Origin of the sequence: Mesorhizobium loti R88b, assembly GCF_013170845.1 — a bacterium.
GTDB lineage: Bacteria > Pseudomonadota > Alphaproteobacteria > Rhizobiales > Rhizobiaceae > Mesorhizobium > Mesorhizobium loti_B.
Window position 1 is genome coordinate 6215354 of sequence record NZ_CP033367.1, and the last position, 56284, is coordinate 6271637.

At 61.2% G+C, this 56284-nt stretch carries 55 protein-coding genes and 1 pseudogene (2 of these 56 cut by a window edge); 32 read left to right on the top strand and 24 right to left on the bottom strand.

Going from position 1 to position 56284, the window contains the following annotated elements:
- The 5 genes from bchY to EB235_RS30295 all read right to left on the bottom strand — a co-directional run.
- Window positions 1-871, bottom strand: partial view of a chlorophyllide a reductase subunit Y gene (gene bchY / locus EB235_RS30275; RefSeq protein ID WP_051429889.1) — the 5' portion only. 638 nt of this gene lie to the left of the window's left edge; the window shows 871 of its 1509 coding nt (coding positions 1-871); it begins with the start codon at window positions 869-871; its stop codon lies off the left edge, out of view.
- 124 nt (window positions 872-995) lie between these two features.
- Window positions 996-2009, bottom strand: coding sequence for a chlorophyllide a reductase iron protein subunit X (locus EB235_RS30280; RefSeq protein ID WP_027033737.1), 1014 nt, complete (start codon window positions 2007-2009; stop codon window positions 996-998).
- On the bottom strand, window positions 2006-2944 hold the full coding sequence (gene bchC / locus EB235_RS30285; protein WP_027033736.1) for a chlorophyll synthesis pathway protein BchC: 939 nt from the start codon (window positions 2942-2944) through the stop codon (window positions 2006-2008). The genes EB235_RS30280 and bchC overlap by 4 nt, the downstream gene beginning before the upstream one ends.
- 127 nt (window positions 2945-3071) lie before the next feature.
- Entirely contained in the window at window positions 3072-4193 is a 1122-nt protein-coding gene (locus tag EB235_RS30290) for a methyltransferase (RefSeq protein WP_032926002.1), read from the bottom strand.
- A gap of 36 nt (window positions 4194-4229) precedes the next feature.
- Window positions 4230-5108 (bottom strand): polyprenyl synthetase family protein, encoded by an 879-nt coding sequence (locus tag EB235_RS30295; RefSeq protein ID WP_027033734.1) that lies wholly within the window; start codon window positions 5106-5108, stop codon window positions 4230-4232.
- A 128-nt stretch (window positions 5109-5236) separates the two neighbouring features.
- Between EB235_RS30295 and ispG the strand changes: the two genes are divergently transcribed.
- The 3 genes from ispG to EB235_RS30310 all read left to right on the top strand — a co-directional run bounded on the left by ispG (window position 5237) and on the right by EB235_RS30310 (window position 8938).
- Window positions 5237-6487, top strand: coding sequence for a flavodoxin-dependent (E)-4-hydroxy-3-methylbut-2-enyl-diphosphate synthase (gene ispG / locus EB235_RS30300; protein ID WP_171878159.1), 1251 nt, complete (start codon window positions 5237-5239; stop codon window positions 6485-6487).
- A gap of 4 nt (window positions 6488-6491) precedes the next feature.
- Window positions 6492-8096, top strand: a complete 1605-nt coding sequence (gene crtD / locus EB235_RS30305; RefSeq protein ID WP_245268908.1) for a 1-hydroxycarotenoid 3,4-desaturase CrtD — start codon at window positions 6492-6494, stop codon at window positions 8094-8096.
- A gap of 83 nt (window positions 8097-8179) precedes the next feature.
- A complete protein-coding gene (locus tag EB235_RS30310; RefSeq protein ID WP_208603644.1) occupies window positions 8180-8938 on the top strand; it encodes a hydratase in 759 nt (252 codons plus the stop codon).
- A 3-nt stretch (window positions 8939-8941) separates the two neighbouring features.
- Here EB235_RS30310 and EB235_RS30315 read toward each other — a convergent pair whose 3' ends face one another.
- From EB235_RS30315 to bchI, 6 genes are read right to left on the bottom strand one after another with little or no spacing between them, the layout of a single operon-like run.
- A complete protein-coding gene (locus tag EB235_RS30315) occupies window positions 8942-9091 on the bottom strand; it encodes a hypothetical protein (protein ID WP_155256473.1) in 150 nt (49 codons plus the stop codon).
- Window positions 9088-10197, bottom strand: coding sequence for a phytoene/squalene synthase family protein (locus EB235_RS30320; RefSeq protein WP_032926000.1), 1110 nt, complete (start codon window positions 10195-10197; stop codon window positions 9088-9090). The genes EB235_RS30315 and EB235_RS30320 overlap by 4 nt, the downstream gene beginning before the upstream one ends.
- Entirely contained in the window at window positions 10175-11728 is a 1554-nt protein-coding gene (locus EB235_RS30325) for a phytoene desaturase (RefSeq protein WP_027033730.1), read from the bottom strand. The genes EB235_RS30320 and EB235_RS30325 overlap by 23 nt, the downstream gene beginning before the upstream one ends.
- 55 nt (window positions 11729-11783) lie before the next feature.
- A complete protein-coding gene (gene bchO, locus EB235_RS30330) occupies window positions 11784-12668 on the bottom strand; it encodes an alpha/beta fold hydrolase BchO (protein ID WP_027033729.1) in 885 nt (294 codons plus the stop codon).
- Between the two features lie 6 nt (window positions 12669-12674).
- Window positions 12675-14444: a magnesium chelatase subunit D gene (locus EB235_RS30335; RefSeq protein ID WP_027033728.1), complete on the bottom strand. Its 1770-nt coding sequence runs from the start codon at window positions 14442-14444 to the stop codon at window positions 12675-12677.
- Complete coding sequence (gene bchI, locus EB235_RS30340) at window positions 14441-15466, bottom strand: magnesium chelatase ATPase subunit I (protein WP_027033727.1); 1026 nt, start codon at window positions 15464-15466, stop codon at window positions 14441-14443. The genes EB235_RS30335 and bchI overlap by 4 nt, the downstream gene beginning before the upstream one ends.
- Window positions 15467-15669: 203 nt before the next feature.
- Between bchI and EB235_RS30345 the strand changes: the two genes are divergently transcribed.
- The 4 genes from EB235_RS30345 to hemC all read left to right on the top strand — a co-directional run bounded on the left by EB235_RS30345 (window position 15670) and on the right by hemC (window position 20524).
- Window positions 15670-16122, top strand: coding sequence for a pseudoazurin (locus tag EB235_RS30345; RefSeq protein ID WP_027033726.1), 453 nt, complete (start codon window positions 15670-15672; stop codon window positions 16120-16122).
- 114 nt (window positions 16123-16236) lie between these two features.
- Window positions 16237-17295, top strand: a complete 1059-nt coding sequence (gene hemE / locus EB235_RS30350) for a uroporphyrinogen decarboxylase (RefSeq protein WP_032925998.1) — start codon at window positions 16237-16239, stop codon at window positions 17293-17295.
- A 249-nt stretch (window positions 17296-17544) separates the two neighbouring features.
- Complete coding sequence (gene dxs / locus EB235_RS30355) at window positions 17545-19470, top strand: 1-deoxy-D-xylulose-5-phosphate synthase (RefSeq protein ID WP_051429788.1); 1926 nt, start codon at window positions 17545-17547, stop codon at window positions 19468-19470.
- A gap of 25 nt (window positions 19471-19495) precedes the next feature.
- Window positions 19496-20524, top strand: coding sequence for a hydroxymethylbilane synthase (gene hemC, locus EB235_RS30360; RefSeq protein WP_080680949.1), 1029 nt, complete (start codon window positions 19496-19498; stop codon window positions 20522-20524).
- On the opposite strand, the gene EB235_RS30365 is transcribed toward hemC, so the two are convergent.
- Both EB235_RS30365 and EB235_RS30370 read right to left on the bottom strand, forming a co-directional pair.
- A complete protein-coding gene (locus EB235_RS30365) occupies window positions 20457-20942 on the bottom strand; it encodes a TspO/MBR family protein (protein WP_245268907.1) in 486 nt (161 codons plus the stop codon). The genes hemC and EB235_RS30365 overlap by 68 nt on opposite strands.
- A gap of 61 nt (window positions 20943-21003) precedes the next feature.
- The gene (locus EB235_RS30370) at window positions 21004-22566 is read right to left on the bottom strand and encodes an alpha/beta hydrolase (RefSeq protein WP_027033723.1); all 1563 of its coding nucleotides are present in this window, start codon (window positions 22564-22566) and stop codon (window positions 21004-21006) included.
- Window positions 22567-22684: 118 nt separating this feature from the next.
- On the opposite strand from EB235_RS30370, the gene EB235_RS30375 reads away from it, so the two are divergent.
- Entirely contained in the window at window positions 22685-23914 is a 1230-nt protein-coding gene (locus EB235_RS30375) for a Coenzyme F420 hydrogenase/dehydrogenase, beta subunit C-terminal domain (RefSeq protein WP_027033722.1), read from the top strand.
- A 9-nt stretch (window positions 23915-23923) separates the two neighbouring features.
- Here the strand turns inward: EB235_RS30375 and ppsR are convergent, their stop codons facing one another.
- Window positions 23924-25498, bottom strand: coding sequence for a transcriptional regulator PpsR (ppsR, locus tag EB235_RS30380; protein ID WP_167334901.1), 1575 nt, complete (start codon window positions 25496-25498; stop codon window positions 23924-23926).
- 126 nt (window positions 25499-25624) lie between these two features.
- On the opposite strand from ppsR, the gene EB235_RS30385 reads away from it, so the two are divergent.
- From EB235_RS30385 to EB235_RS30400, 4 genes are all read left to right on the top strand, one after another.
- A complete protein-coding gene (locus tag EB235_RS30385; protein WP_027033720.1) occupies window positions 25625-26245 on the top strand; it encodes a biliverdin-producing heme oxygenase in 621 nt (206 codons plus the stop codon).
- Window positions 26239-28521, top strand: a complete 2283-nt coding sequence (locus tag EB235_RS30390) for an ATP-binding protein (RefSeq protein ID WP_027033719.1) — start codon at window positions 26239-26241, stop codon at window positions 28519-28521. The genes EB235_RS30385 and EB235_RS30390 overlap by 7 nt, the downstream gene beginning before the upstream one ends.
- On the top strand, window positions 28514-29119 hold the full coding sequence (locus EB235_RS30395) for a response regulator transcription factor (protein ID WP_027033718.1): 606 nt from the start codon (window positions 28514-28516) through the stop codon (window positions 29117-29119). The genes EB235_RS30390 and EB235_RS30395 overlap by 8 nt, the downstream gene beginning before the upstream one ends.
- A 165-nt stretch (window positions 29120-29284) precedes the next feature.
- Window positions 29285-29605 (top strand): hypothetical protein, encoded by a 321-nt coding sequence (locus EB235_RS30400; RefSeq protein ID WP_155256472.1) that lies wholly within the window; start codon window positions 29285-29287, stop codon window positions 29603-29605.
- A 70-nt stretch (window positions 29606-29675) separates the two neighbouring features.
- On the opposite strand, the gene EB235_RS30405 is transcribed toward EB235_RS30400, so the two are convergent.
- On the bottom strand, window positions 29676-30389 hold the full coding sequence (locus EB235_RS30405; RefSeq protein WP_027033716.1) for a FadR/GntR family transcriptional regulator: 714 nt from the start codon (window positions 30387-30389) through the stop codon (window positions 29676-29678).
- A 184-nt stretch (window positions 30390-30573) separates the two neighbouring features.
- Between EB235_RS30405 and EB235_RS30410 the strand changes: the two genes are divergently transcribed.
- The 3 genes from EB235_RS30410 (at window position 30574) to EB235_RS30420 (ending at window position 33335) form a co-directional block, all read left to right on the top strand.
- Complete coding sequence (locus EB235_RS30410) at window positions 30574-31365, top strand: transporter substrate-binding domain-containing protein (RefSeq protein WP_027033715.1); 792 nt, start codon at window positions 30574-30576, stop codon at window positions 31363-31365.
- Between the two features lie 66 nt (window positions 31366-31431).
- Window positions 31432-32103, top strand: coding sequence for an amino acid ABC transporter permease (locus EB235_RS30415; protein ID WP_027033714.1), 672 nt, complete (start codon window positions 31432-31434; stop codon window positions 32101-32103).
- Between the two features lie 23 nt (window positions 32104-32126).
- Complete coding sequence (locus tag EB235_RS30420) at window positions 32127-33335, top strand: cysteine desulfurase-like protein (RefSeq protein WP_027033713.1); 1209 nt, start codon at window positions 32127-32129, stop codon at window positions 33333-33335.
- Between the two features lie 95 nt (window positions 33336-33430).
- On the opposite strand, the gene EB235_RS30425 is transcribed toward EB235_RS30420, so the two are convergent.
- Window positions 33431-34372 carry an alpha/beta hydrolase gene (locus tag EB235_RS30425; protein WP_027033712.1) on the bottom strand — a complete coding sequence of 314 codons (942 nt, stop codon included), beginning with the start codon at window positions 34370-34372 and terminating at the stop codon, window positions 33431-33433.
- Window positions 34373-34551: 179 nt separating this feature from the next.
- Here EB235_RS30425 and EB235_RS30430 point away from each other — a divergent pair, with 179 nt between their 5' ends.
- Window positions 34552-35448 (top strand): AraC family transcriptional regulator, encoded by an 897-nt coding sequence (locus tag EB235_RS30430; RefSeq protein ID WP_027033711.1) that lies wholly within the window; start codon window positions 34552-34554, stop codon window positions 35446-35448.
- Window positions 35449-35454: 6 nt separating this feature from the next.
- Here the strand turns inward: EB235_RS30430 and hydA are convergent, their stop codons facing one another.
- The 6 genes from hydA to EB235_RS30460 all read right to left on the bottom strand — a co-directional run bounded on the left by hydA (window position 35455) and on the right by EB235_RS30460 (window position 40521).
- A complete protein-coding gene (gene hydA / locus EB235_RS30435) occupies window positions 35455-36825 on the bottom strand; it encodes a dihydropyrimidinase (protein WP_032925996.1) in 1371 nt (456 codons plus the stop codon).
- A 103-nt stretch (window positions 36826-36928) separates the two neighbouring features.
- Window positions 36929-37633, bottom strand: coding sequence for an SDR family NAD(P)-dependent oxidoreductase (locus tag EB235_RS30440; protein ID WP_027033710.1), 705 nt, complete (start codon window positions 37631-37633; stop codon window positions 36929-36931).
- Window positions 37633-38133 carry a DUF427 domain-containing protein gene (locus EB235_RS30445; protein WP_027033709.1) on the bottom strand — a complete coding sequence of 167 codons (501 nt, stop codon included), beginning with the start codon at window positions 38131-38133 and terminating at the stop codon, window positions 37633-37635. The genes EB235_RS30440 and EB235_RS30445 overlap by 1 nt, the downstream gene beginning before the upstream one ends.
- Entirely contained in the window at window positions 38117-38485 is a 369-nt protein-coding gene (locus tag EB235_RS30450) for a thiol-disulfide oxidoreductase DCC family protein (protein WP_032925993.1), read from the bottom strand. Before EB235_RS30450 ends, EB235_RS30445 begins: the two co-directional genes overlap by 17 nt.
- A 121-nt stretch (window positions 38486-38606) precedes the next feature.
- Window positions 38607-39956 carry an NAD(P)/FAD-dependent oxidoreductase gene (locus EB235_RS30455; RefSeq protein WP_051429787.1) on the bottom strand — a complete coding sequence of 450 codons (1350 nt, stop codon included), beginning with the start codon at window positions 39954-39956 and terminating at the stop codon, window positions 38607-38609.
- 154 nt (window positions 39957-40110) lie between these two features.
- Entirely contained in the window at window positions 40111-40521 is a 411-nt protein-coding gene (locus EB235_RS30460) for a DUF2177 family protein (RefSeq protein WP_027033707.1), read from the bottom strand.
- 206 nt (window positions 40522-40727) lie between these two features.
- Between EB235_RS30460 and EB235_RS30465 the strand changes: the two genes are divergently transcribed.
- Window positions 40728-42044, top strand: coding sequence for an NAD(P)H-dependent oxidoreductase (locus EB235_RS30465; protein ID WP_027033706.1), 1317 nt, complete (start codon window positions 40728-40730; stop codon window positions 42042-42044).
- A gap of 239 nt (window positions 42045-42283) precedes the next feature.
- Here EB235_RS30465 and EB235_RS30470 read toward each other — a convergent pair whose 3' ends face one another.
- The gene (locus tag EB235_RS30470; protein WP_080680948.1) at window positions 42284-42628 is read right to left on the bottom strand and encodes a 3-keto-5-aminohexanoate cleavage protein; all 345 of its coding nucleotides are present in this window, start codon (window positions 42626-42628) and stop codon (window positions 42284-42286) included.
- Between the two features lie 34 nt (window positions 42629-42662).
- On the opposite strand from EB235_RS30470, the gene EB235_RS30475 reads away from it, so the two are divergent.
- The 3 genes from EB235_RS30475 to EB235_RS30485 all read left to right on the top strand — a co-directional run bounded on the left by EB235_RS30475 (window position 42663) and on the right by EB235_RS30485 (window position 45053).
- The gene (locus EB235_RS30475) at window positions 42663-43280 is read left to right on the top strand and encodes a metallophosphoesterase family protein (RefSeq protein ID WP_245268904.1); all 618 of its coding nucleotides are present in this window, start codon (window positions 42663-42665) and stop codon (window positions 43278-43280) included.
- Window positions 43281-43623: 343 nt separating this feature from the next.
- Entirely contained in the window at window positions 43624-44139 is a 516-nt protein-coding gene (locus EB235_RS30480; protein ID WP_245268903.1) for a pyridoxamine 5'-phosphate oxidase family protein, read from the top strand.
- A 38-nt stretch (window positions 44140-44177) separates the two neighbouring features.
- Window positions 44178-45053 carry an SDR family oxidoreductase gene (locus tag EB235_RS30485; RefSeq protein WP_080680947.1) on the top strand — a complete coding sequence of 292 codons (876 nt, stop codon included), beginning with the start codon at window positions 44178-44180 and terminating at the stop codon, window positions 45051-45053.
- Window positions 45054-45342: 289 nt separating this feature from the next.
- Here EB235_RS30485 and EB235_RS30490 read toward each other — a convergent pair whose 3' ends face one another.
- A complete protein-coding gene (locus EB235_RS30490) occupies window positions 45343-45636 on the bottom strand; it encodes a hypothetical protein (RefSeq protein WP_027033704.1) in 294 nt (97 codons plus the stop codon).
- Window positions 45637-45719: 83 nt separating this feature from the next.
- Between EB235_RS30490 and EB235_RS30495 the strand changes: the two genes are divergently transcribed.
- The 12 genes and pseudogenes from EB235_RS30495 to EB235_RS30550 all read left to right on the top strand — a co-directional run.
- Window positions 45720-46088: a MucR family transcriptional regulator gene (locus tag EB235_RS30495; RefSeq protein WP_080680946.1), complete on the top strand. Its 369-nt coding sequence runs from the start codon at window positions 45720-45722 to the stop codon at window positions 46086-46088.
- A gap of 214 nt (window positions 46089-46302) precedes the next feature.
- The gene (locus tag EB235_RS34620; protein ID WP_208603643.1) at window positions 46303-46755 is read left to right on the top strand and encodes a DUF6894 family protein; all 453 of its coding nucleotides are present in this window, start codon (window positions 46303-46305) and stop codon (window positions 46753-46755) included.
- Window positions 46756-47031: 276 nt separating this feature from the next.
- Window positions 47032-47748: a GntR family transcriptional regulator gene (locus EB235_RS30505; protein ID WP_080680945.1), complete on the top strand. Its 717-nt coding sequence runs from the start codon at window positions 47032-47034 to the stop codon at window positions 47746-47748.
- 167 nt (window positions 47749-47915) lie between these two features.
- Window positions 47916-48872: an NAD-dependent epimerase/dehydratase family protein gene (locus EB235_RS30510; protein ID WP_027033702.1), complete on the top strand. Its 957-nt coding sequence runs from the start codon at window positions 47916-47918 to the stop codon at window positions 48870-48872.
- 432 nt (window positions 48873-49304) lie between these two features.
- Window positions 49305-49757, top strand: coding sequence for a DUF2231 domain-containing protein (locus EB235_RS30515; protein ID WP_032925991.1), 453 nt, complete (start codon window positions 49305-49307; stop codon window positions 49755-49757).
- A 26-nt stretch (window positions 49758-49783) separates the two neighbouring features.
- Window positions 49784-51108, top strand: a pseudogene (locus tag EB235_RS30520) (PQQ-dependent sugar dehydrogenase).
- Between the two features lie 39 nt (window positions 51109-51147).
- Complete coding sequence (gene cyoA, locus EB235_RS30525) at window positions 51148-51990, top strand: ubiquinol oxidase subunit II (RefSeq protein ID WP_080680944.1); 843 nt, start codon at window positions 51148-51150, stop codon at window positions 51988-51990.
- A gap of 2 nt (window positions 51991-51992) precedes the next feature.
- Window positions 51993-53960: a cytochrome o ubiquinol oxidase subunit I gene (gene cyoB, locus EB235_RS30530; protein WP_051429786.1), complete on the top strand. Its 1968-nt coding sequence runs from the start codon at window positions 51993-51995 to the stop codon at window positions 53958-53960.
- A complete protein-coding gene (locus tag EB235_RS30535) occupies window positions 53957-54589 on the top strand; it encodes a cytochrome (ubi)quinol oxidase subunit III (RefSeq protein ID WP_032925989.1) in 633 nt (210 codons plus the stop codon). The genes cyoB and EB235_RS30535 overlap by 4 nt, the downstream gene beginning before the upstream one ends.
- Window positions 54589-54963, top strand: a complete 375-nt coding sequence (gene cyoD / locus EB235_RS30540; RefSeq protein ID WP_032925987.1) for a cytochrome o ubiquinol oxidase subunit IV — start codon at window positions 54589-54591, stop codon at window positions 54961-54963. The genes EB235_RS30535 and cyoD overlap by 1 nt, the downstream gene beginning before the upstream one ends.
- Window positions 54964-55368: 405 nt before the next feature.
- On the top strand, window positions 55369-56004 hold the full coding sequence (locus EB235_RS30545; RefSeq protein WP_245268902.1) for a phosphatase PAP2 family protein: 636 nt from the start codon (window positions 55369-55371) through the stop codon (window positions 56002-56004).
- 5 nt (window positions 56005-56009) lie between these two features.
- On the top strand, window positions 56010-56284 hold the start of the coding sequence (locus EB235_RS30550; protein ID WP_246741404.1) for a diacylglycerol/lipid kinase family protein. 643 nt of this gene lie beyond the right edge of the window; 275 of the gene's 918 nt are visible here — the first part of the coding sequence; the start codon lies at window positions 56010-56012; the stop codon falls past the right edge of the window.

A 56284-nucleotide genomic window follows, 5' to 3' on the forward strand; every position in this document is an offset into this window, starting at 1 on the left:
CTGCCGTTCCCTCGACACCGACAGGGGCTGACCCCACGACATCGCGGCCGGCGGCATGAAATTCGCGCACGCTTGCCGTGTAGAAAGGATGGATGGCGGCGACGGCGGCGCAGTCGAGCGCTCCATAGAGTTCGCGCCATTCGCGCGTGGGCACGACAGGACCGGCGGCGAGGCCGAGCGGCTCCAGCATGCGGCCGATGCTGACCGGATCGACAGGAAACATTTCGCCGAGCAGCGTGATCGTCGGCCTTCCCGATGCGACGTTCTTCGGCGCGGGCACGGGCCCGGCCGCGGCTTCGAGCCTGGCGTAGTTCAACATGGCGCCAGCCAGCACGTCCTTCGCTTCCGCATGTGTCGGCACGCCGAAGCCCGGCACGTCGATGCCGACGATGCGCACGCCGTTGATTTCCTTCGGCAACGCGCGCAACGGCACGCCGGACGCGGTCGGCACGCAGAGATTGGTGACGATGATGGTGTCGTAGAGTTGCGGATCGGCAAGCTTGTGGACGGCTTCGCGGATGTCCTCATAAAGCTTGCCCGTAACCAGCGTCTCGGAATTGAACGGGACGTAGCCGACGGTGCGCTTGGCGCCATAGAAGTGCGAGGTGAATGTCAGCCCGTAGACGCAGCAGGCGGAACCCGACAGCACGGTTGCGGTGCGGCGCATGCGCAGCCCGACGCGCAGCGAACCGAAAGCCGGGCACATCGATTGCGGCTGGTCGTGCGGGCCTTGCGGATAGTCGGTGCGCAGGCGCTGCATGAGCTCGCCATTGCCGGCCGCTTCGGCGGCGCGCGTCAGTTCGGCCTTGCCGCCGTGACATCCCGAACCTTCCGCGGGTCCATGCAAGGCGTCAGTGCCTGGCGATGGCATCTGATCGTCGGCCGCGCCGCGCGCCGGATTGTCGATCCGGGCCTCTGCGGCGGCGTCATAGACCACTTCCGTGGTGGTCTCGACGCCAGCGATGGTTGCGCGCTCATTCATGACATGATGCCGATCAAATCGCGTCGTAGATCACTTCGAGGGAAGGCCTTGAGATGACGATGCCGCCGCGCATATCGGCCTGGCTCGCAGGTTCGAGCACGACATTGCCGCCAACCTCCTGCGCCGCGAACAGGCCAAGCAACTCATCCTGTGTCAGCGGTGTCGGCCGTTGCGGGCCTGAGTCCGTCACGTTCTGCGCGAGTTCCTCGAATAGCGGACCCCATTCACCATCGGGATAGCCAATGATCTGATAATTCGCGCTCTTCTTTCGGATGTCGTCGTTAGCGGGGATGGCCGCCAGCACGGGGATGCCGACTTTCGCCGCGAAGGCCGCCGCCTCGCCCGAGCCATCATCCTTGTTGATGACCATGCCGGCGACGCCGACATTGCCGCCCAGCTTTCTGAAGTAGTCGACCGCCGAGCACACATTGTTGGCGACATAAAGCGACTGCAGGTCGTTCGAGGCGACGACGATGACCTTCTGGCACATGTCACGGGCGATCGGCAGACCGAAGCCGCCGCAGACAACGTCGCCGAGAAAATCGAGCAGGACGTAGTCGAAACCCCAGTCATGAAAGCCGAGCTTTTCCAACAGTTCGAAGCCGTGGATGATGCCACGCCCGCCACAACCGCGGCCGACCTCCGGCCCACCAAGCTCCATGGCGAAGACGCCGCCCTTCTTGAAGCAGACGTCGCCGATCTCGACTTCCTCGCCGGCTGCCTTCTTGCGCGCCGATGTCTCGATGATAGTCGGGCAGGCACGGCCGCCGAACAGCAGCGAGGTCGTGTCGCTCTTCGGATCGCAGCCGATGAGCAGCACGCGCTTTCCCTGCTGTGCCATCATGTGCGAGAGATTGGCCAGCGTGAACGACTTGCCAATGCCGCCCTTGCCGTAGATGGCAATGATCTGGGTCTCTTTCTTGACCTCGCCGACATGCACGGCATCCGGCTCCATCGCCGCCTCTGCGCGTACGCTTTCGACCAAGGCTAGCAGACCGCCCTCGGGGTTTTTCATCGGCGCGTTCATGCTGCAAGCCTCCAGTCGAGAACCATTTTCAGACAGGCCGGATCGGTGAACGCAGTCGTGTAGGCGTCCTCGAAGCGGTGCGGAGCGTGGGTGTGTGTGATCAGCCCGTCGAGCGACAACCGCCCGGCGGCGACCATCTCATCGACGGCCGACAGGTCGCCCGGCCGCCATTCCGCCGCGACGCGGATCTGCGCCTCGCGCATGAAGGCCATGGGAAAAGCAAAGGACAGGCGCTGATCATAAAAGCCGGCGAGTACGATCTCGCCGCCGCGGGCAAGCCGCAGCATCAGGCTATCGAGAATGTTGGCATCGCCACTGACGTCGCAGATGCGACGGTAGTCGCGCCGTTTGTCCTCGTCTGGATGAACCACGCTATAGCCATCGGCACCAGCCTGGCGCAGGGGATTGGTCTCCCATACGACCGGATCGCCGCCGCGCGCCACGACAATGCGCGCAATCAGCCGTCCCAGCACACCGTGGCCGATGATCAGTTCCGGCGGCTTCCTGGTATCGGGGCAGACAGCGTGGTGAGCGGTGGCGGCAAGCGCCAGCAGAATGGCGCGGTCGCCAAGATGGTCGCCGACTGGCATTGCCTTCTGGCCAGCCACCACAACACGTGACGATGCGCCACCGAACAGGCCGCGCGCATCCTGGTAGCAGTTGGCGCCAGGGATGAAGACACGCTGGCCTGCCTGCCTGCCAGAATTCTTTCCAGCCTCAACAATACGGCCGATCGATTCGTAGCCGGGGACCAGCGGATAGCCCATGCCCGGGAATGGCGGCATACGTCCGGACCACAGCAACTTTTCCGTGCCGGTCGAGATGCCGCTGAACTCCATGTCGACGACAACATGGTCGACGGTCGGGTCGTTGAGGCTGAGTTCGCGCAGGGCAAGCTTGCCGGGTTCTTCGAGGACGACTGCCAGTGCATTCATCTGAACCCTCCTTCCCTGAGCACGTGACGAACGGGTTCCTGTTCGACATGTGTCAGATTATCTTTACGCTTTTAGTTGTCAATTAAATTGTACACACGAACCGTTGATCGCAGTGGACGGACGCCATTTAAAGCGCTGCCGGACGAGCCGTAAGGATGCGTGCGATCAGGGGCGTGTTTGTCGCCACAGGCTTGATCCGGTCAAAGCCGGCCTGGCGGAGCATGGCGGCGATTTCGTCGACGGTGCGCGGTCTGCCTTGTCCCATGGCAAGGAGGTAGAAGCCGAAATAGGCATCGCCACTGGCCAATGCGCCCGGCGTTCCGGCCATCGGCTCGGCGATTAGCAAAGTGCCATCGGCCGCAATCGCATGTCGCGCCGCCCACAAAATGGCGAGTGCCGCCGCGTCGTCATGGTCGTGCAGGACACGGTTCAGGGTGACGAGGTCGGCGCCTTGGGGCAGCTCGTCGTCGAAGAAGCTGCCGCCAAAGGCTTTGGCGCGGCCGGCAAGCCCGGCCGCAAGGATGCGTTGGCGCGCCTGCGCCGCCACCGGCGGGAGATCGAAAAGCGTCAGCTGCAGGTCCGGCGCCGCCTGGCCGGCCGCAATCAAGAAAGCGCCGTCACCGCCCCCGATATCCAGGAGCTGTCGGTGCTGGCTCACGCGATAGGCATCGAGGATTTCGGCCGTAACGAAAGCCTGCGAGGCAGACATAAGGGTGGTGTAGTCGACATGGTGCCGTGGCTCGGCGACGGCCCCCTGGCCGGCTCCGGCATAGGCCCAATATTGCTGTAGCCGAGACCCGCCGGTGCCGGCCAGAAGCTTCAGCGGATCGCGCAGGTCGGCGTACAAAATATCGTGATGGACAATCATCGCCTTGACGCCGGTGTTGCCGACCAGAGCGGCGCCAAGCGGCCCAAGGGCATAAAGTCCCCCCCTGCGCGCTTCGATCAGTTCAAGGGCGGCAGCGGCTTTCAGCAGCCGCTCCGCGCCGTCCAGCGGCAGGCTGATTCGCTTCGAAAGCGTAGCCAGGTCGAGCGGCTGCCCGGCCAGAATCTCGAACAGGTCGACACGCACGCAAGCGGCTAGAATTTGCGAATAGACGAAACCGGCGGTCAGGTCGAACAACGCCTTTGCCTGGCGGCGCGCCACGGGTCGCGTCAGCGCAAAGCCGGCTGCCCAGCGGCGAAAAGCGGGATCGGCAACCTTGCGGTTCCTGAAATCGCGAATACGTTCGAGCCAGGCCGACAGCATGGGCTGAACCCCAGACTTGCCAAAATCCCAAGTATCTCAGGCAGCGTGCTGGGCAGCTTCCTTCGGCAGGAAACGACTTGCCTGCGCGCGGATCTGGGCCTTCAGCGCCGCCGCACCCACGCAGTCCGGGATCGATTCGGCCGCGTCCTCAACCAGCGAAAGCAGCTTCAGCGCGGCGCCGCGCGCACCGAGTTCGTGCACGGCATTGGGCCGACCGAGCGACTTGTCCTGCCCAACCGGCTTGCCAATGTCTTTTTCGCTGCACATGACATCACGAATGTCGTCGGCCACCTGATAGGCCTCGCCGAGCCTGTAGCCCAGCATGCCCCAGGGCTCGGCCGCATGCCCCGCAGCTGCGGCGCCGGCAATCGCCGCGCCGGCAAACAGCGAGCCCGTCTTGGCGCGCTGGTAAAGCGCCAGGTCTGGCGAGACTTCGCTTTCCCAGCCCTGCCCGGCAACGATACCATGTGGCATTCCGACGGCACGGGCGATGATCGTCGAAAGACTTACCGCGCGCAGCGGATCGGAAACAGCCGCAAGTGCGGCCGTCTCAAACGCGAGCACGATCAGGGCATCTCCGGCCAGAAGCGCCAGCGGCTCTCCGTAGGCGGCGTGAACCGAGGCTTTGCCGCGCCGGATCGCGGCATTGTCGAAACAAGGCATATCGTCATGAACCAGGGATGCGCAGTGCAGCAGTTCTATTGCCGCCGCGGCTGACGTGGAGACCAGAGGCTGGTCATCGCCACAAGCCAGCGCGACCGACAAGGTGAGACGCGGACGGATACGCTGCCCTGATGGAAACACGGAATGGTTCAGGGCTTTCGCCAGCAAGGGCGGCGCGGCCGGACCGGTCGCCCGCGCCAGTGCCTTCTGCAACGCCTCTTCGATCCGCTGCGAAAGATCCTCACCAGGCATGGCCGTTCCTCCATCTGTCCATTTCTATGGACTATGATGCATGTAAATGATAATTGACACAAGCCTGTGTTGAACTTTGTAGACAAAAGCCGGCGCACACCCTGCTCCAGAGACAAAAGGCTGTCGGCATGACCGGATATTTTTCCTTTCCCTTCCCCCGCCGCACCTCGGTCGGCGTCGATGTCGGCGGCGTGATCGTCGGCGGTGGCGCGCCGGTCGTGGTGCAGTCGATGACCAACACCGACACCGCCGATGTCGACCAGACCGTCGCCCAGGTTGCAGCCCTGCACCGGGCCGGCTCCGAGATCGTGCGCATCACCGTCGACCGCGACGAAAGTGCGGCCGCCGTGCCGCGCATTCATGAGCGCTTGCTGCGGCTTGGCATCAACGTGCCGCTGGTCGGCGACTTCCACTATATCGGCCACAAGCTTCTGGCCGATCATCCCGCCTGCGCCGAGGTGCTGGCCAAATACCGCATCAATCCCGGCAATGTCGGCTTCAAGGACAAGAAGGACCGGCAGTTCACGGATATCGTCGAGATGGCGATCAAGCACGACAAGCCGGTGCGCATCGGTGTCAACTGGGGTTCGCTCGACCAGGAGCTTCTGACCCGGCTGATGGACGACAACCAGGACAAGGGCTTTCCGCTGACGGCGCAGGAAGTGACGCGCGAGGCGATCGTGCAGTCGGCGATCCTGTCGGCCGAGATGGCCGAGGATATCGGCCTTGGCCGCGAAAAGATCATCCTGTCGGCCAAGGTCAGCGGCGTGCAGGACCTGATCGCCGTCTACACCGAACTCGCCACCCGCTCCAATCACGCACTGCATCTCGGCCTCACCGAGGCCGGCATGGGCTCGAAAGGCATCGTCGCTTCGTCGGCCGCCATGGGCATCCTTTTGCAGCAAGGCATTGGCGACACCATCCGCATCTCGCTGACGCCGGAGCCGAACGGCGACCGCACGCGCGAAGTGCAAGTGTCGCAGGAACTGCTGCAGACCATGGGTTTCCGGCAGTTCGTGCCGATCGTCGCCGCTTGCCCCGGCTGCGGCCGCACCACTTCCACCGTGTTCCAGGAGCTCGCCCAGAACATCCAGGCGGACCTGCGCAAGAACATGCCGGTGTGGCGCGAGAAATATCCCGGCGTCGAGAACCTCAAGGTCGCGGTGATGGGCTGCATCGTCAACGGCCCGGGCGAATCCAAGCATGCCGATATCGGCATCTCGCTGCCCGGCACGGGAGAGACGCCGACGGCGCCCGTCTTCGTCGACGGCAAGAAGGCGGCGACGCTGCGCGGGCCGTCGATCGCGGCCGATTTCGAGAAGATGGTCGCCGACTATATCGATCAACGGTTCGGTCGCTTCGAAATGGCCGCCGAGTAATCCGATGCAGCACCTCCCTGACATCCATCGGATGGCTTCGAACGCGCGAAGTGCCCCTGTCGTCGTGGTCGGTGCGGGGATGGCCGGCCTGACCACGGCGCTGATGCTTGCCGAGGCCGGATGCCGCGTAACCGTGGTGGAGAAATCGGCGCGTCCGGGTGGCAAGCTGCGCGAACTTGGCGTCGGCGGGCAGATGATCGATTCGGGGCCGACCGTGTTCACCATGCGATGGGTTTTTGAGGCCATCTTCGCCTCAGTTGGCGAACGTCTCGCCGACCACGTCCGGCTGACGAAGGCAGATATCCTGGCGCGCCACTCCTGGCAGGATGGATCGACCTTCGATCTTCATGCCGACGTCGAGCAGACAGCGGATGCCGTGGGCCGGTTTGCAGGCGCCGATGAAGCGCTCGGCTACAGGGCGTTCTGCGGGCGAACGGCCGAAGTCTTCGCCTCGCTCAACCAGTCCTTCATGGAAAACCCCGCGCCAAGCCCGATCGGACTGGCGCTGTCGGCCGGCGTTGGCGGCCTTGCCGCGCTGTCGCGGATCAAGCCCTTCACGTCGCTGTGGAACGTCGTCGGTGACTATTTCCGCGATCCCCGCCTGCGGCAGTTGTTCGGCCGCTATGCGACCTACTGCGGCTCTTCTCCGTTTTCGGCGCCCGGCCCGCTGATGCTGATCGCTCAGGTTGAGCAGATGGGGGTATGGCTGGTCGAGGGCGGCATGGCCCGGCTTGCCGACGCGTTCGAAGGGCTGGCCATCGCGCGTGGCGTGGAGTTCGTCTATGGCGCCGATGTCGCGAAGGTATCGGTGCGCGACCACCGCGCCACGGGGGTGGAACTGGCGTCAGGCCAAAAGCTCCCCGCCGAGGCAGTCGTCTTCAACGGCGATCCGGCGGCGATTTTTTCAGGATTGCTTGGGGAAGCAGCAAGAAGTGCTGTGCCGGCGTGGCGCCCTGCCGACAGGTCGCTTTCCGCGCTGACCTGGTCGGTCCACGGCCAGGCGAGAGGCTTTCCGTTGTCGCGCCATACGGTATTTTTCTCGAAGGATTACAAGCGCGAATTCGAAGACCTGCTCGGGCACGGCCAGTTGCCGCAAGACCCGACGATCTATGTCTGCGCACAGGATCGTGACACGACTGACGAACATGCCGCACCAGGCACCGAGCGCCTTTTCCTACTGGTCAATGCCCCGGCGCAGGCCGATTCCAGAACCTTGAGCAAAACGGAGATCGCATCATGCGAGAAGCGGGTGACGGCGCGCCTGGAGCAAGCGGGGCTGACGCTGTCCGTGTCGCCGGAGAACCGGGTCGTTACGACGCCATCGGACTTCAACACCCTGTTTCCGGGGACCGGGGGAGCGCTCTACGGCCGGTCGTCGCACGGCTGGGCGGCCTCGTTTCAGCGGCCGGGTTCGCGGACCAGGATCAAGGGGCTCTATCTGGCGGGCGGAGCGGTGCACCCGGGACCTGGCCTGCCGATGGCGGCGCTTTCGGGCAGGCACGCCGCGACAGCGATCCTGCGGGATTTGGCTTCGACCGTCTCGTTCCACCCAATGGCTATGCCTGGTGGTATGTCGACGCGATCAGCAGCGACGGACTCAGCGCACTGACTATCATCGCCTTTATTGGCAGTGTTTTCTCGCCCTACTACGCGGCGGCTCGGCGACGGGGCGATGCCGACCCGCTCAACCATGTGAGCATCAACGCCATTCTCTATACGCCCGGCGGCAAATACTGGGCCATGACCGAACGCGGCGCGGCCTCGATCCACCGGTCCGCCAAGGATCTTGCAATTGGTCGCAGCGCTCTGTCGCTGGCCGGAGATCGGTTGGTGATCGACATCGACGAGTGGACCGTGCCTCTGCCAAGACGTCTTCGCGGCCGCGTCACCGTCGATCTCGGTCCGATGTTTGGCCAGACCTATGCGCTCGACGACCAGAACCGCCATTCCTGGCAGCCGATCGCGCCCTGCGCGACCGCGACGGTCACCTTCGAGAACCCCGCGACAATCTGGCGTGGCAAGGCCTATGTCGACATGAATGCCGGATCCGAGCCGCTGGAGACAGCTTTCAGGAGCTGGAACTGGTCGCGCGCCGAGTTCGGCAAGGCAACGCGCATCCTTTATGATACGCAGCCCAGGACCGGCGACGGCCGTGCGCTCGCGCTGGAGTACCGTTGCGATGGAATGTCGGGGACGTTCAAGCCATCGCCACTGCAGCCGCTGCGCCGCACCGGCTGGGGCATCGCCCGAGCCACTCGCCCGCTTCAAGAGGGCGCTGCGCGTGTTCTGCGCACGCTTGAAGACACACCCTTCTACAGCCGCTCGATGATTGTGTCAGGCAACGACTTCAACCCAAGCCGTTCGATCCACGAAAGCGTGGACCTCGATCGTTTCGCCTCGCGTTGGGTTCAAACGCTACTGCCCTTCAAGATGCCGCGGCGGGCGCGCTGAGCTTTACTTTGGGCCGCGTTCGGCGTCGGCCTTATTGCGGGCGGCGCGTTCACGGTCATAGCGGCGCATGTTGAAGATCTCCCGCACGCCAAACAGCATCGCAAAGCCCAGAACCAGCGATATCTCGAAGAAGATGATGATGCCCGAACTCATTTTCCGCTTTCGAATTTCGATTCGTGACGGATAAGCAACGGGCGATTGCGGTTCGCGGTTTCAACAGCCGCAGCGCGCGCGGAAAAGCCGTCCAAAAGTTGGATCATCCGTATGGAACGGGACTTGACGTCCCACCATGGCGGAAGCGTCGGTGCGCGCCTCGGTGCCGGCATCGCCGCCACCGCGTCGATGAGGAAAGTTGCCTGCGCAACGGCCGGCTCGGCGAGACCAGTTCTGTCGGCGACCGGCGAGGCTATCGCCTCGCCGACGAGCCTGAGCTTTTGCGGCCATGTGGTGACGGCCCGGCTGGTCACCGGATTGACGCCATTTGCGATTTGCCGGCCAATGCCACGGTAAAGCAGCCGCGCGACATTGATGCCGACCCGGCAACTTCCCGGCAAGGCGGCAATGCCCGACAGCGACCGCAGGTAGAGCCTGTCCGCCTCGACCAGGAGACGATCGACCACCGAGCGGATTTCCGGCAGGTAACGCGGCGAGGCCATCCAGGCCTCCGGGTCGATGCCGGTTTCGCGCAGCCAGGAAACCGGCATGTAGAGGCGGCCATTGCCGGCATCTTCGCCGATGTCGCGAGCGATGTTGGTCAATTGCATGGCGACGCCGAGGTCGCAGGCGCGGGCCAGCACCTGCGGATCACGGCGGTCCATCACCAGGGTCATCATGAAACCGACAGTGCCCGCAACGCGCACCGCATAGGCAGTGAGATCGTCCAGCGTGTCATAGCGTTTTCCGGCCGCATCCCAGGCCATGCCTTCGATCAGCGCCTCCGGCACAGCGCGCGGTATGGCAAAGGCGGAGACGACGTCGGCAAAGCCGCGTTCGACGAAATGCGGCCCGGGGCGTCCGCCATAGATGCGGTCGAGCATCCACCCAAGCTCGTGTATCGCGGCCGTGCCGCCCGCCTCGCGATCGATCAGGTCGTCGGCCATCCGGCAAAATGCGTAGACCGCATAGGCGGGTTCGCGGATTTCGACCGGCAGCAGCAGCGAGGCGATGTAGAAAGACTGCGATCCCTGACGGATCGATGTCCGGCATGCGGCGCAATTGGCCGGCGTGGCAAAGGGTTCAAGCTGCAAATGCTGAAGCATGGGGCACGACCTTGTCGAGGATTTTCGCCGAGGACAGGACACCGGGAAGACCGGCGCCGGGATGCGTTCCGGCGCCGACCAGATAGAGACCCTCAATGGTCTCGCTGCGGTTGTTGGGTCGGAACCAGGCGCTTTGCGTCAACACCGGTTCGAAGCTGAACCCCGACCCTTTTTCCGACAGCAGCACGTCGCGGAAATGCAATGGCGTGACGAAGGACGAGGTGACGATCTCGCTTTCAAGACCCGGCATCAGCGTCGACGAGAGCCGCCGCATAACCGCCTGCCGGCGCCGTTCGCCTTCGCTGGCCCAGTCGATGTTGCCATCCAGGTTGGGCACCGGACAGAGCGCATAGAAGGCATCGCAGCCGGGCGGAGCCACGCTCGGATCGGTGGCGCTCGGCCTGTGAAGATAGATGGAGAAATCCTCGCTCAGGCGCTTCTTTTCGAAGATATCGTCCAGCAGCTCCCGGTAGCGCGGTCCAAGCAGGATGGTGTGGTGGCCAACCTTGTCATAGCGGCGCCTGGTGCCGAAATACCAGACGAACAGACCCATCGAATAACGCGCGCGGCGCAGTTTCCCCGCGCTCCAGCGGGTCGAGTTCTCCTTGCCGACCAGCTTGCCGTAGGTCCAGGCGGCATCGGCGTTGGAGACGACGATTTCGGCATGGATGGTCCCGCCACTGGCCAGCTCGACGCCACGGGCGCGGTCGCTCTCGACAAGGATCCTCGTCACCTCCGCGCCGTATCGCACGGTGCTGCCCTGTCCACGGATCAGAGCGACGAGACCGTCCACCAGCCTGCCCACGCCTCCCATCGGATAGTGCACACCCCAGCGCCGTTCCAGGTCGGGGATCAGGCAGTAGATGGCCGGCGCCCTGAATGGATTGCCGCCGATCAGCAACGGGTGAAAGCTGAGCATCGTGCGCAGTTTCGGGCTCTTCACGAAGCGGGAAACCAGGCCATGGACACTGCGATAGCCTTCCAGGCGCACGAGGTCGGGCGCGATCTTCAGCATGTCCAGCGGCGAGCCGAAGGGCATGTCCCCCAACTCCTCGAAACCCTTCACACAGATGTCGCGTGCCTTTTTCAGGAAACGCTCGTAGCCGGCAAGATCGCCAGGCGAGATGCGCATGACCTGGCGGCGCATTTCCGCATCGTCGCCAGAGCAGGCGATTTCGTCGCCGTCTTCGAAACGGATGCGGTAGAACGGCATCATGGGCCGCATATCGACGTGATCGGCCATTTTCTGTCCGCACAGCCGCCACAACTCGTCGAACAGGAACGGCGCGGTGACAATGGTCGGGCCGCGGTCGAAGGTGAAGCCGTCGCGTTTCAGCACGCCGGCGCGGCCACCGGCGTAGTCCAGCCGCTCGAGCACCGTGACCCGGTAGCCTCTCGCCCCAAGCCTGATGGCGGCCGCGAGGCCACCAAAGCCGCTGCCAATCACGAGCGCATGCGGCTTGCCAGGCGCATGCGGCTTGTCGGGGACGATGTCACGGCTGGCGTTTTTGCGGTCGCGAACTGTCAACATGAATTGACAATATTTCAGTAATACCATTTTGACAAATGGTCAGTGAAACAAAAACTCACAACACGCCGAGTTGATGTGCGAGGTCGCGGATGAGATCGGCAACGCGTTCAGGATTTTCCTCATGGACGAGATGGCCACCAGAATCGAGCGCTTGCACGCGAACCGATTTTCCGCTCGCCGCTAGCAGGACGGCATCCCTCGGAGGAACGGCGCGGTCGTTGGGGGCGGTCAACAGTATGAGTGGCATGGCGAGGCTGGCGATCTGGCCCGCGATGCCGTCGAGATTCCAGTTCGCCATCATGCCGAGCGTGCCGGCGACATGACCCGATTTGCGAAACAGCCGTTCGTAAAGTTCGATACCCACCCTGTCGATATGCGAACCCGTGCCTTCCAGCAGGCCGCGCGTGGCCTGGCTGCTCAAGGCCCGCCAGGCAAACAGTTTCGGCGCCAGCGGATTCAGGAACAGCAGCTTGGCCAAGGGCGAAAAAAGCGAGGCGCCGCGAATCGGCCGCAGCGCTCCGTTCAGCGCAATGATGCCTTTCGGCTCAATCATCGCCGCATGAGTCATGTCGACGAGGATTGCCGCACCGGCGGAGTGACCGACGACCAGAGCCGGTTCGAAATTGGTGCGGGTCAGCACGCCGCCGATCAGCCTTGCCATGCCGTCCAGCGACATGCCATTGCCGGGCGGCATGGCTGTAAAGCCATGTCCGGGCAGGTCGAGTGTAAGCACCTGAAAATTCTCCGCCAGACGTGGCGCGAGATCGCGAAAGGAATGTGTCGCCGCACCGGTGCCGTGCAGCAGGAGCAGTTGCGGACCAGTTCCCATTTGCTGCACGTGCCACGACAGGCCGCCGGACTGGATGAAGCGGCTGTGCTGGCGATTTGGCCAGTCGCCCCCATCGATCGACCAGGATGGGCGATCCTGATCGAAAAGCATGGCGCCTCAACCCTCCATACGCGCACCGATTTCGCGCGCCATGGCCTTTGAGCCACCGCGCGGCATCGGCAGATACTCGGCCGCGAGATCCCGTGCCAGCGCCTCGGCCCGCGGCTGCGGCCGCTGTGCCGTGTCGATGACGATCGAGCGGAACCCGGCGGCCCGAAACAGGCCGGCGGCCTTGCCTGTATCGTCGGCCACCCGTTCGCGGCTGCTCGTTCCATCGAGCCCGACATTGCCGCGTCCGTCGGTCAGGAAGACCGTCACCACGGTTTGCCCTTTGCTGGACATGGTGGACGCCATGGCGAGCGTGGCAAGGATGCCGCTCGCCAGCGGCGTCCCGCCACCGCCCGGCAAGGCGGACAGGCAGCGCTTGGCACGCACCAGCGACCGGGTCGGTTCAAGCAGCGTTTCCGCGCCTTTGCCGCGAAAGGCGATCAACGCGACGCTGTCGCGCCGCACATAGCATTCCGCCAGCAGCAACTCGATGGCGCCCTTGGTTTCTCCAAGCCGCTCGACCGCCGCCGAGCCGGACGCATCGACGGCGAAAATCGCCGTCGTGCCGGTCTTTTCGCGATAGCGGATATAGCGGAAATCGTCCTTGCGGATGTGCAGTCGAGATATCGATTGCGTCGCCGCCACGGCGCCTTGCGCCCGAATGCCCTGCCACGGCGCCGCCTGGCGCAGCGTGGCGAGCACGTCGATGCGGGCTCCGGGCGATGGGGGCTTGTCGGCGACTCCGATTGCCCGTCCGCGTTTGGCCCGGTTGCGTTGCGCTCCGGCCTTTCCCGCAAGGCCTCGGCTTGAACGCACCGTGCCGTTCGCCTCCAGCCCTGCCAGCAGGTGCCGGGGCATGATCGCGTCGAGCGCCTCGACCAGCATGTCTTGCGGCATGTCCTTCGACGATGTCTGGCTGTCGTTACGCGACGGTTCGGACGGCTGTTCATCCTGTTCCGCTTCGGGCGCTGGCTGGTCATCCGGTTGATCGGTCGTGTCGGCCGATTTTGGCTGCAGGCCCAGCACCAGCCGCAGTGCCGCCGCGGCATCTTCGACCTCGACGGTCGAGCGGCCGCGCAACGCCGCCGAAGCCCGTGCCGCGTGCATGAGGTGAAGCGATGCCCGCATCGAACGCGCGTCGACCGACAAAGCTACCGCGCAGAGGGCCTCGACCATGTCATCGGCAACCGACACCGAGGGCAGCAATTGCCGCGCATTCGCGATCACATAGGGTTGGTTAAGGAGCTCCGTGTCACGCCAGCCAACGCCATTCAGGTCTATGCGCAATCCAAGGCGGTCGGCCAGGGACAACGCCAGCGCTTCATCCTGATCGATCCCCTCATCGAGCGCGACAAGGGCAAACCGCGCCGCTTGCCGGGCCGACACACCATCGCGCTCGGTCCGAACATGGCCGCTGTCCAGCGCCATGCCTATGACGCCGGCGGCGGTCGGGCCGAGCCGTTCGGCCATGGCCAGCACCAGCAAACCTCCATCGGCGCAAGCAAGCACGCCGCGTTCGACAACTGGCCGCCCTGCCTCCAGAGTGGCGCCGATATCCAGTCCTCCTGCCAGCCGCGCCTCCGAGATCCCGGCAGCGATGCGGCGAAATGGAGCTTCCGGCCCGAAACAAGCCGCGACGCATTCAACCCAGCGGTCGCGCACGATGCCGGCGCGTGCCTTCACATGGACGCCTCCAAGGTCAGGATCGACCGCGATCATCGCCGCCGCGAGAACCGCGTCATTCCAAGGTTCTGTCTGCCCGACGGATTGCGCGGTCATGGCATGGCAACCTCCGCCATCGCCCGTTCGACACGCATACCGGACCCCGTTTCGTCTAACGGATCGCGCCGCAGCCGATGCCGTAGCGCGGAGATCGCGACGGCATGAACATCGGCTGACGTCACTTCGCGCTTGCCGTTGAACGCCACCAGTGCCCGCGCCGCCCGCATCAGGGTCAGTTCACCACGAAGGCCATCAACGCCGAGTTTCAGGCATAGGGACGATGCGAATTCCAGGGCGGAATCAGGTGTGTCGATTGTGGAAAGGCCATCTCGCGCCCTGGCGATTTTCGATCTCAGGCTTGCATCCTTGCGTTTCCAGCTTTCTACAAAAGCATCGCCATTGCGGTCGAACGCGTCGCGTCGCTTGACGACCTCGACCCGCGACGCGACATCTTTTGGCGAGGCAACCTCCACCGAAAGCCCGAAGCGATCGAGCAATTGCGGGCGCAACTCGCCCTCCTCCGGATTGCCGCTGCCCACAAGCACGAATCGAGCCGGGTGCCGAATGCTGAGGCCTTCGCGCTCGACGATGTTGACACCCGAGGCGGCAACGTCCAGCAGCAGGTCGACCAGATGGTCTTCCAGAAGATTGACTTCGTCGATGTAGAGGAAGCCGCGATGGGCACTTGCAAGCAGTCCAGGCTCGAACGCCTTCTCGCCCGATACAAGTGCCTTCTCCAGATCGAGAGCACCGGCCACACGATCTTCCGTCGCGCCAAGCGGCAGGTCGATCACTGGAACCGCGACCTTTCGCGGCTTGAGTTGTCCTGCATTCGCCTGATCCTTGCACCGTGAGCAATATTTCGATTGCACGCCAGGCTCGCAATTGTAACGGCAGTCGCCGGCAACCATCATCGGCGGCAGCATGCCGGCCACCGCCCGCACGGCGGTCGACTTGCCAGTGCCGCGATCGCCAAAGACAAGGATGCCGCCGATGGACGGATCGACGGCGGCGAGGATCAAGGCCCGCTTCATCTCGTCTTGGCCGACAATCGCTGAAAACGGATAGGGATAAGCCATCGGCGTATCCGACACTTTACACCCAAAAGTGTCAATCCTTCTTGCGCATCTTCGCCGTGCAAGATTGAGGAACAGGCCTTTGTTTGTTTCGGCTCGAAAGCGGCCGCACAAAAAAGTGTCCAGAAAAATTTACAGTTTTAGCCTTGACAGCGTGACGGCCCGGATTAGCTTTGCCATCGAAATCGACCTTTCGGGAGGAACGAATGATGAAGCGAACCATACTTGCGGCGGTGGCATTGACGGCTCTGATGGTCAGTGGCGCGTTCGCGGCTGACCATCAGGTCAAGATGCTGAACAAGGGCGCCAAGGGCGAGATGGTGTTCGAACCCGACTTCGTCACGGCGGCGGTCGGCGACACCGTAACGTTCATACCTACCGACGCCGGACATCTCGCGGAAACCACCCCAGGCATGCTTCCTACCGGCGGCAAGCAGTTCCAAGGCAAGGCAGGCAAGCCGATCACAATGACGATCGATGCTGAAGGGCTTTACGGCGTGAAATGCCTCCCGCACTTCTCCATGGGCATGGTTGCGCTCATTCTGGCGGGCAAGCCGACCAACCTCGATGCCGTCAAGGCGGCAGTCGACAAGATTCCCTCGCCCAAGCCGAAAAAGCACTATCAGGATCTTCTGGCGCAGCTTCCCGCGACGAACTGAATGGGTTTTCGAGCGGCATCGGCGTACTTCAGCTAGCGATGGCTTGACATACTCCATCAGGCGTTCGGCATTGAGTGCCGGTTGTGGTGTACGGCCGGCATTGAGTCCGAGGTCATGACAAAGCATTTTCCAAGTATCGGTAGCGGTAGACTGATGAGCGTCCTTGAGGTGCTGTCAGGCAAGCCGGTTTTCCCGCCGCCGATCTGGATGATGCGCCAGGCCGGCCGTTACTTGCCGGAGTATCGCGAGACCCGAAAGCAGGCCGGCAGCTTTCTTGACCTTTGCTACAATCCGGACCTGGCCTTCGAAGTGACGATGCAGCCGATCAGGCGTTTCGGATTTGACGCCTCGATCCTGTTTTCGGATATTCTCGTCGTGCCACACGCCTTGGGGCGAGACCTGCGTTTCGAGGAAGGTCGCGGGCCCTTGATGACGCCGGTAACTGCGGACGATATCCACCGCCTGGATGGATCCGATTTTCACCAGCATCTGGCTCCCGTCTATGAAACGGTTTCCCGTTTGCGCAAGGCCCTACCGACCGAGACGGCCTTGATCGGCTTCTGCGGAGCCCCTTGGACGGTGGCAACGTATATGATCGCCGGGCATGGGACGCTCGATCAGGCGCCAGGCCGTCTGTTCGCCTATCGCGAGCCGGCGGCCATGGCGCTGCTTCTGGACACGCTGGCGGATCATTCCGCAGAGTACCTCATACGTCAGGTCGACGCCGGCGCAGACGTCGTCCAGATCTTTGATTCCTGGTCGGGGGTACTCGACGAGGCTTCCTTTACCGCGTTTTGTGTTGCGCCGGTCGCGCGCATGGTCGCCAAGGTGCGCTCCGTGCATCCGAAAATCCCCATCATCGGCTTTCCCAAAGGCGCCGGGGTGTTATACGAGCGCTATCGTCAGGACACCGGCGTCGATGCCCTCGGCATCGACTGGACGGTTCCGGTTTCATTCGGCGCGCGTCTGCAATCCGACGGAGCCGTGCAAGGCAATCTCGATCCTATGCGTCTCGTCGCCGGAGGCCAGGCCCTGCGTGACGGGGTTGATGCGATCCTGAGGTCGTTGGGAAACGGCCCGCTGATCTTCAATCTCGGCCACGGCATCACACCGGAAACGCCGATCGACCACGTTGAGGCGATGATCGCCCAGGTCCGCAACGCGGCGCGCTGACCGCCAACCAATCCTCCATCGTCTGAATCGCCCGGCAACATTTTGCCAGGCGGGACTATGTGCAGACCGCTGAACTTTCCAATCGACATTGACACTTCATTATGTAACATAATGTTTACATATTGGTGGCGACTGCCCGGCGGGCGATCCAGCTCCGACCACGCAGCTCAGCCTTCATGAACGAGTGATTGAGATGCGTATCTCGACGCATTCTACACGCTGTCGAAGCATCTCATGGGGAGGAGCACCATGAACCGGTCCGATCGCGACATCCTGAACAAGGTTACATCGCCCGCTGACCTGAAATCCTTCTCCGACACCGAACTGTCCCGATTGGCCGACGAATTGCGGCAAGAAACCATTTCAGCGGTTTCGGTAACCGGCGGCCATCTTGGCGCGAGCCTTGGTGTCGTCGAACTCACAGTGGCGATCCACGCCGTCTTCGATACGCCGCGCGACACGCTGATCTTCGATGTCGGACATCAGTGCTATCCGCACAAGATCCTGACCGGCCGCCGCGACCGAATCCGCACCCTGCGGCAAGGGGGCGGGTTGTCCGGGTTCACCAAGCGCTCCGAAAGCGAATACGACCCGTTCGGCGCGGCGCATGCATCGACATCTATATCGGCGGGCCTAGGCTTTGCCGTCGCGCGCGACCTCAAGGGCGAATCCGGCGACGTGATCTGCGTCATCGGCGATGGCGCGCTCTCCGCGGGCATGGCTTACGAGGCGATGAACAATGCCGGCCACCTTGGCAAGCGGCTGATCGTCATTCTGAACGACAACGACATGTCGATCTCGCCGCCCGTCGGGGCCATGTCGGACTATTTGATCCGGCTCTATTCCGAAAAGCCGCTCCAGGACTCCAGAGCCGCCGTTTCAGTGCCGTCAACGCCGCGCAAAGCTGGAGCGGGATGGGCCGGTGGCCTTGTGGACGACCTTTCTATCGGAGGGTCGCTGTTCGAAGATCTGGGCTTCTCCTACATCGGCCCGGTCGACGGCCACGACATGGATCAGCTGCTTCGGGTACTGCGCACCGTGCGGGAACGCGCCGATGGACCCATCCTCATCCATGCGCTGACAGAAAAGGGCAAGGGCTATCCGCCGGCGGAAAACGCCGCCGATAAGTATCATGGCGTTTCCCGTTTCGACATCGTCACCGGACAGCAGCAGAAGTCGGCGCCCAAGGCGCCCAGCTATACGGCGGTGTTTGCCGACAGCTTGCTGCGTGAGGCCGAAAGTGATGAGCGCATCGTCGCCGTTACGGCTGCAATGGGGTCCGGCACCGGGCTGGACAAGTTCCAGAAACGATTTCCATCGCGCTTTTTCGATGTCGGGATCGCCGAGCAGCATGGCGTGACTTTTTGCGCAGGCATGGCTGCGGCCGGTATGCGGCCGTTCTGCGCCATATATTCAACCTTTCTGCAGCGCGGCTATGACCAGGTCGTGCACGACGTGGCTTTGCAAGGCCTGCCGGTGCGGTTCGCCATCGACAGAGCTGGGCTGGTTGGCGAGGATGGCGCGACGCATGCCGGCTCGTTCGATGTCGGCTATCTGACCAATCTTCCCGGCTTCGTGGTCATGGCGGCTGCGGACGAGGCTGAGCTTGTCCACATGGTTGCGACCGCGGCCGCTATAGATGACCGGCCCTCCGCCTTCCGTTATCCGCGAGGCGAAGGCCAGGGCGTGGTGTTGCCGGAGCGCGGGGTGGCACTCGAAATCGGCGAAGGCCGCGTGCTTCGGGAAGGATCGAAAATCGCCCTTCTGTCATTTGGCGGACGGTTGGGGGAATGTTTCAAGGCAGCCGCCGAGCTTGAAGCGAAGGGCCTTTCGACAACCATTGCCGATGCACGCTTCGCCAAGCCGCTCGATCACGGCCTTATCCTGCTGCTGGCGCGCCATCATCAGGTGGTAGTCACAATCGAGGAAGGCGCTTCCGGCGGTTTCGGCGCCCATGTCCTGCACTTCCTTGCAGCGCAAGGGTCGTTCGACCGGGGTCTTCGCATCCGCACCATGACCTTGCCCGACCGTTTCCTCGATCATGACACGCCAAGGGCAATGTATGAATCGGCAGGCCTCAATGCTTCCCATATCGTCGCTACGGCACTGGCGGCACTTGGGGTGGAATCCGAGAGCCCCCCAATGTTCGCGCCGATCGTCAGAGCCGCGCGGTGACTTTCAGCAGATGGTGTTTTGAAGCATGCCTGCACGAAGCCTGAAGATCGGGACGCGCGGCAGCCCGCTGGCCTTGGCGCAAGCCGTAGAGACACGCGCGCGGCTGATGGCGGCGCACGCAATGCCGGAAAACGCATTCGAAGTTGTCGTGATATCGACCAGCGGCGACCGCATCCAGGATCGTCCGTTGTCGGAAGCCGGCGGCAAGGGCTTGTTCACCAAGGAACTCGAAGAAGCACTGATTGACGGCCGGATTGACATCGCCGTGCACTCGTCGAAGGACATGCCGACGAAGCTGCCCGACGGTCTGGAGCTTGCCGCCTTCCTGCCACGCGAGGATCCGCGCGACGCCTTCATCAGCAAGACGGCGATGTCGATCTCGGACCTGCCGCGCGGCGCCACGATCGGCTCGTCGTCGCTGCGCCGTCACGCTCTGATCCGACGGATGCGGCCGGACCTGGATGTGGTGCAGTTTCGTGGCAATGTGCAGACCCGGCTGCGAAAACTCGACGAAGGTGTCGCCGACGGTACCATGCTTGCCTATGCCGGGCTGAAACGTCTCGGCGTCGAACATATTGCAACCGATGTGATGACGTTGGACGTATTCCCGCCGGCCCCGGGACAAGGAGCTATCTGCATCGAGAACCGCATCGGCGACACGGAAATGACAGAGATGCTCAAGGCGATCCATCATGTGGCAACCGGACAGAGCCTCGCCTGCGAGCGTGCCTTTCTGGCCGCGCTCGACGGGTCCTGCCGAACGCCGATCGCCGGCCATGCGACGATCGTTGCCGACAGGCTGTCCTTTGCAGGGCTGATCATCACGCCCGACGGAACACAATGCCATGAGATCGAAGCCGAGGGACTGATCAGCGATGCGGCCCGCATTGGCAGGCAGGCCGGAGAAACGATCCGGGACAGGGCAGGATCGGCCTTCTTCGAAGGCTGGACCTTGGTTCAAAACCCCTTGCCTTCGGCCAAAGCGCTCAGGCTTTTGACGGGTTCATCCGCCACACGGTCCAGTTCAGCGTGCCAGCGATCGTCACCCAGATGAGATAGGGAACAAATAGCACGGCAGCCGTCAACGATATTGGCGCTGCGGCGACGATGAAGGCGGCAATCAGCAGCCACAAGAGGACGACGTCGTAAAAGGCGAGGTCCATGCGGCGCGCGCCGAAGAAAAGCGCAGACCAACAGAAGTTCACCGCAAGCTGAAGGCCCCACAACCAGATCGCGGCCCCGGCCGGGGCATTGCGCCACACCAGCCATCCGGCAATGGCGATCATGACGTAGAGCGCCGTCCAGACCGGTCCAAAAAGCCAGTTCGGCGGTGTCCAGCCAGGTTTGCGCAGGCCGCGATACCATTCGCCTGGCTGAAAGAACGCGCCGCTGGTGCCGGTGACGACCATCAGCAGGAAGAAAACGAGAAGGGACCAATCGAAAGAAATGCTCGCCTCCATTAAGCCTGGCATCGCTTATTTCGATGCCTGATTACCAAACTTGCCTAGCATAAAGGGGCCGACGCGGAAATCGTCAGCGGCCAAGGATCGGAAATGTGACCGCGATAGCCCAGGCGAACAGCAGCGCGTTGGCCATCGCGGCGACAGCGGGGTGGCCGGTGCGCCGATAGACCCAGGAGCTGATCAGCCCGAACATGGTGAAGAAGACCAGGATCACCGGCACGATGATGATCAGGAAGAAGAGGCCTTCCAGGTTGAGCGCGATTGCCGCCGCCAGCGACAACAGAAAGCAAATCTTGGTGAAGAAGTATGCGCCTTTTCGTGCATTGGTGCCGCGCGTCAGCCACTCGTCGGCGATGAAATAGGGCAGCAGGCCGATCGCCATGGTGACGACGAGCAGCCAGCGGCCGGATGTCGGGACAAAGGATGTGATGAAAGCGTCTATCGGCAGATAGATCCCGGCAAGACAGAAGAGCGTTACCGCAACGATTGCTCCAGCAATCCCGCGCCAGTCGAGCGCGTCTGCCTTTGCGCCGACACCGCGAAACCAGAAAAGACCGCCGGCGGTCAAAAGCCCAAACAGCAGGAAATGCGCCGCGAGATAGCCGCCGACCGGAACCGGCAGGACATCGACAGGCGCTTTCCACAGGATCAGCGGGGTCAGCATTGCCGGCACGACACCGGTCACGGCAAGCTGAGCCCAGCGCGCGTCGGCGCCGACGGGCTGCCGCATAATGCGGGGCAAGAGCCCCGTCGCAAAACGCGCGATGATCAACATGCCAACAAAGAACAGACCGAGGGAAAGGCCGCGTGCCTCGACAGGTGCCGAGATCGTGCGCGTGAACACCAGATTGAGCCAGTCGCGGGCCGCAGCCAGGCTTTCGCTGCTGTAAAGCACCCCGACATGTTCGACGTGATCGGCAAAGATCACTCGCCGCGCCGAGCCACCGGCGATGCTGCCATAGGTCTCGCCTTCCTGCGCATTGCCGCCAGCTGCCAGGTCGGCGGCGCGCAGCGCCTCGCGTTTGAGACCGCTCTCCCAATCGCCGACGACGATCAGCAGGTCCTTCGGTGAGGTCGCCGTCACCGCAGGCGAGAACATCGAGATCGCCACCGTCGCCGAGACGTCCGGATGGGCGACGGCATAGCGCATGATCACATCCGTCGCCATCGAATGGCCCAGCACCGCCAGCCGGCCATCCGATCCCGGCAGGGCGCGCGCGAAGTCTGCGACCATGCCGAGCTGCCGGACCAGATTGGCCGTCGCACCTTCGACCTTGGTCACATCGCCGGTGAGCGGCATCGGATTGCGCCCATGTCCAAGCAGATCATAGGTCACGACGAGATAGCCGCTGCGTGCCAGGGTAATGGCAAAAGGCTGCATGAGCTGTTGCGAGCCGGCAAATCCATGGGCGATCACCACGACGGGCGCAGGCTTCATGGGCACCATTTCGAAGATGGTAACCGGCGTGCCGGCGACGGACGACCGTGTCACCGAAAGCCCATCGGTCGAGGTGAGCAACCGCCAAAGACCAACACACGCCGCCAGAACTGCGACGGCGAAGATCAGTCCCCGCGCGAGAGCGGCACCCCGCCCGCGGCTGCGTGCAAAACGTGCCGCCGTTGCTCCCCGCATCCCATTTTCTCGCAACGCGTCGATCTGTCGGTCGGCAAACAAAGGCATTGTCCTCGCTAAGCGAAAGTGACAGTCTAAGGTGTAAAATTTATTTTACCAACTGCAAGAGTGCCGCATCATGACGATTGGCGCCAGAGGACCGGAAGCCATATGGGCCCCGCCTATGGGACCCGCCGCGCCGCGCGACCTGTGCACGGATTGTGGCATTTCCAGAAGCAGCGATCCCAAGGCCTGCGGACGCGCGTGCCAGTTCATCAAGCCTGACTATGATGCACTTGAGCAGCGCGTGCATGGCCGCTCACGCGACCCCGATCGTGCTGACGAAACGCATTTCGGCCCCTTCCGCCGCATGGTTCGAGCCTCGCTGGTGGCGCCGCTGGAGGGCGCTCAGTGGTCCGGCATCACAACCCGCATTGCCGAGCGCCTGCTTGAGACCGGCGCGGTCGATGCGGTGCTGACAATGGCACCCGACCCCGCCGACAAATGGCGGCCCGTCCCGGTCCTGGTGACGAAGCCGGAAGGCATGGCGGCGTGCCGCGGCATGCGCATGGGGTACGCGCCCCTGCTCGCTTTGCTCGAGCCTGCGATGAAGCGCGGTTACAAACGACTGGCGGTTATCGGAATCCCCTGCCAGGTTCACGCCTTGCGCAGCCTGGAACGTGAGTACGGCTTCGAGCGGCTCTATGTCATCGGCACGCCGTGTTCCGACAACACCACGACAGAGCGGTTTCACCAGTTTCTCGATCTGCTGGCTGAAGATCCCGAGACCATCACATACCTGGAATTCAGGGCGGATTTCCATGTCGAGCTTCGGTTTACCAACGGCACGGTGAAGGAAATCCCATTCCTCAAGCTACCGATTTCGAAGCTGCCGCCGGACTTCTTCCCGCTGACCTGCAGAACCTGTGTCGACTACACAAACGTGCTCGCCGATATCACCGTCGGCTACATGGGCGGTCAGGGTGAACAATGGCTTTTGATCCGCAATGACCGTGGTGAGGAGTTGGTGCAGCTGCTCGGCAACGAGTTGCGCATGACGACGCCAGGCAGTCGCGGCAGCCGCCGTGGACCGGTCAAGGGTTTCCTGGCCAATGTCGAGCGGGCGGCGGGCGGATTGCCACTGCGCGCCATGCCTGACTGGCTACGGCCCATCGTCGGATGGCTGATGCCAAGGATCGGACCGCGCGGCCTCGAGTTCGCGCGCGCACGTGTCGACATGAAGGCGGTCGAAACGGTCCTGCACCTGCGCCGCGAAAGGCCTCGCCGGCTGCGCACCATGGTGCCCAGGCATATATGGTCTCTGGTGAAGCCCTACGGGATTAAGCCGCGGGACCGCGAGCAGCCGTAACCCAGCCTGCTATTCCTCGTCGCTGGCTATGCCGAACTTGTTCATCTTGAGATAGAGCGCCTGCCGGCTCAAGCCCAGGACACGCGCTGCCGAGGCACGGTTGTTGCCTGTCAGGTTCAACGCAGCTTCGATGCACATCTTTTCGATGACGTCGGTGGTGTCGCGCACAAGATCCTTCATCGGAACGCGGCCGATCATCTCGACAAGGTTTTCGGCGGTGCGCGTCAGGTCACTGTTGCCGCGGCCCGGCCGTGCACCCTCCGTGGAAAGGGCACGGATGACAAAGCCATAACCCGGCGGGCTGCGGTCCAGCATGGCGACGGCGGAAAGATCCACATCGGTCGACTGGCCATTCATCCCCTTGACGGTGCCCGCGAAGGTCTGGACGCGGCCGTGACGCCGAACATTCTGCAGCAGCACATCCTGCTCGATGTTGCTCCATTCGAAGAAATCACCAAACGATCTTCCGACAGCGTGCGCGGCAAGCGGGAGTCCGGCAAGCGCCAGAAACGATTCGTTGGCCCATAGAACCTTTCCTTGGTCGTCGGTCAGCAGAACGCCTTCAGCGGCGTTGCGCACCAGCGAATCCAGCCCGAGATCGGGAGCCGCGTGCAGATCGGCAGCGCTGTCCGGCTCCGATACGCGCACCATGATAAGCCTGAGATCGCCGGCGCGAAAAAGCTCGGCGGCCAGAACGAGGCGTCTGTCATTCGGGCCATCGGACAGGCTGAGCGTGACCGGTGTGCCGGACGCCAAAACGGCGGCGAGCATGGCTTGCACGTCAGCCTGCTGGTGCTTGTCAAACAAGGCGGAAAGCCTCCTGCCGCTCAACCCGGCACCCGCGAAGCCGACAATTGCCGCAGCGCGAGGGTTGGCCTCGCGGATCTTGCCGCTGGCCGCATCGACAATGATGATTGCCTCAGAGGCGGTTTCGAACAGCAAGCGATAATGTGCCTCCGCCTGACGTTGGTTCTTGGCGTTCTGCTCAAGCGACTGCCTGTTGGCCAGGAGCCTGGACTGAAGCTCCGCGACCACGCGCAGATCGCGCCCAAGCAGAACGATCTGACCGTCGCCACCCACCTTGAAGGCGGAGTACTGTATCGGAAGATCCCTGCCGCCATCGAGCAGATGACTGATGTCGAAGCGCGTCGCGGAACCTCCATCGCGCGCCGTTCGCAACATCTTTTTGAGTGTCGATCGGCTGCTGCTCCGTACGACCCCTTCAATCGGCTGGCCGCGCCAGGAGGGAATCCCCGCTGAAGATAGCTGATCCAGATTGTGCGACAGATCATCAATGACGTCGTTGTAGTCGACCACCAGCGTCAGATCGGCGGCGGCCGACAGGAGATTGGCCACGGTGCGCACATCTGCCTGCAAAAGATGCGTTTCGGGATGTTGAAACTCAGCTGTCATGGCGATGAAAATCCGACTTCGTGGAGCCGATAAAGGGGCGATGGTCGGTCGTGTCGGAGAGATGAACCACGCAACTAAGGCAGATTGACGCCGACCGGCCCCTCGCCGGTTTCGCCCGCTTTTGCTATTTATTGTTGGTCTTGTCCAGTGTTGCGTTGCCGCATCTGTCACAATGGCGTTACACTGATTCTGTCGCCTGGATAGGTCAGCTGGCGCGACATAGCCGGGGAAAACAACCGGTAATCAATAGGGAGCGTACGCTTGTCAGCTTACCTTGAGACGAGACCGAGAAGCGAAATGTTCCGCTTCGTGCTCCGCCATGAAACCAGGGCGGAGCATGGCGGACTGGACCAGCATCCCGCATTCGCCTCGTTGCTGGACGGAACCATGAGCCTCGACAGCTATCGGAACCTGATGCTTGCCTTCCATGGGTTCTACCTTCGTGTCGACGAACCGTTGCAGCAGGCCTGCGGTCGTCACGGGCTCGACCGCTTCAGCTTCGTCTACGAACCTCGCACGGCAATCTTGGCGAGCGACCTGAGGGTGCTCGGTACGGACGTTCCACTTTGGACGAGCCAATCACCTTCGGTTCAGAAACTTGACGTCGACTCAATCGAGTCACTGGGGGGCGCGCTATATGTTTTCGAAGGCTCTTTGCTCGGCGCCTCGATGATGTGCGCTTCAACCGATAGCCTCCTTCAAAGGTTCGGAACCGGGGGCAACGTTTACTGGAAGTGGTGCCGGGAAGCTGGATCGAAACGCTGGGCGATGACATGTCAACTGATCGAAAGGCTGGCGACATCGGATCAAGCGAAAGCCCGTATGGTCGACGCAGCCCAAACGGCGTTCAGGTCTTTCGCGCAATGGCTGGATCACTGGGATGACGGTGCGTTCCAGCGGAGCCGCAAGCAGTGCTAAAGCGCTCCGTCGACCTGACGTCATGCGACACCGAACCGATCCACATGATCGGCGCCATTCAGCCGATAGGGGCGCTGATCGCGGTTGATGGGGCCACCCTTCTAATCGAGTTTGCGAGCAGTAACACGGATGCCTTCTTCGGTCGTTCCTGCCAAGACCTTATCGGCAAGCCGCTGTCTTCTCTGTTAGGCGAAAGCCAGTGTGCGGAACTCGCCACGCGGGGATTGAGCCCGTCGATGCCAGACCTGCTCAGGCCTTGGTTCGTCAGCGTTTCAAAGCCAGACGGGTCCATGGCGAAACTGGAGTGTTTTCCCCACAGCCACGAAGGACGGATAATCCTGGAGTTTGTAGCGCTTCAGGATGGGCCCGCGGTGATGTGGGAACAGGATCTCGTCCGCCAGCGCATAATCTCCGAGCTGATCCGGCCTGAAACGTTGACCGAACTTGCCCAGGTCGGCGCTCAAATCATACGGGAAGTCACTGGATTCGATCGCGTGATGATCTATCGTTTCGCTGAAGACAAGCACGGTGAAGTCATTGCCGAAAGCACCATTCGCGACGACAGTTTTCTGGGGCTCCACTACCCAGCTTCAGATATTCCCGATCCGGCACGGCGCCATTTCGTCCTGAATGTCATTCGCACCATACCGGACATCAACGCGGAACCCGTGCCTATCATGACGCGGGCTGGTGTCGCTGCTGATGCCCGATCGCAAACACCGCTCGATTTGACCTTCTCAAAGCTGCGAGCGGTTGCACCGGTTCACGTCGAGTATCTCAACAACATGGGTGTCGGCGCGAGCATGTCGATTTCCCTGATATCCAATAACGAGTTGTGGGGTCTCGTTGCCTGCCATCACTATGGCCCGCTGCACCTCAGTTGGAGCAGACTGCGTTTCTGCGAGCTTCTCGGCGGGACGATTTCGGCCCTCCTGCAGAGCTTGGAGAACACGATCCAGCTGCGTCAAAGCATTCGTGCGGAGAAGACCGCATTTGCCATCGAGCGTGATGCCAGATCAGGCAAGCCGCTTAGGGACGTCGTCCACGATCATGCGGCCATGCTCATGGAACAGAGCAGCGCCCACGGGATGATATTGAACCTCGGCGACGCGCGGATCGAGATGGGGAGAGTGCCTAGTCTCGCGACGGATTTCGCACAGCTCCGGCGTGCAATGATCGAGGGAGTATCAACCACCGATAATCTCTCAGGAATGCTTGGAACAGATGGCTCATCCGAAGTGGCCGGCGCGGCCATGATGGAGCTGTCCGAGGACGGCAAGGACTGGCTGATCCTGTTTCGCGAAGCGTTCGAGCACACCATTCGGTGGGCAGGGAGACCGGAGAAAGTCGGCACGACGCTTGAAGACGGCTCCATTCGACTTTCGCCCCGCGGATCGTTCGCGCTTTGGCGGGAGGAACGACTTGGCCGCAGCAAGCCGTTCACCGAGATCGATAGCGAAATTCTGCGGATTACGAGACGGGCGCTATTCGCAATGAATAGCCTCGACCGAGAGCGGGCCGCCGTCGTAGCAAAGAGCCATGCGGAAGCGGAAAAGGCGCGGATACGCCTTGTTCTTTTGGATGCGGCGCGGAACCGATCCATGGGCGAGCTGGCGTCCGCGCTTGCGCATGAATTGAACCAGCCACTCTCGGCGGTGACAAACTATGTCAACGCATGCCGGCAAGAGTTGAAGAATTATGGGGTCGATGTACCCGAAGGCGTCGGGCGGCTGATGGACAGCGCGGTATCGGAATCCTCGCGTGCCGCCGATCTGGTCCGCCGGCTTCGCAATTTCATTGGACAAGGCGAAATCGCACTAGAATCGATCGACCTGCACGCTGTGATCCGGCAAGCCGTCGAACTCGCACTCGTTGCAAGTGACGAAGCGCCGCCCCGCATCGTATTGAGTTTCGCCGATGGCATGCCGCCGATCCAGGCAGATCCGGTGCAGATTGGCCAGGTTATTTTGAATCTGGTTCGCAACAGCCTGACGGCGATGGCCCAGACGACGAAGAGGGTGCTGACTATTTCAACGCGCTTCGACGACCATCTCGTCGAAGTATCCGTTAGGGACACCGGCGCGGGAATAGACAAAGACATCGAGCAAACGCTCTTTGAACCCTTTCACAACTCAACCACAAGTGGGATGGGAATCGGGTTGTCCCTTTCGCGCTCGATCGTAGAGGCCCATGGCGGCAGGATCTGGACCGAACCGGTCCAGGACGGGGCGCAGTTCTTCTTTACCCTGGATAGAAACGGTCGGCAAAATGGTTGAGCCAGGGGTCCGCAAATCCATCTACATCGTTGACGACGACGAATCCGTGCGAGATTCGTTGTGCGCCCTCTTGTCAGCGCATGGTTTCCGGCCGGTTCCCTCCCAATCGGCTGAAGATTTCCTCGAGAATTTCGATCCGCAAAATGCGCTCTGCGCCTTTATCGACCTGCGGATGCCGGGCATAGGCGGCATCGAGTTGCTGAAACTGCTGGCAGCCAAGGCTCCCATTGTTCCTGTCGTTATACTGACTGCTCACGGCGACGTTCCGTTGGCAGTGGAGGCCATGCGGGCCGGGGCCGTAGACTTCATCGAAAAACCCGGATCCCAGGAGCAGCTTCTGGCGGCCATTGACGCCGCCGCCAATCGTCTGGCTAACCGGCCGCAGCCAAAGTTGCCGCAAAGTATCGTGACAGAGCGACTGGCGCGGCTGACCAGCCGGGAGAAGGAAGTGCTCGACCATGTTGTGCTGGGCATGACCAACAAGCACATCGCTGACCAACTCCATATCAGTCAGCGCACGGTTGAGATTCACCGTGCCCGCATCCGCGAAAAGATGGAGGCGCGAGGCCTCGCCGACCTGATCCGGATGATGAAATAGGCCGGGAAAATCTCGAGATCTGGCATAAGTATTTTATACGTAGCGGAATAACCGAAATAGCAACAAGGATACGTTTGCACTTAACTTGATCGAGGGGAAAACGCCTGCAGGCAAATGATCTAAAAACAACCTTCAATGTCTGCACGACAACCGGGAGGTCACGCTATGCCGGCTGGTCGTTCCAGTGCCGAAAATCGGGGAGATTTTTCACTTCCCGGACAAAGTCAAGCAAGACGACATTGTGTGCTCGTCAAGCTCACAGATGAGCAGATGGCCGCCGCGGAGGGTTGGCGTTCCGCACATGGGATTTCGGAAGCGTCAGAAGCACTGACCGAATTGGTCCGTCTCGGCCTGCTCAGTGAAATAGCCAAGATCTTTCGGCTGGTATCGGACAAGACTCCGCAGCCTGTGGGACGGTTTAGCGAATCGACTCTTTCGGTGGAATTTGATTCGCCCACCCTCCAGAAGATGGTGCAGACGGATTAATCTAACGCCTGAACAAATGAATGATTGTTCAGGGGCGGTTCATTAGCAACGGTCTGTCTCGGGAGCGCAATCAATCCGAATTGAGGACGCTCGAAGCGATTGAGATGCCGGCGCAGCGGGCTGTGTTGGTGATATGATTTTGCATCTCGCGGGTTGCCTTTGCGGCATCGCGATGTCGCAAGGCACGAATGATGCGCCTGTGCTCCGCGATCGACGCTCGCATGCGAGCCGGCTCTGTGATTGGGATTGGCTGGATTTGGGTCTCGGTCAGTTTGTCACGGACAGATTGGTAGAGATCGACGATCATTCTGTTTGGGCAGGCAGATGCAATGATTGCATGGAATTCGAGATCCGCCTCGACATTGGCCAAAAGGTCGCCGCTTTCCCAATTGCGCTCCATCGTAGCCGTTTCAGTCTCGAGAGCCTGAAACTCGGCCTCTGTGAGGGTCTGCGATGACAGGCCAGCTATCCGCCCTTCCAGCATGATGCGTGTCTCGAAGACATCCGCTACCGGATAGCTGTCGGCATAGCGCCACCGCGCCATGTTGCGCGACGCCGAAGGCCTTTCCTGCGAAACGAAAGTCCCTCGCCCCGGTTCCGTCTTCAGCATGCCCAGTGTCTCAAGGGTCAGCAGGGCTTCGCGCAATGAGGCGCGGCTGACGCCGAGACTGAGCGCGAACTCGCGCTGCGAGGGCACCTTCTCACCTGACCTCAGTTCTCCACTGAGGATCATGCCCTGGATTTTCCTCGCGGCGGCGTGGGGTACTGGAACACGCGAAAGCATCGAATTTCTTCCATTCTGGGGCAACAGCGCCGATCCGGCTACACCTCTGGTCGCTTCAGAGGTAACCGATCCGCCTGGCGGACGGAATGCCTTGCATTTTTCAGGGGCACATGATTGGTTGGTCGGACTGGTCAGACCGGTCTAACCACATCAATCAAAAAAGTCATCAAAAAAGGGGAATTCAATGAGAGTGTTGAAAGCGATTCTGATCTCGGGAGCACTTGCCCTGGGGTCTTTCAGTGCCGCCGTTTCGCACGCGGCGGAGATCAATGTCGGCGCCAACATCGGCAATGTTCCCTGGGAGTTCCAGGACGCCAGCGGCAAGATGGTGGGCTTTGAAATCGACCTGATGACAGAGGTCGGAAAGCGGCTCGGCATGGACGTCAAGTTCACGAACATCCCATTCGCCGGTTTGTTCGCTGCAGTTCAGTCCGGTCAGATCGACGCCGCGGTCTCATCGATCACGATCACCAAGAAACGCCTTGAGTCGGTCAGCTTCGCCCAGCCCTATTACGACAGCGACCAGTCGCTGACGGTCAAGAGCGACAGCGGCATCACCGGCCTCGCCGGCATGGCTGGCAAGACTGTCGGCGTCGATACCGGTTCGACCGGTGATATCTGGACCACCGCGCATCAGGCCGAAACGAAAATCGCCACCATCAACAAATATGAGGGCTTGCAGCCGGCAATGCTGGATCTGCAGGCGGGCCGCATCGACGGCTACATCTCGGACATTCCGGCATTGCTCTATTATTCGAAGGATAAGCCGCAATTCAAGGTCGTCGAACGCATCAAGACCACGGAGCAATACTCGGTGATGTTCGCCAAGGATGCGCCGCTGGCTGCCAAGGTCAACGACGTCATCACAGCTCTGAAGAAAGACGGCACGCTGGCAAAGATTCACGAAACCTGGTTTGGCGCCAAGCCCGATGAAGGGCTTGCCACGTCGACTGTCCTGGATATGCCGAAGCTCTGATGCCGGTCATCATGTGGAAGGAGACCGCGTTGCGGCCTCCTTCTCCCGTGACGCAGAGGCTGGGACATGTCCATTTTCGATACGTTTTTGAACTACCGCGTTTTCGTGGAGACGTTGCCGCTCATCCTGAGTGGCCTTGCCACCACGCTGACACTTGGCATTGTCTGCATCCTTGTCGGGTTCTTCGTCGGCATTGGTCTGGCGATGCTGCGGCTTTACGGGCCTTCGCCGGTGCGTTTTGTGACCGTCGCCTACATCGACGTGTTCCGCTCTATACCGGTTCTGGTGCTGCTGTTCGTCGTCTATTACGCGTTGCCCTTTGCCGGCATCCGGTTCAGTTCGTTCACGGCCGCGTCAACCTCGATCTCGATGATATCGGCCGCCTATTCTGCCGAAATCATCCGTGCCGGCATCGTCGCTATCCCAAAAGGTCAATTCGAAGCCGCACGGGCGCTTGGGCTCCACTTCTATTCGACCATGCTCAAGGTGATCCTGCCGCAAGCGATCAAGATTGTCGTGCCGCCGCTGACCTCGAACGCCATCAACGTCATGAAGGACACGGCATTGGCGTCGGTGGTTGCAATGCCTGACCTGCTCAAACAGGCAAACCAGGCGCAGGCCCTTGCCGCCAATCCGACGCCGCTGATCGTAGCGGCCGCCATCTACCTCATCATCCTGCTTCCCCTGGTCCGGCTTGTCGGCATGCTGGAGAAGCGTCTCGCCAAATCTGAACGTTGAAGACTTTCCCCACGAGGCCATCCATGTCGCTCGATATCGATTTTGTTCGTTCCCAATTTCCGGCGCTGGAAACAGGCTGGGCGTTTTTCGACAATGCCGGCGGTTCGCAGGTTCTGCGCCCGGTGGCCGAGCGAGTCGCCGACTATCTTCTGACGACCAGCGTCCAGACCGGCGCCTCTTACGGGCCGTCGGTCAAAGCCAGCGAAATGCTTGCGCAGGCACGCGCCCGCATCGCCACATTCGTTGGCGCGGCGCGGCCCGAGGAGGTTTTCTTCGGCCCTTCGACAACCGTGCTGGTGCGGTTTCTGGCAACCGCCATGGCAAGCCAGCTGACGGCGGGCGACGAGATTATCGTGACCAATTTCGATCATGAGTCGAACATCGGTCCCTGGCTGATCCTCGAGGAGCGTGGCATCGTCTTCAAGGTATGGGAGATCGATCCCGAAACGCTGATGCCAAGCCTCGATACGCTTGAGGCGCTGATGAGCGATCGCACGCGGCTGGTCTGCGTGACCCATGCCTCCAACCTGCTGGGCTCCATCAACCCGATCCGGCAAATCGCCGATATCGTTCATGCGCGCGGGGCTCGCATCTGCGTCGACGGTGTCGCCTACGCCCCGCATCGCGCGCTCGACGTCCAGGAACTCGACGTCGACTACTACGTATTCTCTTTCTACAAGACCTACGGGCCGCATTACGCGGTCATGTACGGGCGCCATGAACTGCTGCTCGAACTCGACGGCCTTTACCATTATTTTTACGGCAAGGACAAAGTGCCGGGAAAACTCGAGCCCGGAAATCCCTGCTACGAACTTGTCTGGGGCGCGGCCGGCATTGTCGACTATATGGAGGCACTAGGCGCAGGCCAGGGCCGCCAGGCGATCGAGAGCGGATTCGACCATATCGCGGCGCACGAGGCCGAGATCGGCGAACGCCTGCTGTCATGGCTGCGCGTGCGCAATGGCGTACGCATCGTTGGCGACCGGAGCTCGCAGGCGGCGCTTCGTGTGCCGACGATCAGTTTCACGGTCGACGGCCACGCCCCTCAGGACATCGTCGCCCGGACCGACGAGGCCAGGATCGGTGTGCGCCACGGCGATTTCCATTCGCGCCGGCTGGCCGAAGCGCTTGGGCTGTCGCCCGGCGGCGTCATTCGCGTCTCCATGGTGCACTACAACACGATCGCAGAAGTCGACCGGCTGATTGATGTCCTCGACCAATCGCTAAGCTAGGCAGCCAATCCACAGAGATCACGAGCATGGCAAGCATCGATCGGGGGCGTAAAGCCATGCTCGGTGACTGTTGGTATGGGACACCAATTCGCCACTCAAGAGACCGGCGTCGTCACAGGATTAGAAGCGGCGCTTGGCTTGGTGTCGAAGAACTCCGCGAGCTTCCGAATCGCGGGCATGACGAACTCATCCTTGTCGTACAGGGCAACATGTGTGGCCCCGTCGATGGAGCACAGTTCTTTCGGCTCTCGCGCATCGGCAATCGCATCTGCCGTCATCCATGAAGTTAGAGCGGCTGTCCCGACAATCATCAAAAGCGGCCGCGGCGAGATCATCTCGATGAATCGGAATGCGTCAGACGACGCAATTCTATCAACGCTGTTCCAGGTAAAGAACTTTGCCGAGCGCTCGTGTCGCGCGCGGTCGGTACAATAATATTCCCAACCTTCGTAGAGATGCTGGCCACCAGCGCGAGCCTGTTCCTCGTCGGGGAAAAGCGGGATCACGCCCATGGGCGCACCGCGCGCCTGCGTGGTGCGCGCCATAGCCGCCGCTTCGAGCATGGACTGGAAAACGCCCGCAGGCTGCCTGCCGTCGGCGCCCAGCCGGAACAGGCGGCTGATATCGACAGCGCTTATCGTTGCGACCGCCTTGATCCGATGGTCCGCTACCGCGGCTGTGATGGCGTAGCCGCCGGAGGCACAGATCCCGAGGACCCCGATACGGTTCAGATCGACGTCGTCACGCGCGCTTAGATACAACACGGCCGCCTTGATGTCCTCCACTCGCTGCCCCGGATCTTCCAGGCCCCGAGGGTCGCCCTCGCTTTCGCCCTGATAGGCGGCGTCGAATGCCAGCGTAAGGTAGCCCTGTTCAGCCAGCAGCTTCGCGTACAGGCCAGCGGCTTGCTCTTTCACGCCGCTGCCCGGATGGCCGATGACGATCGCCGGGAGGCGCGCGCCGTTGGCGCTGTCCGGCGCATAGAGGTGGGCGGCCAGCTTCAGGCCAGCGCTGTCAAAACTGACGTCTTTCTTCATGGTTGTTCTCCTTTGCAGAACGGAAATGTCTGCGAGGCGCACCTGCGCCTCACTCAGGCCAGCAAACCAGAAACCGCGCTCTGCAAGGTAGACCTGAGCTGCCAAGTTGATGCATAATCCTGCCAAATGCGGCGTTAGCGCGCATGACTCGCGAAGGCAGATGAGGCAGGCTGTCTCGGATGGAACCCTTACGACTTGCCGAGCTGAGAGAACTTATCGCAAGGCGCGCCACGCCGGATGGCGCTCCTCACTCGGTCTTGCCTGGCCTCACACTTCTTTCAGCCTCCGCACCGACGTCGCCGATCCCGGAGATCGCGGAACCAACCTTCGCGCTGGTCGTGCAAGGCGCCAAGCGCATCGGCCTCGGTGGCCAAGTCTTCCAATATGGAGTCGGCCAATACCTCATTGTCTCGGTAGACCTGCCCCTGGAAGCAAACGTGGTCGACGCGACGGCTGACGTCCCGTTCCTCGGCCTGGGATTTGCCTTGCGACCGGAGGCTATCGCAAACCTGCTTCTGGAGGCCGGTACATCCCCCATGGGACGCACGGATCCACCGGGCATAGCGGTCAGCCATCTTACAAGCGACCTGCTCGATCCTGTTATTCGCCTTCTCCGGCTTCTGGACCGGCCTGCCGATGTCGCCGTGCTCGCGTCGGCGATAGAACGCGAAATCCTCTGGCGGCTTATCGAGGCCACTCCTGGGGCAATGATTCGGCAGATCGGCATTGCCGACAGTCGGATGTCACAGATTGGTCGGGCGATCCGCTGGCTTCGTGGCAATTTTGCGGAACCAGTCCGGATAGAGGTGTTGGCTCAAGTCGCAAGCATGAGCGTCACCTCGTTCCACCGCCATTTCCGAAGGGTCACCTCGATGACCCCAATCCAATACCAGAAGCATATCCGCCTTCAGTCGGCCAGATCGCGCCTTGCATCCACGCCGTTGGGCGTCGCCGAGATTGGCTTCGTGGTTGGCTACGACAGCCCTTCGCAGTTCAGCCGCGAATATCGACGGCTTTTTGGTCGCCCGCCTGGCGAGGATAGGGAACGTTTCGCGGGGGCCAAGCCCGCCGGCTAAGTTGGATCAGCGCGAGACAAGTTCTCCGTCGCGCGCGGCCGCGTCGGGATCGATCGTCCTGCCGCGCAAGATGGTGCGGACCGGCCAGCCTGTGACAGCCATGCCTTCATAGGGTGTGTAGTCGCAGCCGTCCTTCAGCATCGAATGGGTGATCGTGACCTCGCGCTTGGCGTCCCACAGCACGATATCGGCATCCGAGCCGACAGCGATGGTGCCTTTGCGCGGGTAAAGGCCATAGCGCTTGGCGTGGTTGGTCGAGGTCAGGGCGACGAAGCGGTTGAGATCGATGCGCCCCTTGACGACGCCTTCCGAGAACAGGATCGGCATGCGCGTGGCGATGCCCGGTATGCCGTTCGGCACATAGCGGAAGTTCGTCTTGCCGCGCGGCGCCATCTTGCCGGCCGGGTCGTCGTAGCGGAACGGGCAGTGGTCGGATGAAAACACCTCGAAGACGCCTTGCTGAAGGCCCTCCCAGCAGGCCTTCTGGCTATCGAGATCGCGTGGCGGCGGGCTGCAGACATATTTGGCGCCTTCCATGCCGGTCCGGTCCATATCCTGCTCGGTAAGCACGAGATACTGCGGACAGGTCTCACCGAAAACGGCGAGACCGCGCATCTGCGCGCGCCTGATTTCTTCCATCGCCTGGCGGTTGGAGACATGAACGATCATGACCGGCGTATCGACGATCTCGGCCAGGCTGATGGCGCGATGCGTCGCCTCGCGTTCCACGGCGATCGGACGCGACGTGCCATGAAAATGCGGCGCCGTGCTGCCTTGCCGTTCAAGCCGGTCCGACAGGAAGCGGATCGCGTCGTAGCCCTCGGCGTGGACCATGACCAGCGCACGATGCTGCTGGGCTACCGAAAGCACCTCGAGGATTTCACGGTCAGCGAGCTTGAGATCATCATAGGTCATGAAAATCTTGATCGAGGTGAAGCCTTCCGCGATCAGGGCCGGCAACTCCTGGCCGAGCACCTGCGGCGTCGGATCGGTGACGATCAGATGGAAGGCGACGTCGACGAAGCAATTGCCTTCCGCTTTGCGGCGATAGGCTTCGATGCTCTCGCGCAGCGTCTGCCCCTTCTCTTGCAGGCAGAACGGCATGACGAAGGTGTTGCCGCCCACCGCCGCCGAGCGCGTTCCGGTCTCGAACGTATCGGCCATGATGATGCCGGGCGCTCCCGGCTGTTCGAGATGGACGTGGCTGTCGATGCCGCCCGGCATCACAAGCAGGCCCGAGGCATCGATGGTCTCTTCGGCCCCTGAGAGCTTGTCGGCCAGCGCCACGATGCGCCCATCCTTGACGCCGACGTCACAGCTGAACGTGTCGGATGCGGTAACAACCGTGCCGCGCGTGATGATGGTGTCAAATGTCATGGCTGAAGCTTTGTCTCTGAAAGAAAGGCGAGCCGCTCAAAATTGGCATGGTTGCGGCCAAGGCGCAAACGGAAGGCGGGGAAACCGCGATCCATATCGTCCGTCACCAAGGCAGACGATCGCCTGTGCGATCGAAGAAACCGCCGCTGTCACGCGGCGTCAGTTTGTCGATGCACGACAGGATGGCTGCCGCCGCATCGCGAGGGGCCTGCACTGCCAGACCGGACTTGCCGAAGGGCGCCGAGAGCTTGGTGTCGACCGTGCCGGGATGGAGCGCAACGCAAATCGCTGCGGGGTTCGACCGGGCAAGCTCGATCGACGCGGTGCGCACGAACTGGTTGAGTGCTGCCTTGGCCGCCCGGTAGCCGTACCAGCCGCCCAGTTTATTGTCGCCGATGCTGCCGACCTTGGCCGAGATGGTCGCGAACACCGCACGTTCGCCTTTCGGCAGCAGCGGCAGGAAATGCTTCATCACCAAAGCCGGGCCGATGGCGTTCACGGCAAACGACTTTGCGAGATGCCTGGGATCGAGGCTGCGCCAGGTCTTCTCGGGCTCAAAACCCGCGCCATGAAGGAAGCCTGTCGCATCGATGAAGAGGGTCGGCACACCGAGGCTTGCGACATAGCTTGCAGCATCTCGGATCGTCTTTTCATCCTCGATATCGATGCGCGGCTGACTGCCGCGCGACAGCCTCACCACCTGACGGAAGCGGCCAGATTCCTCGGCGATTTCGGCAAGCGCGGCGCCAAGCCCGCCACTTGCGCCAATGACAACGGCAATCGGCGAGCCCGTACGGTCCTCCGCCATCACCAGCCAAACGTGCCGGGCGCGCCCTTGAATGGGCCGACGATGCGCGACGTGATCCAGCCGCCATAGAAATCGCCGGTCTGGGCCGCGACGCGTTCGTCGCCGACCAGCGCTTCATCGACCCTGGAGGCATAGAAGGCGACGTAGCCGGCAATCGCCCCGTATGCAGCAGTCGGATTGTCGTAGCGCCAGCCTGCCCGTTCTGAGCGGCGGCCGGCGGCAGCGATTGTGACATAGCTTGCCGTGCCCTTGAATTCGCAGAAGGAGCTTCCGGCGGCTGGCACGATCAGATCCATGCGCATGTCTTGCGGCGGCAGATAATAGACCGGTGGATGGCTGGTCTCGAGAACGCGGAAAGCGCGATGGGTATCGGCGATGGTTTCACCGGCGAAGCGCACCACGATGCGCTCGCTGACCGGTTCGATGCGTGGCGGGCGCGGGTAGTCCCAGACCGATTCCTGGCCTGCCGTTGGCATGATCGCTTCAGGGTGTCTGGACATGATCAGCCTCCTTCCTTCGCGCCCACGCAGTCAGCCGGGGACGCACAACCAGAAATGCGATGTAAAGCCGTTCCAGCGCCGCCAGCACGACGCCGTTTCTGGCGAGAAGCCCCAGCGGTCGCATGATCGGGATCGCGCGCCACATGGCAGCGAAGGCAGCGGCACCCGAGACGATCCTGCCATCTTCCTGCGCATGAAAACGCGCGAGCAGATCACGCCGGTCAATCGGGCAGGACTGATCCTGTTCGATATCGATGAAGGTAATGGCGCGCCGCCAGTCCAGACGCCGCATCAACGCAATCTCGCGCCGGCATAACGGACATCCGCTATCGAACCATACTGTGAGCGTCATGGTCGTGATTGCTCCAGGCAGTGTTTGCGAGACACAACGAAAACGATCCGTGCCCAAGCAATGTGAAAGGAAGAGTCGGCCGTCAGAGGCGTTGTGCCGCTTGCGCTGTGTATATCAATCACTAGGCAGCCTCTGTCTCAAAGGCGGCTGACGCAAGCCTGGGAAGATGAATGCGTCCGGATTCATCCGGCACAGCCCATGGCCGCCTTACGGCGCCGATAGCTTCCGCCACCGCAAGTCCGGCCTGCAGCCCGTCCTCGTGGAAGCCCGCGCCAAAATACGCGCCGCAAAACCAAGTACTGCGTACGCCTTGCAGTGACCACAGCTGCTCCTGTGCCGTGATGGCGTCGACATTGAAACTGGGATGCCGATAACTCAGTCGCCGCAACACGGCATCGGGTTTGATTTCCCGATGCGGATTGAGTGTAACGAAAAGCGGCGTCTGATCGGGAATGCCCTGCAAGCGGTTCATCCAGTAGGTTACGGCGAGTTGACGCGTGTTTCCCTCCTCGCGAGACATGTAGTTCCAGCTTGACCAAACCTTGCGCCGGCGCGGCATGAGGCCGATGTCGGAGTGAAGAATGGCGTCGTTGTTCACGTAGCTGAATGCGCCGAGCAGACGCCGTTCCGCCATGCTCGGCTCCGCGAGCATGGCAAGCGCCTGATCCGCATGTGTTGCTATGACGACGTGGTCGAACTGGCGATGGCGGCCATCCCCGCCCACGATATCGACGCCGTCCGGTGTGCGCGATATCGCCTTGATCGGACAGTTGGAAACGATTTCCGCAACAGCTTTGGCCAGGATGGCTACATATGAGCGGCTACCGCCATCGACGGTGCGCCAGATGGGGCGGCCGGATATTTTCAGCAGTCCGTGGGTCTCGCAGAACCGGATGAACGCCGCGGCAGGATAGTTGCCGATATCCGCAGCCGGCGTCGACCAGATGGCGGCCGCCATGGGAAAGAGGTGATCGCTGCGGAACTCGACGCCGTAGCCAGCCGCGTCCAGATACTCACCCAGCGACGTTGCACCAAGCCCGGCCGCATCAATCGGGGCATCGCGGTAGAAGCGCATGAGATCGCGAAGCATGCGCCAGAACCTGGGGCTGATCACGTTGCGGCCTTGGGCGAACAATCCCGACAATCCAGTGCCGGAATATTCAAGCCTGCCGTCGTCGAGCGATACGGCGAAGGACATGTCGGACGGTTTCGTCGCCACCTTAATGTGCCTGAACAAGGCCGACAGGTTCGGATAGGTGGCCTCGTTGTAGACGATGAAACCGGTATCGACGGCCACGTCCGAGGCCTGGACTGTGTGACTGTGACCGCCGAGGCGGTTATCAGCCTCGAAGAGCGTCACGCGATGACGCCTGGACAAGAGCCAGGCGGCCGATAATCCGGAGATACCGCTGCCGACGACGGCAATGTCCAGAACCTTGCTGCGATCGGTCCTTGGCTTATGCAAGCTCATTGAACCTTCGGATCCGTTGCTGTTGGTCAAAGGAGTTCCTCTCGCGTCCTCAACTGCCATGACTACGAAACTTGGCGTTGGATGGATCACCATCAAACCTTGATCCAATCGTTGCGTCGCTGCGCGTCTCGCGCAGACACCGAGGCTTCAGTGCTCAAGAGGCGGACGTGAATGCTCGCGCAATAAGGAAACCCATTGTAGCCGCGAAACCTGTAAGAACCGTGCCCCAACAGAGATCAGCGATCGTCACAGCGACGGGCCAGTCCCGCAGCGTTGCCTGATTTGTCAGGTCGTACGTCGCATAAGCGACAAGACCGAGAAGCGCACCGTAGGATGTGGCTGTGGTCCAGCGATCACTGAGAAATGCAGGCGATATGGCGAATGCGACGATGCCTGCTATGTAGATGAGGTAAAAAAACACGGCCGGCACCAGCCTGAAGCCGTCAAGCAACATGTCGCCCATCTGCGGTCGATAAAGGCGCTGCGCCGCGATCGTCAGCCAAATGGCATCGATGCCGAGAAACACCACAGCCGTCGCGACATAGGCAATGCCATAAGCTTTCACGGGATATTTCCTTTTGCTTTTTTGCACATTTGTCTTCTGATACGCTGCGTCGACCTTTTTGGATCAAATGCTGGCGGTCGGGCGCGCGCGCTCACGCCAGCCCGGATAAGAACTGCGTGAGACTGCAACTTTTGTGAGGTTTAGCTGGCTGACTGATATGGTCCCCTGCTATTCCTGATGCAGAACAGCGATCATGGGCGCTTTGCATGACCAATGTCTCCCTGACCGGGCTTGCCCGCGATCTCGCCAAGCGTGGGTCGGAGGGCCGTCCCATTCGCATCGGCGTCATCGGCTCAGGCGAAATGGGCACCGACCTCGTCACACAAGGCATGCTGATGCCCGGCATATCGGTTTGCGCTGTCTCGACGCGGCGTCCGCACACCGCGCGCGAGGCCATCCGTATCGCCTATGGCGATGAAACGATGGCGGTCGAAGCCGACACGCCATCGAAAGTCACCGCGGCCATCGAGGCGGGAAAAATCGCCATCACCTCCAACGAGATGCTGGTCACCAATTCGCTGATCGACGTCGTCATTGACGCCACCGGCAAGCCGGGCGTCGCCGCCGATTTCTGCCTGTCGGCGATGGAGCATGGCAAGCATCTGGTGATGATGAATGTCGAGGCCGACGTCACCATCGGCTGTTATCTCAAGCAGCAGGCCGACCGGCTTGGCGTCGTCTATTCGGTTGGCGCCGGCGACGAGCCGTCGAGTTGCATGGAGCTGATCGAATTCGCCTCGGCGCTCGGCCTGACCATCGTCTCGGCCGGCAAGGGCAAGAACAACCCGCTCAACCACAATGCCGTGCCCGACGACTATCGCGAGGAGGCGATCCGCCGCAACATGAACCCGCGCATGCTGGTGGAGTTCGTCGACGGCTCGAAAACCATGGTCGAGATGTGCGCCATCGCCAACGCCACCGGCCTGGTGCCCGACGTGCCCGGCATGCACGGCCCGAAGGCCGACCGCGACGACCTCGTCAAGGTGTTAATCCCGCGTGAGGATGGCGGACTGTTGTTGAAAAAAGGCGTTGTCGACTACACGGTGGGCAAAGGTGTCGCGCCCGGGGTCTTCGTCATCGTCGAGGCAACGCATCCACGCATCATCGAGCGCATGGACGATTTGCACATCGGCCATGGTCCCTATTACAGCTTGTTCCGGCCCTATCACCTGACCTCAATGGAAGTGCCGCTGACCGCCGCCCGCATCGTGCTGTTCGGCAAACCCGACATGGTGCCGCTGCCAAGGCCCGTCGCCGAGGTCTGCGCGGTCGCCAAGCGCGACCTCGTGGCCGGCGAGACCTTCGATGCGGTCGGCGAGACCTGCTACCGCTCCTGGACGATGACCGTCAGCGCAGCCCGTACCCAGCGCGCCGTGCCGGTCGGCCTGCTCGAAGGTGGCAAGGTCTTGAGGCCGGTCAGGAAAGGCGAAATGCTGACCGCCGACAATGCCGCGCCCGACCAGACGACAAGGCTCTCCGCCTTGCGCCGGCTGCAGGACGAGATGCTGTACGGAACAAAATGAAGTTCTATTCCCGAGCTCGATCGAACGCGGCCGGGGTGCCTCGTTTCCAGATGCTTCACGGCCACGTCGATTACTCTAGCGGCGATTGCGATTCCGAGCCGAAGTCGTGATAATGGGGCAGCTTAGACATCTGCCGGGTGCGGCGTCGATCAGCCTCTTTCCGAGAAACCGACGGCTACGCTCCACAAGCCGCCATCGCGGACAAAGAGGCAAAGCCCGTGTAGGGGAAATCCGACGCTTTAGATGCCCGACCAACGGACGCGCAATGTGTCTGCGTCTGCGATTGTCAGTCCGCATGCCCCGATTGCGTGTTTTGTGGCCGCGACCAGATCCTGATTTCCAGAGGCCAGCGCTCCATCCGGCAGGAAAAGGTTGTTCTCGAATCCGACACGCGAATGGCCGCCAAGCAAGGCCCCTGACGTCACGCACGCTATCTCCTGCCGGCCGAAGGCACAGACCATCCAATGGCTGAATGCCGCAGTGTCGGCCGCCAGGAACGGCAGCAGATCGGAGGGCCGGGACGTTTGCCCGACAGTGTAGCGACCGAGCACGTAGAGCACCGGCGGGTTCTCGAATGGGATCATGCCTCGCCTCGCGAGCGCCTGCTGGTTTCGCTGGATGGCGAGAACTATCGTTCACCTCTCGGACCTGCATTTCGGAAAAACAGATGGCGAGGTCGTGAGAGCCATTGCTTCGGAGGTTCGCGCTATCGACCCGGATTTGCTGGTCGTTTCCGGGGATCTGACGCAACGCGCCCGGAAAGACGAATTCCTGCACGCGCGGGCCTTTCTTGATTCCCTTCCCGGTCCCCGCATCGTGGTACCCGGCAATCATGACGTGCCGCTCTGGAATGTCTTCGCGCGTGCCTTGACGCCTCTTTCACGATACAAGCGTTACATCGCGGCGGACACGGACCCGTTCTACGCCGATAGCGAAGTCGCGGTCGTCGGGATCAACACGGCGCGGTCCCTGACAATCAAGGATGGCAGGATCAATCTTCGCCAGCTCGAGGCGGCGACAGAAAAATTCGCACATATGTCCGATGACATTACCCGGGTAGTGGTCACTCATCATCCTTTTGAAGGGCTGGATCTGCAAAGCGACGAAGGCATCGTTGGCCGCGCGGGTCTGGCCATGGATGCATTCTCGCGCAGCGGTGTCGACATCATATTGTCTGGCCACCAGCATCTTCACCGTGCCGGTTCGAGCGCTAGGCGTTACATTATCGACGGCTAAGCGGCACTGCTTATTCAAGCAGGAACGGCGGTTTCATCGCGGCTTCGCCAGACCGCAAATTCATTCAACATTCTTTGCATCGATCGTCCGGAAATATCCGTGGAATGTCGAGGCTGGCGATCTTCCCCGGCCGGGTTCGAAACCTTGATGAGATATTCCTTTCGGCATGGTCCCAATGGACGGGCACCGGCTTGATTGGCGCAGCCATTCTTCGGCGCGCTAGAAGACCAGCCAGCTGCAAGGCCTCATGGCCTGCCAACAATGCAGGAGCGAGCAACTTTGAAGCACGCTGGAACGCCATGGCCACATGCGAGTTGTACGAGCACATCCTTCGGCGGAGCACATGGTTATGGCAAAGAGTCGCGAGCAAGAGACGGATCTCACATCTTCCGAGGCAACAAACCGCATTTGGGAACTCGCAAAGGAAATCGACGTCTGCATGTTCGTGACATGGGACGGCGAATACAATCGCGCCAGGCCACTCTCCGCGCGCGTCTTGCGCGAGGAAAATGCCATCTATTTCCTTGTCAACGACGACAGCGCCAAGAACAAGCAGCTGTCGAGATATCCGAAGGTAACATTGGCCTGGAGTGACAGCAGCCACTACAAATACGTGACGATCTCCGGGCCGGCCGCAGTGACAAACGACAGAGCAAAGATCGCCGCGTTGTGGGAGAAGACTGACGCGGCATGGTGGGACAACGCCCAGGATCCCGAAATTCGGCTGATAACGGTGACACCGGACGAAGGCGAACTGTGGGACAGCCCGGGATTGGTTGTCGCTACCGCGAAGATGGTATTTGCAGCGGTAACCGGCGCGAAGCCGAATGTTGGCGACAACGCAAAAGTCGATCTCTGAGACAGCTATGCCGCCCTGCATCATTGCCGGAGAAACAGATGTCCGATCCTGCGACGAAATACACCAGCGAGGCCTTCAAGGAGCAGCGCCAGCAATGGCCGGCTCTCCAGCGCGAGATGGATCCCGTTCCTGACTGCGGCGAGACAAGCTATCGCGGCTCAAACCGGCTGGCCGGCCGCAAGGCTCTTGTGACCGGCGGCGATTCAGGGATCGGGCGGGCGGCAGTCATCGCATTCGCGCGCGAAGGCGCGGATGTGGCGATCAATTACTTTCCCAGTGAAGAGCCCGATGCACAAGACGTCGCGGAGCTGATCCGCGCGGAGGGCCGCAAAGCCATCCTGATTCCTGGAGACTTGACCGACCAACAGTTCTGCCGCGACCTCGTTGAGCGGGCGCACCGCGAACTTGGCGGCATCGACATTCTGGTCAACAACGCTGCTTACCAGCAATCGAAGGCGTCTATTGCGGATATCAGCTTCGAGCAGTTCGACCGAACCTTGAAAACCAATCTCTACGCAATGTTCTGGATTACCAAATCAGCGCTCCCGCTGATGAAAGCAGGAGCGGCCATTATCAACACGGCCTCCGTCAACTCGTTCAACCCCGGTGAGGAATTGCTCGACTATGCGACGACGAAAGGCGGAATTGCGGTCTTCACAAAAGGCCTGGCAAAGCAGCTGGCCAAACACGGCATACGCGTCAACGCTGTTGCGCCTGGACCGGTTTGGACGCCACTACAGGTCGCCGGGGGTCAGTTGCCCGGCAAATTAAAGGAATTCGGTCAGGATACGCCGCTCGGTCGCGCCGGCCAGCCGGCGGAGCTTGCGCCGCTTTTCGTCCTGCTTGCTTCGGGAGAAATCACATACACCGATGGCAGCGTATTCGGGGCCAATGGCGGCACAGGCGTGGCCTGAAACCAGGTGATTGCGTCTTCTTTGCGTGGTGCTGTAGTAGCTTGGTCCTTGCCAGCGCGTGTCAGCGCGGCCTTGCCAGCGCGTGTCAGCGCGGCCTTGCCGGCGCAGCACCGCCTGTTCTCTCCAAACCGCCGGTAGATAGGAGCGCCAAGTGCCAGCGAACTGCTGCATCTGCTCTGCGGCGGCCAAGGCCCAAAATGCGAACCAGCAGGCTATTTTGACGCAAAAGCCCGCCGCCTCACGGCAGCGGGCTAGAACGCAACTTAAGTTGCCACACGACCTGTTCGAGCTAGTTGGCGCCGCCTAGCTGCTTGGTCTTTGCGCAGTAATTGTCGTGCGACTTGGCGATAACTTTGTCGCCGCAGTCCTTGGTAATCGATGCGCGATCGTCATCGGTCAAGGCGAGCCAGGCCTTCTTGAATGCATCATCCGACTGCATCGTCTTCATGCCGGAATCTGTGTAGAAGGGCTGCATCTTGGCCGGATCATCAAGCGCCGACGTTCCGGTTCCCGAACCGGCCAAGGCCGAGCCAGTCATAATTGCAAGGGCCATTGCGCCCATGGTGAGCATCTTGAAGTTCACGGAAAATTCCTCCGAGTTGCGGCTGCCGGGAGCGGCAGCGTGTTGAAGCAACTTCGCTCTTCAGAAAAAGTTTCTGAGACAGAATGAAAAAGCCCGCCGGGTGGGGCGGCGGGCGAGGGTCTGGAGTGACAGGGATCAACCCCGGCCTCATCGAGCCAGTGGCGCCAGTTGTCGAGCCGCAGACCCCCGCGGTTAATCCGAAGAGGTCAGTTTTTCCTGACCATATCATCAGCCTCGAAGACGGCCGCAAACTCAAGTCGATGAAACGGCATTTGGGCTTGCTGGGCATGACGCCCGATCAATACCGCGCCAAGTGGGGTTTGCCGCACGACTACCCAATGGTGGCACCGAACTATTCCAATCGTAGATCAGCCATGGCCAAGGCAATTGGGCTCGGCCGCAAGCCTGCTCCAGGCAAGAAGGGGCCAGCTAAACGCAATGCGAAAGCCTAGTTTCAAACTGAATCGCATCACCGGTCGACAAAAAAAAGGAACCTTTGCCAAAGTCCTCAAGCTTTGACCGCGCGTGACCGTCACATTTGTACGAAATTGACAATTGGTTTGGAACCTTAAAGGTCGCCCAAGATTGCTACATATCGTCAGAAATCAAACGGCAAACAGACGCCTGAGAGTATGCGACTCCCGCCAAGGCGCTCGGAGTAACGCAATGGCACGTTATTTCTTTGATATTCACGATGGCAACGACCTAACTAAAGATGAAGATGGCGTCGTCTGTGCTTCACTGGCAGATTTAAGCTTCCAGGCGGTCGACGTTTTACCGGAAATCGTACGCGAGGCACTGCCCGACGGCCCCCTTGGGACATTCTATGTCAAGGTGCGCGACGATACGGGTAGGTACGTGTTTCGAGCCACATTGGCCTTCGCCTCAGCGTGGATTGTTGAGACGATTGACGGTGAACAACAGCCCGGCGGCGACCGATGGAGGACAGCACTTTCTCGCGCCAAGACACAGGTTACTGCGCTCCGAAAGGAGTTTGCCGAAGACGGCTACTCGCAACACCTGGAAGCTCTCGACAGTTTGTTTTCAGTCGCCGAATCGGAGGTAAATCGACTGCTAGCCACGCGAGCGCCCCAAACAGCCCAGAGTTTGCACGGTTAGTCTGCAAGACCGGATTCTAGGTGCACGACGGCGTCATGACAGGACGTAAGTCTTGGTTGAGCGAAAGCTAATATGAGGGTACCTTTGTAACGCGGGGATGATCCCAAAGAGCTATCCCGCAATGGCCGGTGCCGGGTTCCCTTTCCGCCAAACTGACCCGAGCGCTGGCCATTTTTTGCGGCTATGCCAGCAAGGCCAGATAGCAGGAATGTTCCTACTCTTATTTTGTCGCCCTAATGCTTGGATGAAGGTGGGTCTTTTGTCGAAAACTCATTCATGCGAATAGCAGACGGTAAAGAAGGTGACAGCGATTTGTCTGCTCCGCAGACGATCGCAACCACCGTTTATCTCAAGCTTCGCGATGATATATTGAATGGAGTCCTGAAGAGCGGTTCGAAGGTACGCGTGGATTGGGTGGTCGAGTACTATGAGGCTGGAGCCTCGCCCGTTCGAGAGGCTCTTACCCGCCTTGCCACCGAGGGGTTGCTGGATCATCGAGACCAGCGCGGCTTTTCTGTAAAGCCAGTAAGTGCTCACGAGCTTGACGAACTCACACGCACGCGTTGCTGGGTCGAGGAGATGGGACTGCGGCAGTCGATTGGCAACCGCAATTTGCAGTGGGAGGAGCAGGTCGTTCTGGCACTGCATAGGCTGACCCGCGCATCGTGCCACATAATCGAAAAGCCATCATCAATTGACGCTGAATGGGAAAAGCATCACGGAGCTTTCCACCGAGCGCTAATCGCAGGATGTGGATCCAACAGGCTCATACGCTTCAGCGATCAACTCGCGGACCAGCTCTACCGTTACAGGATATTGGCAAAGTCAGACGAGGCCTCACCTCGCGACTGCCTGGAGGAACACAGGCTTATTGCTGAGTCCGCTCTTGACGGGGACGCCGATCGCGCCGTTTCAGTCTTGGTAAATCACTACGAGAAATCCGCGGCTCTGTGCGCCGGTAGATTCCGATTGTCAAACGGCTTCCAAAACTGACCCTCGATCGGCGTCCAATCAGTGCCGATGGCGATCGTGCGCGCGATGTCGTCGATCACTTTTGTCTGCATCGATCAAATGGCGGTAATGGCGTTGAGCCGCGGCAGATTCGAGTGGCGTTCGCCGTCTGCCAGTGCCACAGTCCGCCAGCAATCGGCGGGGTGAAAATGACCCGAGTAGTGATCATCGGCGGCAGCGGGCATGTCGGCACGTACCTGGTGCCAAGGCTGGTCGAGGCCGGATATGAAGTGGTCAATGTCAGCCGCGGCCAGCGCGCAGCTTATACGCTGAATGCGGCGTGGAAATCGGTCGAGCCAGTGGTGATCGACCGCGACACGGAGGAAAAGGCTGGCACCTTCGGCGAGAAGGTCCGCGCGCTGAACGCCGATATCGTGGTGGACATGATTTCCTTCACCCTCGACAGCACCAAGCAGATCGTCGGCGCGCTGCGAGGCGAGGTGCAGCATTTCCTCCATTGCGGCACCATCTGGGTCTATGGGCACAACACCGCGATCCCCGCGACAGAGGACCAGCCGAAAAACCCGTTCGGCAGCTATGGCACGCAAAAGGCCGAGATCGAGACCTGGCTGCTCAACGAAGCCAGGAGGAACGGCTTTCCAGCCACGGTGTTTCGGCCCGGCCATATCGTTGGGCCCGGCTGGGAGCCACTCAATCCGGCGGGGCACTTCGACGTCGGCGTGTTCTCCCAGATCGCCCGTGGCGAGCGGCTTGTGCTGCCCAATCTTGGCAACGAGACAGTGCATCACGTGCATGCCGACGACGTAGCACAGATGGTTATGCGAGCCATCGCGAACTGGAGGAACGCGGTTGGCGAGGCCTTCAACACCGTTTCGCCACAGGCGATCAATCTGCGCGGCTACGCCGAGGCCATGTACAACCGGTTCGGCCACGCGCCGCGGCTGAGCTTCGAGCCGTTCGATACGTGGAAGGGCAAGCAGACTGAAGAAAACTGGCGCGCCTCCTGGGAGCACATTGCACGCAGTCCGAGTCATTCGATCGCCAAGGCGCGGAACCTCCTGGGCTACGACCCGCGGTATTCGTCGCTGCAAGCAATATATGAATCAGTCGAGTGGCTGGTGGCGAACGGGAAACTCAACCGGTAGGAGAGCCCGGAAATTTCCCAGCTTCGGCGCCTTCGAAACCGCCATTGCATCTATCAAATGAGAGTGCAGGTTTCCCTCGCTAGGCGTAACTCCAACTTTGGAGGGCTGATGCGAGGAAGTGATGGATATCAAGAAACTCGTCACCGACCTTTCGCAATCCCTTCTACGACGACGCTCCGCATCCCCGACTTCCATGCCGATTCTGAAATCGCTCGCCGACAAGCGTCCCGATTATCCGAAGACCAGGCAGACCCCAGCATACCGACCCCTCAAAACGCATGAGCCGCGGGCCTCGAACATGTAGGTCGACGAGATCTGGCGGCATTCTCAACCCCAGCGGTTGCCAGATTTCAGACGCGTGACAGCCCCCAGGGAACCTCCCTGCTGTGAGCGGGTTGATTTGCGTCGCCCGTTCGCAACCGGATTGCTTCCATGCTCAAAGAGACTTCCCAACCGGCGCCTATCGTTGTCGAGCGGCGCCCTTTACACGCACTCCTCGTCCCCTTCCCCATCGTTTGTTTCACCGGCGCGCTGCTCACTGATATTGCATACTGGCGAACGGCCGAGATGATGTGGGCAGATTTTTCGGCCTGGCTGCTGACGTTCGGACTGGCGTTCGGGGTCCTGGCGGCGCTGGCTGGCCTGTTCGATTTCTTCACCAATCGGCTCGTGCGCCGGTATTCGCGGGGATGGCTGCACATGCTCGGCAACATCGCCGTGCTGGTGCTGTCTGTCCTAAACGCTTTCGTCCATAGCCGCGACGCCTGGACGTCGGTCGTCCCAACCGGACTGACGCTTTCTGCAGTGGTGGTCGTTTTGATGATTTTCACCGCATCGATTGGCGGTTCCCTGGCAACAACTGAGGTGGCGGGAGTGACCCGGTGATACCTGTCTCTGTGCCGGCCATAAAAATTCTGCGCGCCACAACCGTCATTCTGTTGAGTGCCACCGCTTTCGGCCTGACAGGCTGTAGCGACGACGCAGCCGATCCGAGCACACAGATCGGTCCCAACCCGACACTGCCGGAACCGCAGCAATATCTCATTCCGCCGATGAACCTCGCCAAGGTCGTTGCTGGTCCAAGGATGAAACGCCAACGGTCCCGCAGGGTCTGCAGATCCACGCCATGGCAAGCGATCTCTCGCACCCGCGTTCGCTCTACACGCTGCCCAACGGCGACGTTCTGGTGATCGAGTCACAAGGTCCCGGCAGCGAACCGATCAAGCGGCCAAAAGACCTGATCATGGGGTTCCTGCAGTCGCTGGCGAGCTCCGGTGGTGGCGGCGAGAAAAAGCCGACAAATCAGATCACGCTGCTGCGCGACGCGGATGGTGACGGCGTTCTGGAAACCAGGACCGTGTTTCTCGATCATTTGAACTCGCCGTTCGGCGTCGCCCTGGTGGCCAATGATTTCTATGTCGCCAACACCGATGCGATCGTGCGCTATCCCTACACACCTGGCGCAACGAATATCTCCGAACAGGGAACGGTTCTGACGCCCCTGCCCGGCGGCCCCATTGATCACCACTGGACAAAGAGCCTGGTTGCCAGTCGGGATGGCACGTTGCTCTATGTCGGCGTCGGCTCGAACAGCAACATCACTGAAAACGGCATCCAGGCGGAAAAGGACCGCGCGGCGATCTGGGAGGTCGATCGGGCAACCGGGCGTTCGAGGATCTTCGCCAGTGGCCTGCGCAATCCAAACGGCCTCACCTGGGAGCCGAAGACAGGCGCGCTGTGGGCCATCGTCAACGAGCGCGACGAACTTGGCCCAAACCTGGCCCCGGACTACATGACCTCGGTTAAGGATGGCGCGTTCTACGGCTGGCCCTACAGTTACTATGGCCAGCATGTCGATCCTCGCGTCATGCCGCAGCGGCCGGATCTGGTCGCCAAGGCGATACCGCCTGATTATGCGCTGAGTTCACATGTGGCGCCGCTGGGACTTGCCTTCTACACCGGCAGCACGCTGCCGCAGACCTATCAGGGCGGAGCCTTTGTCGGCGAGCACGGCAGTTGGGACCGGCCCGCGCTCAATGGCTACAAGGTCGTCTTCGTGCCGTTCAAGGACGGGCATCCTGATGGCATGGCACAGGACTTCGTGACCGGCTTTCTAAACGGGAAGGATGAAGCCCGTGGTCGTCCGGTCGGACTGGCCGTAGACAAATCTGGCGCGTTGCTGATTGCCGATGACGTCGGCAACAAAGTCTGGCGCGTCACGGCAGCAGCCAAATGACAGTCGTCACCGGCCAGCGTCTGCTGATACGGTAGCCCGATGCATGACACGTGGTCGTGGCTTTCGGGAATTCTGGCTCCGCAGGGACCAATCGCCGCCAGCGAGTTGAAAATCCTGCTCAATGCAACGGCGATCATGCTGGCCGTGATTGTGCCGGTGATTGTCCTGACACTCGGCTTTGCCTGGTGGTTTCGCGTCGGCAACAAGAATGCCCAACGGCTCCCCAACTGGTCTTATTCGGGGCGCATCGAGTTGGTAATCTGGTCGATCCCGACGCTGATCGTCGTCTTTCTCGGCGGCATTGCCTGGCTTGGCAGCCACGACCTTGATCCCTATCGCGAGATTCAGTCGAAGACGCCACCTCTGACTGTCCAGGTCGTATCGCTCGATTGGAAATGGCTGTTCATCTATCCAGACAAGAACCTGGCGAGCGTCAATCAACTGGTCCTGCCGGCCAGCACGCCGGTCAATTTTCAGCTGACATCGGCCAGCGTCATGAACAGCTTTTTCGTTCCGCAGCTTGGCAGCCAGATCTACACAATGGCCGGCATGACGACCCGTCTGAGCTTGCAGGCGGATAGAACCGGCATTTTCCCGGGCATCTCCGCGCAATTCAGCGGCGCCGGCTTTTCCGACATGCGCTTCGATGTGGTGGTCAAGTCCGGCGATGACTTTGAGGCCTGGGTCAACACCACCCGTCAGAGCAAAAGTGTTCTGGATCAGACGGGTTTTGCCAGGCTTGCCCGGCAGAGTTCCAACGTGGCGCCGGCGACCTTTGCCGGCGTAGAACCGCGGCTGTTCGATACCATCGTCGCCGGTACCGCCCACGCGCCTGACGCGCAGGCGATGCAGTCCAACCAGATGCCAAGCGCTGGGGAGTGAGCATGTTCGGCAAACTCACCTGGAGCGCCATTCCCTTCGACCAACCGATCCCGCTGGCGGCCTCGCTGCTCGTTGTCGTTGCGATAGCCACGATTGCTGGCCTTATCACCTGGCGCGGCTGGTGGCCGTATCTGTGGCGGGAATGGATCACCAGCGTCGATCACAAGCGTATCGGCGTGATGTATGTCGTGCTGGCGCTGGTCATGTTGCTGCGCGGCTTCATCGACGCCATCATGATGCGCACGCAACTGGCACTGGCCGCAGCGGGTGCCCAAGGCTATCTCACTTCCGATCACTACGACCAGATATTCTCGGCGCACGGCACGATCATGATCTTTTTCGTGGCGATGACGTTCATGGTCGGGCTGATGAATTTCGCGGTGCCCTTGCAACTGGGTGTTCGCGACGTGGCCTTCCCGGTGCTCAATTCGGTCAGCTTCTGGCTGACCGCTGCGGGCGTGCTGCTCGTCAACCTGTCCCTCGTGGTGGGAGAGTTTGCCAAGACCGGCTGGCTTGCCTATCCGCCGCTATCCGAACTCGCCTATTCGCCAGGCGTCGGCGTCGACTATTACCTGTGGGCGCTCCAGATATCAGGCGTCGGCACGCTTTTGTCCGGTATCAACCTCACCACCACCATCCTCAAGCTGCGTGCCAAGGGCATGGGCTACATGCGCATGCCGATCTTCTGCTGGACGGCGCTGGCGTCGAACCTGCTGATCATCGCCGCATTTCCAATCCTGACCGCCACCTTCGCCATGCTTTTGCTGGACCGCTATCTCGGTTTTCATTTCTTCACCAACGAACTTGGCGGCAACGCCATGATGTACATCAACCTGATCTGGGCGTGGGGTCATCCCGAGGTCTACATCCTGATCCTGCCCGCTTTCGGCGTGTTCTCGGAGGTGATCGCAACCTTCTCGGAAAAGCCTCTCTTCGGCTATCGCTCCATGGTCATCGCGACGATGGCCATCTGCATGCTGTCGTTCATGGTCTGGCTGCATCACTTCTTCACCATGGGTGCAGGTGCCGACGTTAACGCCTTCTTCGGCATTATGACCATGATCATTGCCGTCCCGACCGGCGTTAAGATCTTCAACTGGCTGTTCACGCTCTATGGCGGCAATATCCGTTTCGAGGCGCCGCTGTACTGGGCTTTGGGCTTCATGATCACCTTCGTCATCGGCGGCATGACCGGCGTGCTGCTGGCCATTCCGCCGGTCGACTTCGTCACCCACAACAGCCTGTTCCTCGTCGCCCATTTTCACAATGTGATCATCGGCGGCGTGCTGTTCGGCGCCTTCGCCGGCTACACATTCTGGTTTCCGAAGGCTTTCGGCTTTTCCTTGCACGAGGGTTTGGGCAAGGCGATCTTCTGGTGCTGGTTCATCGGCTTCTATCTCGCCTTCATGCCACTCTACGTGCTCGGCCTGATGGGCGCGACCCGCCGCATGCAGCACTATGCCGAAGCCGGGTGGCAACCGCTGATGATCGCGGCACTTGTCGGCGCGGTCGTCATCGCCGTTGGTGTTCTCCTCACCATTGTTCAGCTTGTGGTCAGCGTCCGCGGCCGCGACCAGCGGCGCGATGTCAGCGGCGATCCGTGGAACGGTCGGACGCTGGAATGGTCGACGCCCTCGCCGCCGCCGCCGTGGAACTTCACCATCGCGCCAATTGTCGATGGATTGGACGCCTATTGGGCAGCGAGGCAACAGGCGCGCTCCCGAGATAGAGACAAAGCTGAACTTGAGCCCATACTCATGCCGAAAAACAGCCCCATCGGTGCGATTGTGGCATTCTTCGCCGTGGCCACCGGCTTCGGTCTGGTCTGGCACATCTGGTGGATGGCAATTGCTGGCCTGATCGGCATCCTCGCCACGTGCCTGGCTCGTGCTTGGCAAGTTTCCACGGACGAAGACACATCGCCCGAGACGATCGGGGCATTCCAGCACCAATCTGGATACCAACCATGACGCAAGCCGATGTCGTGGTCGCCGGAGCAGATCTAGACCCACCCGCAATGCCCTTGTCGCAACGCGGACCAGCATCGACCGACGTGGTCGTGCGTTTCGGCTTCTGGCTCTTTCTGCTGAGCGATATCGTGGTGTTTTCAGCACTGTTCGCAGCCTACGCCGTCCTTTCACATCAGACGGCCGGCGGGCCTGCCGGCCCGCAACTTTTCGAGCGCGGCCGAACGCTTCTTGAAACCGGATGCCTGCTCACCTCGAGCTTCACATGCGGTGTCATGTCCCTGGCGGTGCAGCGCCGCAGCGCCGCTCAGGTCTATGGCTGGGCAGCCGCAACCTTTGCATTGGGATGTCTCTTTGTCGGACTTGAGGTTTCGGAATTCGCAGGCTTGATTGCGGCCGGCGCCGGATCGACCCGAAGTGCTTTCCTGTCGGCGTTCTTCACCCTGGTCGGCACACACGGCCTGCATGTCGGTCTCGCCCTGTGCTGGCTGCTGGTGATGATGGCGCAGGTCGCCACACTGGGCTTCCATCCCATGGTCATGCGCAGGGTGCTTTGCTTCAGCCTGTTCTGGCATGCGCTCGACATCGTCTGGATCGGCGTTTTCACCATCGTCTATTTTGGAGCCCGTTGATGGAACAGGACGACAGCGCGCTGACCGATGACCACGTACCGGGCGAACATCGCGACGGACAACAGAGCATCAGAAGCTATCTGCTCGGCTTCGGCCTGGCAGTGGTGCTGACGCTGGCCTCCTTCTGGGCGGCTCAGACGGGCCTCGTCTACGCACCGGCCGTGCCCATACTTCTTGCCGCACTCGCCGTCGGGCAAATGGGCGTCCATCTGGTTTTCTTTCTGCACATCTCCAGCGGCCCGGAAGACACCAACAACATCCTAGCCTTGGCATTTGGCGTGTTCGTCGTGGGATTGATCGTGTTTGGCTCCATGCTGATCATGGCGCAACTCAACGCAAACATGATGCCTCCTGACCAATTGATGCAGATGTAGTGTCGGGCGGCCGTGCTTGGAGTCCACAACAGGGAACCTTGCCGTCACAATAGCCGCCATAGCCGCCGCGAATTCTCTAGGTAAAGGGCGCGGCAGCTTTGGCCTCAACGTCGGAGCGCTAGACTTGGCGATCTGCATCGCATTTCTCATCCAACCGCAGCGACCCAGGGAGACTTAAGCCGACCCGCCATAGTGCCTACCGGACTGCGCGGAGCGGGGCGTGGACCGCACTGATGATGGGGAACCTGGTTCTTGCGAAGCCGTTGTGGACTATCAATAGAGGTCCTGCGCTTGAGCGAACCAGTCCCAGATATCGAGCGCAGGCCTCTCGGAAGTCCCCGCCCTCCCCCGCCGTCTCGGATCAGCGGTGCTTCCGGACAAGGCAAGCACAGGCTTATTGCGGGGATGCTTGTAGCCTGCCTCGTTCTCGGCTTCGGAGTGCTCGCCGAAGAAGTCCTGGAAGGCGACACAACCAAATTTGATCTGGCCATTATGTCGGCCCTTCGCGCGGCCGATCCGGCCTACCCGATCGGTCCGCCATGGCTTCAGGAAGCGGCCAGGGATGTGACCTCAATCGGCAGCGTGGTGTTTCTCGGCTTCGTGTTGCTGGCAGGGGTTGTCTATCTGCTTCTGGTCCACAAGCGGGCTCTGGCCATTTGGATGGCGGTGGCGGTGGTCGGCGGCGAACTGCTTGGCACGATCCTCAAGTTGAGCTTCGACCGGCCCAGGCCGGAGATCCCTCATGTCACGCGAGTATTCACGGCAAGCTTCCCGAGTGGGCATGCAATGCTTTCGGCGATCACGTTCCTGACCGTGGGTGCCCTCCTTTCACACGCAAATCAGGATTTGCGTCTCAAAGCCTATTTCATGTCGCTCGCCGTGTTTCTAACAGTGGCCGTTGGGATAAGCCGGGTCTATCTCGCGGTCCATTATCCGACCGATGTCCTGGCCGGATGGTGCATCGGATCTGGCTGGGCGATCCTGTGTTGGACAGTCGCGTTATGGTTTCAGGAAAGGCCAAAGCGGGAGCTGAAGACTTGAAGGTTATGGCGCTCATCAACAAAAGTGCCGGCGCTGCGGCGCGCAAGGGCGACATCGCGAAAGCCGTTCGGGACGGGTTCGCCGAACGTGGCGTCGAGACGGATGTGCGATTGGTGGACGGACGAGAGGTTGAAGAGCTCGCTCGGCGCTTCGTTGCCGAAAATAGGTCGAGGTCCGGCCATGGACTAACATTGGTGGTGGGCGGTGGCGACGGCACTCTCGGCAGCGCGGCCTCGGCGCTGGCGGGGACGGATGTGGTGCTCGGTGTCCTTCCGCTCGG

Excerpts from the sequence above, each read along its gene's own strand:
- EB235_RS30290 (WP_032926002.1), bottom strand. The coding sequence starts at position 4,193 with ATGCTGTCGGCCTGGCTCGAACGTATTCGCGATTTCAGGAACCGCAAG.
- cyoB (WP_051429786.1), top strand. The coding sequence starts at position 51,993 with ATGTTCGGCAAACTCACCTGGAGCGCCATTCCCTTCGACCAACCGATC.
- bchC (WP_027033736.1), bottom strand. The coding sequence starts at position 2,944 with ATGAATGCACTGGCAGTCGTCCTCGAAGAACCCGGCAAGCTTGCCCTG.
- EB235_RS30470 (WP_080680948.1), bottom strand. The coding sequence starts at position 42,628 with ATGATCCCATTCGAGAACCCGCCGGTGCTCTACGTGCTCGGTCGCTAC.
- ispG (WP_171878159.1), top strand. The coding sequence starts at position 5,237 with ATGACCGGATATTTTTCCTTTCCCTTCCCCCGCCGCACCTCGGTCGGC.
- EB235_RS30400 (WP_155256472.1), top strand. The coding sequence starts at position 29,285 with ATGCCGGCTGGTCGTTCCAGTGCCGAAAATCGGGGAGATTTTTCACTT.
- hydA (WP_032925996.1), bottom strand. The coding sequence starts at position 36,825 with ATGACATTTGACACCATCATCACGCGCGGCACGGTTGTTACCGCATCC.
- EB235_RS30450 (WP_032925993.1), bottom strand. The coding sequence starts at position 38,485 with ATGACGCTCACAGTATGGTTCGATAGCGGATGTCCGTTATGCCGGCGC.
- crtD (WP_245268908.1), top strand. The coding sequence starts at position 6,492 with ATGCAGCACCTCCCTGACATCCATCGGATGGCTTCGAACGCGCGAAGT.
- EB235_RS30320 (WP_032926000.1), bottom strand. The coding sequence starts at position 10,197 with ATGCTTCAGCATTTGCAGCTTGAACCCTTTGCCACGCCGGCCAATTGC.
- EB235_RS30410 (WP_027033715.1), top strand. The coding sequence starts at position 30,574 with ATGAGAGTGTTGAAAGCGATTCTGATCTCGGGAGCACTTGCCCTGGGG.
- EB235_RS30425 (WP_027033712.1), bottom strand. The coding sequence starts at position 34,372 with ATGAAGAAAGACGTCAGTTTTGACAGCGCTGGCCTGAAGCTGGCCGCC.
- hemC (WP_080680949.1), top strand. The coding sequence starts at position 19,496 with ATGCCTGCACGAAGCCTGAAGATCGGGACGCGCGGCAGCCCGCTGGCC.
- EB235_RS30385 (WP_027033720.1), top strand. The coding sequence starts at position 25,625 with ATGTTCCGCTTCGTGCTCCGCCATGAAACCAGGGCGGAGCATGGCGGA.
- EB235_RS30430 (WP_027033711.1), top strand. The coding sequence starts at position 34,552 with ATGGAACCCTTACGACTTGCCGAGCTGAGAGAACTTATCGCAAGGCGC.
- EB235_RS30545 (WP_245268902.1), top strand. The coding sequence starts at position 55,369 with ATGCTTGTAGCCTGCCTCGTTCTCGGCTTCGGAGTGCTCGCCGAAGAA.
- cyoA (WP_080680944.1), top strand. The coding sequence starts at position 51,148 with ATGCATGACACGTGGTCGTGGCTTTCGGGAATTCTGGCTCCGCAGGGA.
- EB235_RS30280 (WP_027033737.1), bottom strand. The coding sequence starts at position 2,009 with ATGAACGCGCCGATGAAAAACCCCGAGGGCGGTCTGCTAGCCTTGGTC.
- EB235_RS30365 (WP_245268907.1), bottom strand. The coding sequence starts at position 20,942 with ATGCCAGGCTTAATGGAGGCGAGCATTTCTTTCGATTGGTCCCTTCTC.
- EB235_RS30465 (WP_027033706.1), top strand. The coding sequence starts at position 40,728 with ATGACCAATGTCTCCCTGACCGGGCTTGCCCGCGATCTCGCCAAGCGT.
- EB235_RS30495 (WP_080680946.1), top strand. The coding sequence starts at position 45,720 with ATGAAAAAGCCCGCCGGGTGGGGCGGCGGGCGAGGGTCTGGAGTGACA.
- EB235_RS30345 (WP_027033726.1), top strand. The coding sequence starts at position 15,670 with ATGATGAAGCGAACCATACTTGCGGCGGTGGCATTGACGGCTCTGATG.
- bchI (WP_027033727.1), bottom strand. The coding sequence starts at position 15,466 with ATGGCTTATCCCTATCCGTTTTCAGCGATTGTCGGCCAAGACGAGATG.
- cyoD (WP_032925987.1), top strand. The coding sequence starts at position 54,589 with ATGGAACAGGACGACAGCGCGCTGACCGATGACCACGTACCGGGCGAA.
- EB235_RS30405 (WP_027033716.1), bottom strand. The coding sequence starts at position 30,389 with ATGCTTTCGCGTGTTCCAGTACCCCACGCCGCCGCGAGGAAAATCCAG.
- EB235_RS30515 (WP_032925991.1), top strand. The coding sequence starts at position 49,305 with ATGCTCAAAGAGACTTCCCAACCGGCGCCTATCGTTGTCGAGCGGCGC.
- EB235_RS30415 (WP_027033714.1), top strand. The coding sequence starts at position 31,432 with ATGTCCATTTTCGATACGTTTTTGAACTACCGCGTTTTCGTGGAGACG.
- EB235_RS30440 (WP_027033710.1), bottom strand. The coding sequence starts at position 37,633 with ATGGCGGAGGACCGTACGGGCTCGCCGATTGCCGTTGTCATTGGCGCA.
- EB235_RS30325 (WP_027033730.1), bottom strand. The coding sequence starts at position 11,728 with ATGTTGACAGTTCGCGACCGCAAAAACGCCAGCCGTGACATCGTCCCC.
- bchO (WP_027033729.1), bottom strand. The coding sequence starts at position 12,668 with ATGCTTTTCGATCAGGATCGCCCATCCTGGTCGATCGATGGGGGCGAC.
- EB235_RS30370 (WP_027033723.1), bottom strand. The coding sequence starts at position 22,566 with ATGCGGGGAGCAACGGCGGCACGTTTTGCACGCAGCCGCGGGCGGGGT.
- EB235_RS30395 (WP_027033718.1), top strand. The coding sequence starts at position 28,514 with ATGGTTGAGCCAGGGGTCCGCAAATCCATCTACATCGTTGACGACGAC.
- EB235_RS30375 (WP_027033722.1), top strand. The coding sequence starts at position 22,685 with ATGACGATTGGCGCCAGAGGACCGGAAGCCATATGGGCCCCGCCTATG.
- EB235_RS30455 (WP_051429787.1), bottom strand. The coding sequence starts at position 39,956 with ATGAGCTTGCATAAGCCAAGGACCGATCGCAGCAAGGTTCTGGACATT.
- EB235_RS30535 (WP_032925989.1), top strand. The coding sequence starts at position 53,957 with ATGACGCAAGCCGATGTCGTGGTCGCCGGAGCAGATCTAGACCCACCC.
- EB235_RS34620 (WP_208603643.1), top strand. The coding sequence starts at position 46,303 with ATGGCACGTTATTTCTTTGATATTCACGATGGCAACGACCTAACTAAA.
- EB235_RS30475 (WP_245268904.1), top strand. The coding sequence starts at position 42,663 with ATGGCGAGAACTATCGTTCACCTCTCGGACCTGCATTTCGGAAAAACA.
- EB235_RS30420 (WP_027033713.1), top strand. The coding sequence starts at position 32,127 with ATGTCGCTCGATATCGATTTTGTTCGTTCCCAATTTCCGGCGCTGGAA.
- dxs (WP_051429788.1), top strand. The coding sequence starts at position 17,545 with ATGAACCGGTCCGATCGCGACATCCTGAACAAGGTTACATCGCCCGCT.
- EB235_RS30335 (WP_027033728.1), bottom strand. The coding sequence starts at position 14,444 with ATGACCGCGCAATCCGTCGGGCAGACAGAACCTTGGAATGACGCGGTT.
- EB235_RS30480 (WP_245268903.1), top strand. The coding sequence starts at position 43,624 with ATGGTTATGGCAAAGAGTCGCGAGCAAGAGACGGATCTCACATCTTCC.
- EB235_RS30505 (WP_080680945.1), top strand. The coding sequence starts at position 47,032 with ATGCGAATAGCAGACGGTAAAGAAGGTGACAGCGATTTGTCTGCTCCG.
- EB235_RS30510 (WP_027033702.1), top strand. The coding sequence starts at position 47,916 with ATGACCCGAGTAGTGATCATCGGCGGCAGCGGGCATGTCGGCACGTAC.
- EB235_RS30295 (WP_027033734.1), bottom strand. The coding sequence starts at position 5,108 with ATGCCTGGTGAGGATCTTTCGCAGCGGATCGAAGAGGCGTTGCAGAAG.
- EB235_RS30485 (WP_080680947.1), top strand. The coding sequence starts at position 44,178 with ATGTCCGATCCTGCGACGAAATACACCAGCGAGGCCTTCAAGGAGCAG.
- EB235_RS30315 (WP_155256473.1), bottom strand. The coding sequence starts at position 9,091 with ATGAGTTCGGGCATCATCATCTTCTTCGAGATATCGCTGGTTCTGGGC.
- hemE (WP_032925998.1), top strand. The coding sequence starts at position 16,237 with ATGACAAAGCATTTTCCAAGTATCGGTAGCGGTAGACTGATGAGCGTC.
- EB235_RS30445 (WP_027033709.1), bottom strand. The coding sequence starts at position 38,133 with ATGTCCAGACACCCTGAAGCGATCATGCCAACGGCAGGCCAGGAATCG.